This is a genomic window from Streptomyces sp. NPDC015139 (genome assembly GCF_043079785.1).
Lineage (GTDB): Bacteria > Actinomycetota > Actinomycetes > Streptomycetales > Streptomycetaceae > Streptomyces > Streptomyces albidocamelliae.
This window is the reverse complement of record NZ_JBIBUW010000011.1, coordinates 286279-330974: the sequence shown is the minus strand read 5'-3', so window position 1 is coordinate 330974 and position 44696 is coordinate 286279. Positions and strand designations below refer to the sequence as shown.

At 66.8% G+C, this 44696-nt stretch carries 46 protein-coding genes and 1 pseudogene (1 of these 47 running past the window's edge); 13 read left to right on the top strand and 34 right to left on the bottom strand.

Annotation, left to right across the window (positions count from 1 at the left end; genetic code table 11):
- Positions 1-84: 84 nt before the first annotated feature.
- Together ACF08B_RS28680 and ACF08B_RS28675 are read right to left on the bottom strand one after the other, a co-directional pair.
- Positions 85-633 (bottom strand): transposase, encoded by a 549-nt coding sequence (locus ACF08B_RS28680; protein ID WP_392320044.1) that lies wholly within the window; start codon positions 631-633, stop codon positions 85-87.
- Positions 633-947 (bottom strand): transposase, encoded by a 315-nt coding sequence (locus ACF08B_RS28675; protein WP_392320032.1) that lies wholly within the window; start codon positions 945-947, stop codon positions 633-635. The genes ACF08B_RS28680 and ACF08B_RS28675 overlap by 1 nt, the downstream gene beginning before the upstream one ends.
- 435 nt (positions 948-1382) lie before the next feature.
- On the opposite strand from ACF08B_RS28675, the gene ACF08B_RS28670 reads away from it, so the two are divergent.
- Genes ACF08B_RS28670 through ACF08B_RS28660 form a run of 3 tightly spaced genes read left to right on the top strand, consistent with a single transcriptional unit; the run spans position 1383 to position 3341 of the window.
- Entirely contained in the window at positions 1383-1835 is a 453-nt protein-coding gene (locus tag ACF08B_RS28670; protein WP_392320031.1) for an E2/UBC family protein, read from the top strand.
- 16 nt (positions 1836-1851) lie between these two features.
- Positions 1852-2910, top strand: a complete 1059-nt coding sequence (locus tag ACF08B_RS28665; RefSeq protein WP_392320030.1) for a ThiF family adenylyltransferase — start codon at positions 1852-1854, stop codon at positions 2908-2910.
- Positions 2911-2918: 8 nt separating this feature from the next.
- Positions 2919-3341, top strand: a complete 423-nt coding sequence (locus ACF08B_RS28660; protein ID WP_392320029.1) for an LCCL domain-containing protein — start codon at positions 2919-2921, stop codon at positions 3339-3341.
- Between the two features lie 137 nt (positions 3342-3478).
- On the opposite strand, the pseudogene ACF08B_RS28655 reads toward ACF08B_RS28660, so the two are convergent.
- The 6 genes and pseudogenes from ACF08B_RS28655 to ACF08B_RS28630 form a co-directional block, all read right to left on the bottom strand.
- Positions 3479-3734 (bottom strand): annotated as a pseudogene (locus ACF08B_RS28655) (IS5/IS1182 family transposase); the annotation flags it as partial.
- 271 nt (positions 3735-4005) lie between these two features.
- Positions 4006-4791 carry a hypothetical protein gene (locus tag ACF08B_RS28650; RefSeq protein WP_392320028.1) on the bottom strand — a complete coding sequence of 262 codons (786 nt, stop codon included), beginning with the start codon at positions 4789-4791 and terminating at the stop codon, positions 4006-4008.
- A complete protein-coding gene (locus ACF08B_RS28645; protein WP_392320027.1) occupies positions 4788-5618 on the bottom strand; it encodes a hypothetical protein in 831 nt (276 codons plus the stop codon). The genes ACF08B_RS28650 and ACF08B_RS28645 overlap by 4 nt, the downstream gene beginning before the upstream one ends.
- Before the next feature lie 122 nt (positions 5619-5740).
- On the bottom strand, positions 5741-5923 hold the full coding sequence (locus ACF08B_RS28640; RefSeq protein WP_392320026.1) for a hypothetical protein: 183 nt from the start codon (positions 5921-5923) through the stop codon (positions 5741-5743).
- Between the two features lie 236 nt (positions 5924-6159).
- The gene (locus ACF08B_RS28635; RefSeq protein ID WP_392320025.1) at positions 6160-6384 is read right to left on the bottom strand and encodes a hypothetical protein; all 225 of its coding nucleotides are present in this window, start codon (positions 6382-6384) and stop codon (positions 6160-6162) included.
- Positions 6385-6424: 40 nt separating this feature from the next.
- Positions 6425-6799 (bottom strand): DUF317 domain-containing protein, encoded by a 375-nt coding sequence (locus ACF08B_RS28630; protein ID WP_392320024.1) that lies wholly within the window; start codon positions 6797-6799, stop codon positions 6425-6427.
- 208 nt (positions 6800-7007) lie between these two features.
- Here ACF08B_RS28630 and ACF08B_RS28625 point away from each other — a divergent pair, with 208 nt between their 5' ends.
- A complete protein-coding gene (locus tag ACF08B_RS28625) occupies positions 7008-7190 on the top strand; it encodes a hypothetical protein (RefSeq protein ID WP_392320023.1) in 183 nt (60 codons plus the stop codon).
- A gap of 15 nt (positions 7191-7205) precedes the next feature.
- On the opposite strand, the gene ACF08B_RS28620 is transcribed toward ACF08B_RS28625, so the two are convergent.
- The 10 genes from ACF08B_RS28620 to ACF08B_RS28575 all read right to left on the bottom strand — a co-directional run bounded on the left by ACF08B_RS28620 (position 7206) and on the right by ACF08B_RS28575 (position 16022).
- Positions 7206-8081 (bottom strand): DUF317 domain-containing protein, encoded by an 876-nt coding sequence (locus tag ACF08B_RS28620; protein WP_392320022.1) that lies wholly within the window; start codon positions 8079-8081, stop codon positions 7206-7208.
- A 28-nt stretch (positions 8082-8109) separates the two neighbouring features.
- Entirely contained in the window at positions 8110-8970 is an 861-nt protein-coding gene (locus ACF08B_RS28615) for a DUF317 domain-containing protein (RefSeq protein ID WP_392320021.1), read from the bottom strand.
- A gap of 38 nt (positions 8971-9008) precedes the next feature.
- Positions 9009-9482, bottom strand: a complete 474-nt coding sequence (locus ACF08B_RS28610) for a type II toxin-antitoxin system RelE/ParE family toxin (RefSeq protein ID WP_392320020.1) — start codon at positions 9480-9482, stop codon at positions 9009-9011.
- On the bottom strand, positions 9479-10222 hold the full coding sequence (locus ACF08B_RS28605) for a hypothetical protein (protein ID WP_392320019.1): 744 nt from the start codon (positions 10220-10222) through the stop codon (positions 9479-9481). Before ACF08B_RS28605 ends, ACF08B_RS28610 begins: the two co-directional genes overlap by 4 nt.
- Position 10223: 1 nt before the next feature.
- Positions 10224-10811 (bottom strand): DUF4913 domain-containing protein, encoded by a 588-nt coding sequence (locus ACF08B_RS28600; protein WP_392320018.1) that lies wholly within the window; start codon positions 10809-10811, stop codon positions 10224-10226.
- A gap of 161 nt (positions 10812-10972) precedes the next feature.
- Entirely contained in the window at positions 10973-11575 is a 603-nt protein-coding gene (locus ACF08B_RS28595) for a hypothetical protein (RefSeq protein ID WP_392320017.1), read from the bottom strand.
- On the bottom strand, positions 11572-12750 hold the full coding sequence (locus ACF08B_RS28590) for a DnaB-like helicase N-terminal domain-containing protein (protein WP_392320016.1): 1179 nt from the start codon (positions 12748-12750) through the stop codon (positions 11572-11574). Before ACF08B_RS28590 ends, ACF08B_RS28595 begins: the two co-directional genes overlap by 4 nt.
- A gap of 336 nt (positions 12751-13086) precedes the next feature.
- Positions 13087-14880, bottom strand: coding sequence for a type IV secretory system conjugative DNA transfer family protein (locus tag ACF08B_RS28585; RefSeq protein WP_392320015.1), 1794 nt, complete (start codon positions 14878-14880; stop codon positions 13087-13089).
- Positions 14881-15039: 159 nt separating this feature from the next.
- Entirely contained in the window at positions 15040-15747 is a 708-nt protein-coding gene (locus ACF08B_RS28580) for a hypothetical protein (protein ID WP_392320014.1), read from the bottom strand.
- A 14-nt stretch (positions 15748-15761) separates the two neighbouring features.
- Complete coding sequence (locus tag ACF08B_RS28575) at positions 15762-16022, bottom strand: hypothetical protein (protein WP_392320013.1); 261 nt, start codon at positions 16020-16022, stop codon at positions 15762-15764.
- A gap of 196 nt (positions 16023-16218) precedes the next feature.
- On the opposite strand from ACF08B_RS28575, the gene ACF08B_RS28570 reads away from it, so the two are divergent.
- Complete coding sequence (locus tag ACF08B_RS28570; protein ID WP_392320012.1) at positions 16219-16887, top strand: hypothetical protein; 669 nt, start codon at positions 16219-16221, stop codon at positions 16885-16887.
- Between the two features lie 189 nt (positions 16888-17076).
- On the opposite strand, the gene ACF08B_RS28565 is transcribed toward ACF08B_RS28570, so the two are convergent.
- Together ACF08B_RS28565 and ACF08B_RS28560 are read right to left on the bottom strand one after the other, a co-directional pair.
- The gene (locus ACF08B_RS28565) at positions 17077-17850 is read right to left on the bottom strand and encodes a hypothetical protein (RefSeq protein ID WP_392320011.1); all 774 of its coding nucleotides are present in this window, start codon (positions 17848-17850) and stop codon (positions 17077-17079) included.
- A gap of 26 nt (positions 17851-17876) precedes the next feature.
- The gene (locus ACF08B_RS28560) at positions 17877-18593 is read right to left on the bottom strand and encodes a hypothetical protein (RefSeq protein WP_392320010.1); all 717 of its coding nucleotides are present in this window, start codon (positions 18591-18593) and stop codon (positions 17877-17879) included.
- 208 nt (positions 18594-18801) lie between these two features.
- Between ACF08B_RS28560 and ACF08B_RS28555 the strand changes: the two genes are divergently transcribed.
- Entirely contained in the window at positions 18802-19587 is a 786-nt protein-coding gene (locus ACF08B_RS28555) for an inositol monophosphatase family protein (RefSeq protein ID WP_392320009.1), read from the top strand.
- Between the two features lie 289 nt (positions 19588-19876).
- Here ACF08B_RS28555 and ACF08B_RS28550 read toward each other — a convergent pair whose 3' ends face one another.
- From ACF08B_RS28550 to ACF08B_RS28520, 7 genes are all read right to left on the bottom strand, one after another.
- On the bottom strand, positions 19877-21382 hold the full coding sequence (locus ACF08B_RS28550; RefSeq protein ID WP_392320008.1) for an ATP-binding protein: 1506 nt from the start codon (positions 21380-21382) through the stop codon (positions 19877-19879).
- Positions 21383-21401: 19 nt separating this feature from the next.
- Positions 21402-21857, bottom strand: a complete 456-nt coding sequence (locus ACF08B_RS28545) for a DUF6238 family protein (protein ID WP_392320007.1) — start codon at positions 21855-21857, stop codon at positions 21402-21404.
- Between the two features lie 43 nt (positions 21858-21900).
- A complete protein-coding gene (locus ACF08B_RS28540) occupies positions 21901-23370 on the bottom strand; it encodes an SCO6880 family protein (protein WP_392320006.1) in 1470 nt (489 codons plus the stop codon).
- Between the two features lie 90 nt (positions 23371-23460).
- Positions 23461-24828 carry an ATP-binding protein gene (locus ACF08B_RS28535; protein WP_392320005.1) on the bottom strand — a complete coding sequence of 456 codons (1368 nt, stop codon included), beginning with the start codon at positions 24826-24828 and terminating at the stop codon, positions 23461-23463.
- 31 nt (positions 24829-24859) lie between these two features.
- Entirely contained in the window at positions 24860-25315 is a 456-nt protein-coding gene (locus ACF08B_RS28530; RefSeq protein ID WP_392320004.1) for a hypothetical protein, read from the bottom strand.
- A gap of 230 nt (positions 25316-25545) precedes the next feature.
- On the bottom strand, positions 25546-25854 hold the full coding sequence (locus ACF08B_RS28525) for a DUF6112 family protein (RefSeq protein WP_392320003.1): 309 nt from the start codon (positions 25852-25854) through the stop codon (positions 25546-25548).
- 68 nt (positions 25855-25922) lie between these two features.
- Positions 25923-27050 carry a C40 family peptidase gene (locus tag ACF08B_RS28520; RefSeq protein WP_392320043.1) on the bottom strand — a complete coding sequence of 376 codons (1128 nt, stop codon included), beginning with the start codon at positions 27048-27050 and terminating at the stop codon, positions 25923-25925.
- Positions 27051-27685: 635 nt separating this feature from the next.
- Between ACF08B_RS28520 and ACF08B_RS28515 the strand changes: the two genes are divergently transcribed.
- Positions 27686-28450, top strand: a complete 765-nt coding sequence (locus ACF08B_RS28515) for a DNA-methyltransferase (protein WP_392320002.1) — start codon at positions 27686-27688, stop codon at positions 28448-28450.
- Positions 28451-28688: 238 nt separating this feature from the next.
- On the opposite strand, the gene ACF08B_RS28510 is transcribed toward ACF08B_RS28515, so the two are convergent.
- The gene (locus ACF08B_RS28510) at positions 28689-29504 is read right to left on the bottom strand and encodes a transporter (RefSeq protein WP_392320001.1); all 816 of its coding nucleotides are present in this window, start codon (positions 29502-29504) and stop codon (positions 28689-28691) included.
- A 131-nt stretch (positions 29505-29635) separates the two neighbouring features.
- On the opposite strand from ACF08B_RS28510, the gene ACF08B_RS28505 reads away from it, so the two are divergent.
- The 4 genes from ACF08B_RS28505 (at position 29636) to ACF08B_RS28490 (ending at position 36309) form a co-directional block, all read left to right on the top strand.
- On the top strand, positions 29636-30385 hold the full coding sequence (locus ACF08B_RS28505; protein ID WP_392320000.1) for a transposase family protein: 750 nt from the start codon (positions 29636-29638) through the stop codon (positions 30383-30385).
- A 783-nt stretch (positions 30386-31168) separates the two neighbouring features.
- Positions 31169-33169, top strand: coding sequence for a TOPRIM nucleotidyl transferase/hydrolase domain-containing protein (locus ACF08B_RS28500; RefSeq protein WP_392319999.1), 2001 nt, complete (start codon positions 31169-31171; stop codon positions 33167-33169).
- A 324-nt stretch (positions 33170-33493) separates the two neighbouring features.
- Positions 33494-34492 carry an HNH endonuclease gene (locus tag ACF08B_RS28495; RefSeq protein ID WP_392319998.1) on the top strand — a complete coding sequence of 333 codons (999 nt, stop codon included), beginning with the start codon at positions 33494-33496 and terminating at the stop codon, positions 34490-34492.
- Positions 34493-35034: 542 nt separating this feature from the next.
- Positions 35035-36309: a DNA cytosine methyltransferase gene (locus tag ACF08B_RS28490; RefSeq protein ID WP_392319997.1), complete on the top strand. Its 1275-nt coding sequence runs from the start codon at positions 35035-35037 to the stop codon at positions 36307-36309.
- 33 nt (positions 36310-36342) lie between these two features.
- Here the strand turns inward: ACF08B_RS28490 and ACF08B_RS28485 are convergent, their stop codons facing one another.
- The 5 genes from ACF08B_RS28485 to ACF08B_RS28465 form a co-directional block, all read right to left on the bottom strand.
- Positions 36343-36846, bottom strand: a complete 504-nt coding sequence (locus ACF08B_RS28485; protein WP_392319996.1) for a very short patch repair endonuclease — start codon at positions 36844-36846, stop codon at positions 36343-36345.
- On the bottom strand, positions 36843-37781 hold the full coding sequence (locus ACF08B_RS28480; RefSeq protein WP_392320042.1) for a NaeI family type II restriction endonuclease: 939 nt from the start codon (positions 37779-37781) through the stop codon (positions 36843-36845). Before ACF08B_RS28480 ends, ACF08B_RS28485 begins: the two co-directional genes overlap by 4 nt.
- A gap of 287 nt (positions 37782-38068) precedes the next feature.
- Positions 38069-39886, bottom strand: coding sequence for a DEAD/DEAH box helicase (locus ACF08B_RS28475; RefSeq protein WP_392319995.1), 1818 nt, complete (start codon positions 39884-39886; stop codon positions 38069-38071).
- Positions 39887-41302, bottom strand: a complete 1416-nt coding sequence (locus ACF08B_RS28470) for a transcriptional regulator (RefSeq protein ID WP_392320041.1) — start codon at positions 41300-41302, stop codon at positions 39887-39889.
- Positions 41303-41361: 59 nt separating this feature from the next.
- Positions 41362-42039: a hypothetical protein gene (locus ACF08B_RS28465; protein WP_392319994.1), complete on the bottom strand. Its 678-nt coding sequence runs from the start codon at positions 42037-42039 to the stop codon at positions 41362-41364.
- Between the two features lie 378 nt (positions 42040-42417).
- Here ACF08B_RS28465 and ACF08B_RS28460 point away from each other — a divergent pair, with 378 nt between their 5' ends.
- Both ACF08B_RS28460 and ACF08B_RS28455 read left to right on the top strand, forming a co-directional pair.
- On the top strand, positions 42418-43056 hold the full coding sequence (locus ACF08B_RS28460) for a hypothetical protein (RefSeq protein ID WP_392319993.1): 639 nt from the start codon (positions 42418-42420) through the stop codon (positions 43054-43056).
- A 212-nt stretch (positions 43057-43268) separates the two neighbouring features.
- Entirely contained in the window at positions 43269-43493 is a 225-nt protein-coding gene (locus tag ACF08B_RS28455) for a hypothetical protein (protein WP_392319992.1), read from the top strand.
- Between the two features lie 347 nt (positions 43494-43840).
- On the opposite strand, the gene ACF08B_RS28450 is transcribed toward ACF08B_RS28455, so the two are convergent.
- A protein-coding gene (locus tag ACF08B_RS28450) for an L-serine ammonia-lyase (protein ID WP_392319991.1) crosses the window boundary here: on the bottom strand, positions 43841-44696 show its 3' portion. 512 nt of this gene lie beyond the right edge of the window; the window shows 856 of its 1368 coding nt (coding positions 513-1368); its start codon lies off the right edge, out of view; the stop codon is at positions 43841-43843.

Here is a 44696-nt window from a genome sequence, read left to right as displayed (position 1 = left end):
TCCACGGCCGAGTACTCACACCGCCACGAACGGCCAAATCGTCACACCGGTCACGGCCAACCAGCACACTTCAACAAGATCGTGTTACGAGCTCTTAGGGACCTTCGTTCGGATCATCGAGCGGACCAGAGGAACCGCCCGCGATGTGAAATCCAGCCAGGTAGATCGTGGCCGTCTTCTTGTAACGGATCGCCCGCCGCCCCGGCTGCCGCGACGCAGCCTGTGGCCTCGCTGGTCCGCAGGGATGGGAATCACCGCACGGATGCCGCGTTTTCGAGGGTGGTCGCGGATCGCGCGGGAGGCGTACGCCTTGTCTGCCACGACCATGTCCGGTCTGGTGCGGGGCCGCCCATGCCAGCGGGCTACGCGCAGGCGGGCCATGACAACCGTGAAGACCGGCGCGTTTCCGGCCTGCCCCGCGGTGAGGACCAATGCCAGCGGTCGACAGCTCCCGTCGGCGCCGAGTAGATCTTCATGGTCAGTACGCCACCGACCCGTCCGATGGCGTGATTGGCTGGTTCGCCGGCCGGAACCCCTGTTTGCGGGCTCCGGCCGTGTGCTTATAGGACCACACGATCGTGGAGTCCACCGAGACGGCAAGGTTGAGGTCCTCGTCGGCGTCGGCCTGGCCATCAGCACGCTGAAAACCTGTTTCCAGGTGCCGTCGAACGCCCGCATCCGTAGCCGGTTGTAGACGCCCGGTCAGTTGCCGCACTTCTCCGGCACACGTGGACCCACTGCGTTCCTGTCTGGAACTTGAAGGCGATCGCGTTGATCACCCCTCGGTGGTCACGCCACCGGCCACCCCGCTTCGGTGCCCTGTCCGTGAGTAATGGCTCGATCCGCGCCCACTGCGCGTCAGCCAACGGCACACCCCGACCAACGATCCGATGATCTAAATGAAACTGCCGAGGTGCCTCCCATGACAACAGGGGCTCCAGTCCCATAGCAGTGGTTACGTCCCCGATCAGATGCGATCTAGATGCTGCCGCGTGACGATGGGAGGAACCCACCATCAGGTCGGCGAGGTCATATCGACAGTCTCTTCTTACGCCGCTCGACGTTCCCACAGCGAACGTATCACTGTTCAGCGTGATCCGTGAGCAAAGAACCGAGGGGCGCTAACCGCCTGAAAGAGAAACCGATGGGTACGTACATAGTCAACGGTCAAGTAGTTGATCTTCCGGGTAATCCAACTGCCAGGACCCTAAAAAGTGAAGTAGACGGGGCGCAAGCCGACGATTGGGTACTAGCCACCAAGTCGGACGGAGAGATGGTTCCAATTCGGGACAGCGACACTCTTCCGGCGAACGCAAGCAGTTACATGATCGTACCCCAATTTGAATACGGATGCACCCTGGCAACAGAAATGATCATTCGTCATGGCGGATTTTGATTCGACCAGGAGAGTGAGCCGCCTGCAATACGAGGCGTACTTTCTGGCGCGCAAGTACGGAGAGGTTCAGGTCGACAGGCAAGATGGTACCTGGGTCCACATAAAGACCTTTGCCATCCCGGCCGGGTGGAACAAGCGTAGCGTTCAAATACTCATCGATATACCGCATGGAACTCCCGGGTATCCGCAGGTCGCGCCCCAGTGGTTTTGGACCGATCATGACTTGCGCACGGTGGAGGGACTTCCGATCAGCCACTTCTTTACCGAAGAGAGTTCTTTCAGCGAAGCGCGATACGTTAGTAAAGGGTGGGGGCATTTCTGTATCCACTTGATGAAATGGCACCCCAGTACCGACATGAAAAGAGGACACAGTCTCGTCTCATATCTGGATCTAATATCTATGGTATTTCGCGACCGGAAGAGCCTGACGCGGCACTAACCAAGGAGCTGCCACTATGGATGCCGAGATCGTCATTCCTCGTCGCTTGTGGAACAGGTTGCGCAGTCATCTCTTGATCGACAAGGAGGAAAGCAGAAAAGGGAAAGTCGACGAACAACTTGCCTTCTTGCTGGCGGGCAAGAGTGTCGACTCCAAAAGAGTTAGACTTCTAGTTCGCGAAATACTGCCCGCGCATTCCGAGAACTTGGAGTATCAGTCGGGCATTGGAGTGGCCCCGAAGCAGGATTTCGTGATCAAGGCCCTGAATCGATGTCAAGCGGAAGGCTGGCAGCTAATCGAGGTTCACAGCCATCCCTTCGACTCCTCTCCGAGTACGACTTTCAGCGGTATCGACTGGGGCAACGATCGACGTAAGATGCCCGCCCTTTCTACTCTTTCGACCGAGCCCTTCCTGCATGCCACGATGGTCATGGGGCGCAATAGCGCGGACGCCCACTTCTACGACTCGGTCACAAGGGAGATAAAGCCAGTATCCCGGATAGTCATCATAGGGGTAGAGAATAGTGGATCGCGTAACGCTCTCGAAAGGGTGCCAACCACCAGTGGAAACATGGAGCATGAATACGGTGCGAGCGGTGAAGTGAAACATCAACGGCAGCAAGCAGTCTTGGGCACTGATGGCCAACGAGCTCTGACTCAATCTACGATCGCCGTGATCGGCCTTGGCGGTTTGGGCTCCTTCGTAACTCTGGAGCTTGCGCACCTGGGTGTTGGAAGGCTTATTCTGATTGACCCAGATGTTATTGAGGTCAGCAACCTTAACCGCCTGCTCGGAGCTGGAATGGCAGAAAATGGCAGGCGTAAGGTGGAATTCTACAAGGACGTGGCTAGTGGAGTATCTCCTGCCACTGAGGTGGTGCCTGTAGGGGCATCTATCCTTCAAGAGGATGCGCTCTCACGAGCAAAAGAGGCAGATCTACTGGTTGGTTGCGTCGATAATCACGGTGCCCGCCTAATACTGAACCAACTTGCAATTCGATACCTCCTCCCTCTTGTGGATGGGGGAGCAGGTATCACGCTGGAGCGATATCACTTGAATCTGGCGGAGCAGTAACAATAGCTATGGAACCTGGGGCATCCCAATATTACGGCAGCATGAGAAATGGAGTTACGTCGGCCGATTGGGACACCTCATGGGACAGGAGTTTCGTAGTGCGTAATGGAAGGTCGCGGCCCCGGCCGAATTATACTCCCATTTCATGGGATGACACCGCATCCGCATACCGTGGTCGGATCGGTGAGAGGCTAGTATTTCGATGCCCACCCGGAGGGGAAGCGATGAGTATCTGGGGTACGGATCGATACACAGATGATTCTTCCATATGTACTGCCGGTGTGCATGCAGGAAGAATCACATTCAAGAATGGTGGGACGGTGGCTATCATCATGAGGCCTGGAGCTTCAGAGTTTACGGGCACGGTGCGCAATGGAGTCACATCTTCTGATTGGAATGATTGGCCGGGGAGCTTCAGCTTCGTTGGCTAACTGATTTGGCCGCCATGGTTTCTCCTGTGAGGCGTCGCTGGCTCGGTGAGTGCGTGGGTCTAGGGGCTTTCGTTCGGATCATCGGACGGACCAGAGAAAGATGCCGGCGATGTGGAGCCCGGCCAGGTAGATGGTCGCGCGGTGAGTACGAACGCGAGGGGGCGACTGCGGGCATCAGCGGCGAGGTAAATCTTCGTGGTCAGTCCGCTGCGGGACTGGCCGATGGCGTGGTTGGCCGGTTCGCCGATCGGGGCCCTTTTTGCGGGCCCCAGCCGCGTGCTGGTGAGCGCGCACCATCGTGGAGTCCACAGGCACGGCCCAGCTCAGGTCTTCGTCGGCGTCGGCCTGGGCCATCAGCGAGGTGAACACCCGCTCCCAGGTGCCGTCGACGGCACGACCAACGATCGACTGATCCAAACGAAACTGCCTAGTTGCGGTCACGGGCGTGGCTATCGGATACGTCACCCGAGAGGCAAACGTCGTACCTGCCTGTCGGCAGGTACGAGATGTCCTCTGATTCGAGAAGCGACTGGGAAGGGCGGGGTGCTGACCTGAGGATTGGCAGGGGCAGATGGGTTGACCGGCGGATACTCCTGTTTCGGTGGTACTCACAGGCCGACGTCGTTTCACAGGCTCGTGTGCCCTGGCAGGTAGGCTTGTTGGCTCAGAGCAACACTCCCCAGGTGGTGACAGCAGCTGCCGCTACAAGGAAGGCCAGGACGGCCCACACGACTGCTTCCCGGGGAATGGTTCGTTGTGTCGCTCTACCGATCCCGGCTCGCGCTGATCCGTGCTGACGTGCGACCGCGACAGGTGCGGTAACGGTCACGGAGGAGTTGTCGCCGGTGACGATATTGATGTTCTGGAGGGCTTGAGCAACCTGGTCCGGTGTCGGGTCCTGTTGGCCGGGTGGCATTGCGGACCGCAGCTCCCCGACCAGCTGTACGAGCCGGGTGCGGACCTGGTCGAGAACGCCTTCCAAGGCCGAGGGATGCACAGCCCAGTACAGCCTGAGTACCTGCCGGGGGGAGTTCTGGCTCATGAATACTGCCAGCTCGGCAGCCATGGCCGGACTGAGCTGTACGGTCTCGTCTGGACTCCTGGAAACGAGCGACTCGATCTGTCCCACGCCCTGCCCGAGGCGGAGTTCGTCCCCCAAGCTGTCACGAGCGAAGTCCGGAAGATCAAACATACTGACCGGCTGTTCCCGGAACTGGAACTGCCCGGCGATACCGTCCATAACCAAAGGGGCTGAAATCCTCCGGTAGTCGGGGACAGGCACGTCCGTACCCTCGTAGCCCTGGAGTTCCCTCAATGCCCATGTGCGGAGTTGTTCGGAGTGAGCGTGACCGCCCAGGGCGATCACTTGGCGCAGGATCGGTGTGAGTGGACGGCCCTCGTCGAGGACATCCTCCTCCAGCCGGTCGAGGCGGCTTCGCCGAGGTCTCACTTTACGACCACCGTGGCGATGACGCCGGCGACGCCCGCGAGCGCTGCGACGGCACCCCAGATGACCGAGGTGCGGTGCCACCAGGGTTGAGGAGTCGCGGGAGCGGGCTCATTGACGTTGGCGCTTGCGGTACCGCCGCGGTCTGCCTTCGCATTCGGCGCGACGATGTGAAAGGTGGAGTTGTCGCCGCCCGTGATGTTGAGTGCCTGCTGCGCCGCCGAGTCGATCTGATTGGGGTTCGGGTTTTGCTGGCCAGGGGGCATGGCTGCTCTCACTTCCGCAACGAACTGGGTCAGACGTGTTCTGACGTGATCGAGGACGCCCTCGATGCTGGCTGTGGAGACGTCCCAGTGCAGAGACGTGATGTCGGCCGCTTCGTTCCCCAGACGGTGCTGCTCTTCCGTCATTTGAAGGACGTACTCAGCTGAGCCGGGCGGGCTCAGGCGTACCACTCTGTCGCCGCGGGCGACTATGACTTCGAGCTCTCGAACGCCTTGCCGTATCGGAGCGCTCTCCCCGATACCGCGGTCACGAGCGTGCTGGGGCAGCTGGTGGGGGCTTATGCGCCGGGTATTGCCTCCGATGATCTGGCCTGGAAGGTTGAGATCCACTACGACTTCGAGAGCGGCCGGTACCTTTCGGTACGAGGGGAGTTCATCAACAGCCGAGTACCCCTCCAGCTCCTTCAGTGCCCAGGCACGCAGTTCCCCATGATGGGCGTAACCAGCCAGCATGAGGCACTGCCGTAGGGCGGTGGCCAGGGAGGCGGTGTCGTCCAGGACGGTGAGCTCCAGTTGCTCCAGTCCTCGGACGTCGGTTGGTGTCACGGCATCCAGTTTGCACTGCACCACTGACAACACCGGCGGCTTTCTGTTTCTGGCGCTCGACCGCGTTCGTACCGGGGGCGTCCCGGTTGGTACACCCCCGGTGTTCGAGACGGGCCGTGTAGTCAGACGTCAGCAAGGTGGTTGGCGAGTCGCAGCGCGTCGATGGCCACCGACAGCGCCGCGTGCAGACCGATGGCCTCCAGCAGTGTGGGGTGGACGACCGGGGCCCAGTCCCCGTGAAGGTTTGGCCATGTGGCGAGAGTGACGTCCCCCGAGGCAACGCCGAGGCGGGCGGTGACGTCCATCCCACCGGATGGGACGCGTTCCCAGCGCAGCAGAACGGAGCCCGGACGAAGGAGCGTGCGGTCTTGGGCTGATACCCAGGTCGTGGGCATCGGCTCGGTGGCGTACCGGGGCACGGAGCGGACGAGCGCACCACGTACGCCCGGAGGCATAGGGCATTGGGTGACATCGCCGAGGATCAGGAACGGGCGCGCAGGGTCGTTCGCGCCCGCTGCGAGCTGCGCGCATGACTGGTGGTTCACACGTCGGCCCAGCCGAGCTGAGCGCGGACCTCGGACGGCAGAACGTCCTCTTGGCCGTTCTCGGCGAGGTAGACGGCGCCGTCCGAGTCGCTGATCTGGATGACGCGTCCGACGCGGTGGGTCTGGGGCCAGTCCGGGTTGATGGCGAGGTACACGGGCCGGTCCGGATCGACTGCTTGGAGCTGGTGGATCAACTGGCGAACGGTGGTCTCGTGCGGCAAGAGTGCTCCTGAGTTGATGAGAAGGGGCGGTCGGTGCAGGTCAGACGCAGGCACAGCAGCGGTTGGGGAAGGCGATGAGTGCCGCGAGGAAACCGGCCACGGCCTGGGCCGGAACGCTCGGCCCGAAGGTCTGGTCCCACGCCACCTCGCCGTCGGCGTCCTTGACCAGGATGTGCCACAGCTCGCCGCACGCGGCCTCCTTGGTTTCGGGAAGGAACCCGACGTACACACGCCGGTCGGGGCTGGAGCAGTGGACGTTGGCGTAGAGGTCGGGGATGACGTCCCAGCCCTGGCCCTTGAGAAGTTCGAGGACCGGGGCCGCACAGTGGCAGTCGAGAAGCCACTCGCGGTTGCCGAGCACGGCGTGCGGAGGTTCGGCGGGGATCTGGAACGGCGTGGTGGCGGTAGGCGTCACGAGTAACGAACCCTTCGTTGGCCTGGGGTTTTTCGAAGCGGTCGTACGTTGACATGGTCCACGGGCGGGTCTCCAGTCCTTCCCGGCGGTGGATGTCTGCCGTGGGCGAACTGGCTGGAGTGGCGACCGCTGGTAAACCGCGGAGGAATGGATCGGTCGCCCCTGGAGCTGTTCCTGGGGCGACCGATCCAAGGTGGGGGAAGGCAACGTGCTGGACAAGGAGATGCGTGCGTACGGTGAGGCCCTTGATGACACGATTGCGGCGTCCCTGGGCCGATCCCGTATGGCGGATGGATCGCGGGTCGAGCTGAGCGTGGAGGAGCTGGCCTTGGCGGTGGGTGCCGTGGAGGAAGGGCTCAGTCAGGAGCGTCGCGCGGCCGACGAGGACTGACGGCGGTACCTGGCATCAGCGTGCTGCCGCAGCCCGTCGGTGGCGGGCGGAGAAGGCCGGCAGGGCAGCACCGGGGCTGTTGTCCGTGATGGCGGGCGTCGCCAGGCCGCGGCCGACGAGGTGAGGTGCGTGCGAGCGTGCGCGTGCGGCTGCGGCACGCCGGATGTCCAGCGGAGTCGGCACCGGGGGAGGCACGGGCCGTATGCGGGCGGCACTGCGGTTTCGTTCCGGAACTTCGAGTTCGTAGCGGAGTACAGGGCTGGGGTCAGCCAGTCGCTCGGTCGTTGCCGCAATCAGGTCGATGGGAACTGCGGAGGTGAACGTGGCGTACCAGCGGGAGCTGAAGCCGTCCTGACCACCCCAGAGCAGCCAGCGGTCCTTGTCGCCGCGGAATTCGGCATGTCGATTCAGGACCCCGCCCCTGTAGGTGAGGCCGGCGAGTCCGTCCGGCGCAGTGAAGAGGGTAGTCAGCTGCCAGCCCCCTCGCTTCCATCCGGCGTCCTCCAGGGGACGGAAGCCTTCCTTGACCGGGCCACCAGGGCCGATCAGGGCAGCGCTCTGATCATTGGCGTAGCTGGTGGCGATAGCGGAGGTGAAGGCGGTCACCAACTCTGTCGGCGTGTTGGTGTCGAACGTGGCCAGCCAGTCGGGCGGCCCGAACGGGTCGTTGTAGGCGGCGACCTTCCACAAGGTGTTGTCCGGGCCCTCGGGCAGGAAACCGAGCCGGACACGCCGGTCTGGGGATGAGACGTAGACGTTCGCCAGTTCGTCGCTCTGCGCCATGAAGGCTTGGTCGAGGAGTGGTTGCATCGCCGGGTCGCCGATGGTGGTGGAGCCGGCGAGGTACAGCGGGGTCACGTAGAAGTCGCCGTCGAGGGTGTGTGAGGGCATGTGGGACCTCCAGGGGAGCGGCGGACCATCAGCGCTGACGGCGTGAACGGCCGTGAGCGGCAAGTGATGCGGGCGGGGTCGCGGTCTCCCCCGCGGGCGCGGGCGGGTGGACGGCGTATGGCCGGCGGGCCAGGGCTGCCTGGGTCCGGGGGATGGAGGCCGTCGGCCCGGCGAGGTGCACCTGCGCTAGGTCGCGGTGGCGTTCGGGGATGTCGCCGGCGAAGCGCAGCACGGGGTCGGGGCTGGTGAGAGTGATGGCGGCAGCGGTGCGCAGGTGTTGTGGGGTATTGCCGGTGAAGAAGGCACGCCAGCTCGGCACGTGGACGGGATCGGTGCCGCCGGACAGGCGCCACATTGACCTTTCCGGCGTCAGCAGCTCGGTGTACTCGTGGAGCCACCCGCTGCGCGTGCGCAGGGCAGCGTGGCCGTCGGGTGAGAAGTTCCAGTGCGGCCGACTTCCGTGGAGAGGTTGCCAGTTGCTACGGCGTAGTACGTCCTCGGGGCCAAGTCCGGTGTAGCGCCTGCCGTCGCTGAAGTAGTCCCGGAAGTGGTTGGGCAGGCTCTCGACGAGTGTTTCGGTGAAGGCAGCGACGATCTCGTGGGGTGTGCCGCGGTCGAAGGTGGTGATCCAGTCGGGAACGCCGAGCGGGTCCTCGGCGTAGGTGATCGTCCATCCGCCGTAGTGGCTCTCGACAGGGTTGGCGATACGGACTCGCTGGCACGGGCTGGTGTAGTACGCATCCGTGTCGAAGGCGATGGTCTTCGTCCAACCGGCGGCGTTGTCGAGGATGGTGAAGGCAGCTTCCGTCGTTCCGGCTCCTGCGAGGTGGACTGGTGCAACGAGGACCTCGGTACTTGGGGCGAGATCGCCGAGGTCGAGAGATGACATGGGGGAATGCCTCCGGGCGGTGGCGGGTGACAGGGGCGTCATGAGCGCCGGCGCGCTCGCGTCGGAGCTGCGGAAGCGGTGGGGGTTGACGGACCGGCGTGTGCTGGACCTGTGGCCCCGTGCGGCGACCGGGACAGTGCCGCCTGGACACGACGGCCAAGCAGCGACGACGTTCCGGCAGACGCTTCGCGTTCGCGCTCCAGTCGGCGAGCCGCGGTGCGATATGCGGTCTGGTCCTGGCGCTCGCCGACCGCCAGGAGGTAGATCTCCCGGCGGTGCTGGGAGGACGCTGGGGCGTCGCGGTACTGGATGACCATGCGCCAGCGGGTCTCCGGATCGACGTAGATCTTGTGGCAGCCCGCGAGCTCGCGGGTCAGCGCCGCTCCGCGTTCGTTGCCGTGGACCAGGTGCTGCAACTCCAGCAGGGCCAGGTCACGGATGCTCTCCGGGACCGAGCGCAGGTCGGCAAGGGCCTCAGGATGCGCCGCGAAGGCGTACCGAGCCCGGCTCACCGCGCACCCCGGCCAGAGCATGGTGCGCAATGAGCCGCGGAGCGGGGAGCTGTGACCGGCGCCGGGGGGACTGCGAGACTGGCGCTGCCAGCGAGCGCAGAGCGGGTGCGGGCGCGCGCAGCGTGAGCCCTGTGAACGGCGGAGCTCTCCGAGCCTGGTGGCAGTGGGAGGGGAGCGCTGCGGTCCATGGCCCAGGCGTCCGCTGCCTCGGCGCTGCTGGGCGCGGAGTCCGGGTGGCTGTCGCGAACGAGGGTGCGCACTTCGGTCGCGATGTCCAAGGAGCCAGGGGTGTCGGTGTAGTGGTCGAGGACCTCGTACCGGCCATCGGGATTGGTCCGGAGCAGGTCCTCCAGCCGCGAGGTGAGCGCGTCGGCAGGGCGTGGCCCGTGGTTTCGGTCCAGCATGGTGGCATCTGGCGGGCAGCCCCGGCGGACGAGCCAGTTCTGGGCGAGCGGTACGACCGGGGCTCGCTCGTAGTCGAAGGTGAACGCTCGCTTTCCCATGTCACGGGTGAGGTGGAACGCCACGTACTCCGCCGTGCCGGACACGCCCCAGGTGGCCGCCTGGTCGTGGAACAGCAGGTAGCTGTCGTACCCGTCGTCGCTGTGGTGCTCGGCGAGAGGTACGAACATGTCGTCCGAGAGCGTGACCGCGAAGAAGTCCTGCTTGAGCGCCTCGGTGGCTGGCGCGAAGCCGTCGATCCGGTAGTCCGGGATCGGGGGTTCGTACGTGTCGGTCATGTCAGGCTCCTGCGGGCTCGGGCGAGGCCAGGAGCCGGTGGTTGGGCCGGGCTGGGCTGGTGGTGCAGGCGCCGAACGGTCCTTCGGGGGTCCTGAGTTGGAGGAGGGTCGGGTCGAGGTGGTCGCGGTGCCACGTCGAGGGGCCGACGAGGCCGGCCTCCACGTCAGTGAGCTGCTGCCAGGCCAGCCACAAGCCATGGAGTCGGGCCACGGCTTCGGGGTGCTCCTGCCACTGCTCGCACCACGGGCGTCCGGTGGTGATCTCCCGCCCGTAGACCGGCAGCAGGAGGTCGTGCACCCAACTCGTCAGCGCCGCGAGTTCCTCGACGTAGGCCGGGCCGGCGAGCGCCAGGATGAAGATGGATGCTGGCGCCTCCTGTGAGCCGCCCGGCTCGGCCGCCGCTGATGCGGCGACCGGGCCCTCGTTGTCACCGTGCTCGGCCCTGATGCCCTCGTCGTCGGTGAGGCGGGCTAGCGTCTCGCCCTGCTTACGGCTCTCCGTGACCAGCTTCGCGACCGTGGAGACCAGGTCGTCCAGATCGTGGTCTGGCACGCGTATCGGCTCGCTGCCCTGAGCGGGTTCAGCCATCGCTACCCCTCTGCAAGATCGGGTGGTTGGGGTGGCGAGGATCCGGAGAAACCAGGGTTTGGCCCGGCTGGGATTCCGGTGTAGGAACCGCCGTTCATCTCGACCCGCCGTACCCGGAACACAGGCTCCCGATCGACGGCCGGTGCGGCGCCGGCGGATGGTCAGCGCGCATGGCGGGACACCGGCATGTAGGCGAGACGGATCGGCTCTGTCGCCGGGAGCCTGTCCGGGACGCGGTAGATCGAGTTCGCTGGGTGTGCCGAGCGGCTCAGCGCGGCGAGGACACGAGGTGGGGTGCCGTCGATCCGGTCGGCAGTGAGCCGTAGCGTGACGGAGGTGTCCTGTAGCGAGTCCACGGTGAGGTCCAGCCGGTCTTGCGCGACGTCGAACGCGGCTCGCCGGGCATCGCGAAGGTCTGCCGAGGCGGGGGCTTCCGCGTACCTGCGCAGGAACCCGAGCTGCTCGAAGGCTTCGGTGTAGTTGTTCATGGCGCGTCCCGCCGGGGCGGACGCGCTGGTGTAGGCGGCGATGATCGGGCCGAAGTCGAGTCCCGGCTCGGTGTCGGTGGCGCGGAAGAAGACCTCGTCGGACAGGTTCCTCACCAGTCCCGTCAGAGCGCCGAGATGATGGGAAGCGGTGACAAGGTCGGGCAGGGAGGTCTGCGTGTACGACCGAACGATCTTGGAGCGGAGCTGCTCGAATTCCCATGCCATCGCGTGTATTTCGTCCTTCTCCAGGTCCGCGCGGCCGGTGGGGTCGGTCATGACGGACTCCGATGGTTAGGGCGGGAAGGAAGCGCGGTGCAGGAGGCCTCGACTGGCTCCGCGTGGGCAGTGGTGTCCGCGAGGCGGCTGCGGGCGCGGGCGGCGTCGATGCGGGCGGCGGGCGGTGGTGCACCGGGCCGGCTGACCGGTCGTCGCGGTTCGGGTTCGGTTTCATGTGCGAGGCGCAGGCGGCGGCGCATGTCGTCCAGCGGGCCGAGCACGTGCAGGGCGTAGCCGATGAGCTGCCCGGGCGCGAGCGCGTCGCGGTCGGCCAGGGCTGCCACCTGCTGGGCCGCCACGGCGGCCGTGCGGACGAGAGAGGCTTGGACGACCTGTTCGCCGAAGTGCTCAGCGGCCAGGCCCACCAGCGGGTCGCAGACCCGCCGCACACGCTCGGCATCGAGCGTCCCGTCGGCCAGAGCACCGCGTCGCTGGACTTCCCACAGCACGGTCAGCTGGTCGATCGGCTCGCCACGATGGTGCAGAGCCCCCAGCGCGCGGTAGATCTGCTGATGTCCCGGGTCGGCGAAGTCACCGGGGCGGAGCCACCGCATCAGGTCGAGCAACTGCTCGGGGCGCGAGGTGAGACAGCCGAGGAGGAACTCCTCGTCGGCCAGGGCCTCCTCGTCCACTGGCTGAGGGGGCTCGGCCTGAGGCGCGTACGCGACGGGGGGCTGCACGGGACGAGCCTCGGCGCCCCAGCCGCGAGCCAGGTCAGTGAGTACGTCGGACAGGACCTGGGCATGGTGGAGCGTCTCCTTCACCGTGCCGGCTCGGACGTCGGCGAGTGCGGCTTGGTGAAGACGGGCTGCGTGCTTGGCCACACTGCGGTGGATGGCGCCCTCCAGGACCATCCGCCCGTACACCGGCACGTGGCCGGGGCGCGGGCACGCCGACACGAGGGAGTGCAGGTACGAGGCGGTGAGTCCACGGGTCCGCGTGCTCGCCCCACGCAGCGTGTCGGTCACCCAGGCCAGCGGAACGGGATCGCCGGCCGTCGTGGCCGCTGCCGGGTGGCCGTCGGCCTTGAGCTTGAGCATCGCGGCGTAGACCGCCGCGTGCGCGGGACGGCAGAAGTGTTCCGGCCGCAGCCAGGGCGAGAGCCGGTCCAGCTGGCCCGGCTCCAGCAAGATCGCGCCCAGCACGGCCTGCTCGGCGTGGACGAGCGGGGTCACGACCGTTCCTTGCGCATGGCATTGTCCTGGTGCCGTATGTCGGCGACTGCGCGGTCGGCCGCGGCCAGATCGGCGGCGAAACGGTCCAGCTCCCCTGTGAAGGCAGGGTCCCAGGCGAGCAGGGAACCCGGATGCGGACACGAGCCACCAGTCGGCGCCACGCCGTACGACGGGCGTGCCGGCGAGGCGCTCGGACCGGCGGACGGAAGCCGAGGACGAGGGGGAGTGGGACATGGGAGTACCTCAGGAAGACGAGGGCGAAAACCCGGAGGGATGCGGGACAGCTGGGGACTCCGCCGGCGCGTCTCGCCAGCCGAGGGCCTGACAGCACCGGGGTCATGCGGCCTGGCCGAAATCGTCGCGACGGCGGTTCTCGGCCAGCGCTCGCTCGGTGATCGCCGTGGTCTCCTCGGCGGAGGCGACGCCGAGCCGGTCGGCGTCCGGTTCCCGGTACCAGGGCTTGAGGTCGAGGAGCGCGGGGCGGATGCCGGTGGCCAACAGAAGGGCGGAGCCCTTGGGCAGAGCACGGATCGCGTCAGCCGGCAGCACCCGCTCCTGCCGCAGGGAGACCGACGTCGACTTGCCTGACTCGCTGGTGGACACCGAAACGGTACGGACATCGTGATCGCCCACCAGGCGGCTGAGCTTGTCCGCGAAGTCGGCGTCGTCGACGCCCGAGCCGACGAGCTTGATCGTCGCAGCGGACCACAGGGCGTCCATCCCGGCCTCGCCCCAGACCCGGACGCCCTGTCGGTAGGACTGCAGGATCGTGATCGGGATGACGCCCCGGGAGCCGAGGTGCGAGTACAGGTCCGGCAAGTCGGCGATCTTGCACACGTTGGCGGCCTCGTCGAGGATCGCGAGCATCGGAGCGTCGAGCCGCCCACCGTCGCGCTCGGCCTGGATCACGGCCGCGCGCATCACCGCGTCGGCAGCGGCGGCGATGATCGCCGAGGCGGAGCCGCCGCCGTCCTTCGACAGCAGGAACAGCGTGTCCTTGCTGGTGGCGAACGCCTCCGGCTTGAACTCCCGGACCTTGCCTATGCCGCTGGGCGGCGTGACCCAGGCGGCGATGGCAGGGTCGAGAAGGCAGCTCGCGTACTGCCGCGCGGTCTCGAAAATGCCGTCGCGGGTTTCGACGGCGCCGGACACGGTGCCCTGGAGCTGGGCGGCGGCCGCGTCGAGTCCGGCGTCCTGGAGCAGGTCGACGGGGGTGCGATCCGCCGGTGAGGCGAGCCACGCCAGGACGTCGGTGATCGGCCGTCGGTCGCGTGCGGCGGCGAGGAACAGCGCGGTGAGCGTGTTCGCGGCGGCGGTGGACCAGAAGTCACCCGCGCTCGACTCGTCCACGGAGGCGGTCACGAAGTGCCCGGCCAACCGACGGGCCCCGGCGAGATCACGGGCGTCGGCGAGGATGTCCCACCACATCGTCTGGGGTGCGTAGGCGATCTGCTGCGGATCGAGCGTCCACACCGTGCCCGCTCCGGCGCGGGCTGCGAGCGTGGCGGTGTAGGCGTCGCGCGCCGCCTTGTTGGAGGTCAGCAGCACCGGTCCGGGCGCCCGCAGGATCGCCGGGATCGCCAGACCGGAAGTCTTACCGGACCGGGGCGCCATGATCGCCAAGATCACGTCCTCCCACGAGGAGCGGACCTCGCGCGCACCGGGCGCGAGCGTGCCGAGCAGAACGCCGCGGTCGTCCGGCGCGACGTCCTTGGGCTTGGTGCCCTTGAAGCTCGGACGGAGAGCGATCGCCTTGGTCGCGATCTTCTTGGGCATCAGGTCGGCCAGATCGCGCTGGTCGGCCAGCCCCTTGGTGTTGCGGCGCAGGCGCAGCCACACCTTCACACCGAGCAGCGCGGAGGCCAGGAAGGCGAGCGCGGGCAGGACGTAGCAGGCGCCGACGAGGACAGGCAGCGAAAGGTGTGGCCAGACCTCATGAGGGTGCAGCAGCGCGTCGGTCGGCTCGTACGGTGCCCAGGAGCCGGACCCGGTGAGGGAGTTGGCGCCATTGCCGAAGAACCAGGCCAGCGTCCCTGCCCCCATGCCGAGGGCGGCGACGGACAACATCAGGTACAGCATGAAGTCGGTGCCGGTGGTGGTCGAGGGTGTGCTGGTGCGTGCAGGAGACAAAGCGCGGTCCCGATACGTGGTGCGAGGTGGACGGTGTGCTGGGGCCGACGAGTTCTTCTTGCGATCACGAGTGGGCTCCTGGCGGGCTGCGGTCGGCGGGGGGAGGGAGTCGAGGCGGGGCGGTGGCCGCGTTGTCCGGGGGCGTAGGCGGCGCGGTGGTCAGCGCGTCCGGTTCGGCTTCGACGTGGGCGGCGGAGCGGCGGATGACGGCGCGGGCCCGGCGGTCGGCTGCCCGGAGCGCTTGGGGGCCGGAGCGGTCCCGTAGTAGTTCGCGACCTTCGTCTGCCAGTTCGGCTTCGCTGGACGATCGAGTGACCGCAGATGGTGCGCGGCGTCGTGGAGGTCCTCGCTGAGGGAGCTGAGCGTCGCGGCAGCTTCCGCGAAGTCACATGAAAGGTCCCAGCCGGCGTCGGTCTCGGACGCTTTGGCCTGCTCGGCGGCGGCCTCGAAGAACTCGCTGAGGCGGACGAGCACGCCGTCGTTGCGATCGAGGACGTGCTCGGTGAGGTCGGCGGCGGTCTCGTACGTCTCGGCGCCGTTGAATTCGTCGGTCAGCCGCAGAATCTGTTGGCCATGGACGCGTTTGCCCTGGGGGTCGGAGGGCGTGGTGAAGGTGTCGACGTGCAGGTCGTGACCGAGGTCGACGCGGTAGCCGACGGCGGTGAGCATGCGGGCCGCGTGGCTGGCCATCTGGTTCTCGCGGGCTTCGCCCATGTCCCAGGGCAGGCGGTACCAGAAGGAAAGGGGCGTCGTCTCGATGACGAAGCCGGCACGCTTGAGGAGCGTGGCGGCGAGTTCGTCTCCGCCTGCAGCGGTGACGTCGCCGGTCGGATGGCGTGCGATGACGACGTCGGGTGGGATGGGCATCGTGGGTCTTCCGATCAGAAGTGGGGGTTCTCGGTCGGCCGGTCGCTCGCGGTGGTGGCTTCCAGCAACTCGGGCAGGTCCCCGGGGTCGGCGTCGCGCTGGTCGATCCACCAACCTGCGCGGGTCAGGAGGCGTACGGCGTCCTCTATGGCCTCCCACTCCGCCTCGCTCGCCGTTCCCTCGACGACGAGCGCGCTGTACGCGGCGGAGACGAGCTGGTGGCGACAGAGCCTGGCCCAGGCGACCGCGCGGTCGGTGCCGTCCAGCAGGGGCATGCGGTAGCGCTCGGACCACTCCCCGGCTTTGGCCTGCTCGGTGTCCTCTGCTTAGCGAGCCACTCGGCCTTGGCCTCGGTGCCCTCCTCGAGGGAGGGCCGCCAGCAGTCAGTGCTTATCTGCACTTCACCGGATCGAGTGCGATTCGAGCTCGCGTTCCGTCGTCGCGGGCTTCACTGCTGGGTACCGTGTGTGTATGTCCACTCGCGCGGAGTTGCGCCGGATACGCCGTATCGACCGCTGGATGGAGATCATTCTGCCCAGGCTGGTCCGACGCGTGGTCAACGGCGAGGTGTCGCAGCCTGGTTGGTTGCCTCGCCGTTGGCTGACCCTGGTGTCGGGTGACGTCGACCGGGACGCGGGTGTCGGCGCTGTCTGGCTGGTCTGGCGTCCCGGGTCCGGGAAGGCCGAGACGCGTACGGCACTGATTGAGCGCTGCGGCGAGAAATGGCAGTACGCAGGCGGTGGCAGTAGGTCGGATGGTGACCTGCCTGCGGAGAGGCTGGCGTCGGGCCAGCCGGGACAGGTCGGCATGATCGAGGTCGGTGGAGGCGCAGGTGGGCTGAGCTACGCGTACCGCCTGCGGCATCGTCATCCGGACGGCATCGGGACGGCCCCGTGGGTCGGGTCGAACGAACTTCAGGTGGCGGTCGAAGTGGATCATCTCCTCCTCGGCGACCGACGGATCGAGGTGCCTGGGCACGGCAGGCTCATCGTGGTCTGGAAGTCCCCGTCCGCAGGTCACTGGCAGATACGACCGCTCATCGTGGCTGTGGGGCGCGACGGCTCGGAACTCTCCAGGATCGGCCCTCACGACAGTATGGACAGTTACACCTGGGCAGAGTTGAGTGGCCAGACGGAGTGATAGCTGCGAATCCTCCGTGAGCACGGTCGTCCTGCGGCTCAGGGGCATGCTGGCGCGGGCGTATCCGGCACGCCGGTCGGCCGAACGGTGGGAGAGATCGGCCTCGGTGGTGTGACCGCAGGCGTGGTCGATGGTCCAGAACTTCTTCACGGCCATGAGCCGGGCTCCTTGAAGGTCGAGGAAGGGAGATCAGCGCGTACGACTTGGGTCGGTCGGAGCAGCCTGGGGACGCGGCACCGCCTCGCCCTGAGGCATCGGGGTGCTGGCCGGGCGGTTGGGAGACGACGCCACGGCGGCGCGCGCTCGCGCGGTGTGCGTGACCCGAAGCCACTCCTGCCGGTCCGGCGACGGCACCTCGGCCAGGGGAGGCGCGTTCTCAGGAGTCGCGTCGGGCATGACGGCCAGTTCGAGCTGGGCTCCAACGAGCTGGTCACCGAGGAAGGCAACATGATGGGCGATGCTGCGCAGGTGAAGGCTCAGTTCGTGACCGCTGGACGTGCCGAGCCGCTCGCACCAGGCAGCAGCTGTGTCGATGAACTCCTCCAGGTCGGGCACGACGCCGTGGTGCTCGTGGAGGATCTCGCCTAGGACTTCGGAGACGTCCGCCGCGCGGCGCAGCTCGTGGAGTTGCCCGGTCAACGCGGTGAGGGACTGGCCGGGTTGGGCCGCCCGCACCCGGGCTCCGTCCGGAGTGGGGACCGGTGGCGGGATCATGATCCTGGGATCGGCTGCGACGGCGAGACCGGCTTCCTGGAACTCGCGGGTCGCGCTGGCCACGGTGCGCACCGCTGTGTTGTGGGGCGTGTCATCCGCCAGCAGGTAGACGTCGAGATACTCGCTGTAGCGGAAGCGGTGCTTGCGCAGGACCTCGTCTAGGTACGGACGGTCGTCCGCGACGGCGGCGGCCACGCCGAAGGCAGGGTGCATCCCGAAGGCGACGTCTGGTTCGAGTTGCAGGGTCATCGAGAGGGCTCCTCGGTTTGCGCGGCCTAGCGGGTGCGGACCGGCTGTGGGGCGGAAAGGGCAGGGCGGTACTCGACGGCGACGGTGAGATGTCGTGCCAGCGGTACACCCGCCCGGGCCGGAGAGACTGTGGTGGTGGCATGCGCCCGGCGCTGTTGTGTCGAAGGCGTCGGATCGGGGCGCCCGTTGCCGCGGATGTAGGAGAAGGCGTCGAAGGCGAGGTCCGTGCTGGCCAGCCGGGTCTCGACATAGCGGTGGTCACCCTCGCCGTGGAGCAGGACGCCCTCACGGGTGCGCGTGTCCGTGCCCACCGCACGCAGGGCCCCCTCGGGATCACGGACCTGGTCGTGAACGACGATCCAGCCGTTCTTGATGTCGGCGTCGAGCACGCGGGCCGAGGCGACGACGGCCCGCTCGACGGTGGGCACCGTCGAGACGGAAGGTTTCTCCAGTCGGTCGAGGAGACCTCGGTTCGCGCCGAGCCGGGTGCGGGGCTGAAGGTCGTAGGCAACATCAGAAGTGACGCTGTACTGCGCAGCCCGCAATGACTGCACCGCTTGCGCCGCACGCCGGACGGGGTCACGGTGTGGATCGGTCAGGCCGTACAGAGTGCTGCCGGACAGCCGCTCGAAGCCGACGAGTCGCAGGATGTGCTCGGCGACGTGGTTGTCGTGGGACGTCGCCGCCACGACGCCGTACCGGTCGTGGTGGCCGACGGTGATGTGCGGGCGTGTTTCCGCCACGAAGATGCACCTCGCAGAGGTCGGGGCCGTGGGGAGGACGAGGATGAGGCCGGAAGGCGGACTTGGTAGAGCCGGAAATCTGCGCTAGTCAGCGTGAGCGTGGTCCAGCTGCTGCTGAAGAAGCGGATGGTCGACAGCCTGGCGGTCGTCGCGATTGCTGCGGCGACCTAGCAGATCTTCGAGACCTTGTGGGAGAGGCGGGAAGCGAATGACTGACGTTGGGCTGCTGCTGCAGATCGCCGATGCGGCTCTTGACCAGGCGTCGACGTTGGTTACCGAGATGACCGTGGGGGCGGTCCGTGCCAAGGGCGACCGGGACATGGTCTCCGAGATCGACTTGGCGGTTGAGGACCGAGTACGCAGTTTCCTGCAAAAGGAGACGCCGGAGATCGGTTTCCTGGGTGAGGAGAACGGCGGGACGGGGGTCGACGGTCCCCTCACCTGGGCGCTTGACCCAGTCGACGGCACGGCGAACCTGGTGAACGGCCTGCCGCTGTGCGCAGTTTCGCTGGGACTTGTTGACCACAACCGCTCGGTTTTGGGGGCGATCGACCTGCCTTTCCTGCGGCGTCGCTTCCGCGCTGCCGAGGGGCATGGCGCCTATGCCGACGACCAGCCGATCCAGGCGAGCCACACGAAGGCTCTGGGCGAAGCCATCGTTGCGATCGGTGACTACGCAGTCGGGGCACGAGCCCAGGAGCGAAACGTGCGGCGTCTAGCCCTGACCGGCCTCCTCGCTGAGCGTGCGCTGCGTGTCCGCATGCTCGGCTCGGCCGCCATTGATCTTGTATGTGTAGCATCTGGCAAGCTCGATGCCAGCATCACACTCAGCAACCATCCCTGGGACATGGCGGCTGGAGTTGCGATCGCCAGAGAGGCCGGCGCTGTCGTGATGGACCTGGACGGCTCGCCGCACAGCTTGCGGTCCACAGCCACTGTCGTCACCGCGCCGGGGCTTCGGGAAGACATGCTGCAACTGCTTGACGGCCTATGAGCCTTCGCAGTCCTTGTGCCCAGCAGGACGTCGGCCGGCCATTCGCCGGGTCGCCGTCAGCGGGTCCAACGGGCCTGTGTCCATGGAGGCTCGGCCGTGTGCAGCGTTGGCCTTGGAGGCGTCAGCGTAGAGCTGGGCGAGGCGGCGCGTGCCGCGGTGGATCGTGCGCTTCAGGTGCACGGGCGTGACTTTCTGTACCGAGGGCGTGGTGCGGCGGGGCGGAGAGGGGGAGCCGAGACGACGCGTTGGTTCCCCCTTGTCAGGAAGGACTTGACCGCGAGCAGATGGCTCAGGCGTGCATCCGGGCGTCGGTGTCGAACAACTCGCGTTCATGCGGATGGAGCAGATGTTGAGTGATGAACGACCTGCCTGCGACCTTCCACAGACCACGTCCCTTGGTGAGGGCGGAAACAGCCTGCGTCTCGACACCGGTGAGGCCCAGCAGGGAAGCCGCGGAAGCGAGTTGGTCGGCTTCCTGGCGGTAGATGATGCGGGTGGAGCAGTCGGTGAGCAGGCCCTCGGCCAGTGCGCGGCCCCGGGAGCCGGCGTCGCCTGCCGTGAGTAGGTCGCTGAGGCGGTGGATGACCATCATGTTGGCGATACCGAGCCCTCGGCTGAGCTTCCACTGGCTCTGCATGCGTTCCAGCAGGGCGACGTGTCGCATCACGCGCCATGCCTCGTCGTAGATCACCCAGCGCCGTCCGCCGGTGGGGTCGGCGAGCGCGGACTCCATCCATGCCGAAGCGCATGTCATCGCGAGGACGAGTGCTGTGTCGTCGCCGGCGCCGCCGAGCCGGGATAGGTCGATGGTGAGCATCGGCGCGGCCGGGTCGAAGGCCACGGTGCTCGGCGCGTCGAACATGCCGGCCAGGTCACCGTGGATGAGGCGTCGCAGTGCGTGGGCCAGGTCCTCGGCCGCCTGCCCGAGACGTCCGGACAGGTCGCCTACTGCGGCGTCGAGGCGTGCGGGCGAGCCGAGTACGCATGCGACGTCGCCGAGCAGGGGGGTGGTCCCGGAGGCTTCGGCGTGCGTGACTGCCTGGTCGAGTGCCACGTCCAGGGCGGTGTGCTCCGTTGGGTGCAGGTCGCGCCGCAGAACGGTCTTCGCGAGCGAGCCGAGGAGAAGCAGACGCCGTTTGCGGACTTCACCTGCCCAGTCCTCCTCGCTGACGCCGAACGGTCGGGCGGGGGCGTCCAGCGGATTCAACCGGCCGGGAAGGCCGGGACCGAGCGCGATGGACTGCCCGCCTAGCGCCTGGGCGACCACGGTCCACTCGCCCTTGGGGTCGCAGGGCACGTAGATGCGGTAGCCGAAGGCTACCGCGCGCACGGCGAGGGACTTGGCCAGAGCGGACTTGCCCATGCCGATGATCCCGGCGAGCAGGATGTTCGGGTTTGTGAAGCCGTCGAGCCGCCCGTACAGCGCGAACGGGTCGTAGGTGAAGGCGGCTTCCGCGTGCACGTCGCGGCCCACGTAGATGCCCTGGGCACCCAGGCCGCCCTCGGCGAGGAAGGGGTAGGCGCCGGAGGCGGTTGCGGTGGTCATCCGGTGGGCGGGGAGCTTCAGACGGCCGCCGCGGGCGGAGGCGGGACCTGGGCGACCGGTGACCGGGTAGGTGGCGTGCAGCTCGGGATCGATGCCGGTCATGGCGCGGCGGGATTCGGGCTGTGCGGCGTGGCGGGCCTTGTCGCGGGCAGCGGCGAACTGGTCACGGGCGGCGCGGGCCGTGCGGCGGTCGGTCTTGCGGGGGACGAACAGCGGACTGGCGCTGGCGCGGGTGGTTCGGGTGGGCATGGCGGTGGTGCTCCGGTGGTCAGTGGCGGGTGAGGCCGGTGAAGGGGTCGCGCAGGTCGGCCGGGGTGTGGTCACGGCGGACTCGGGCGGCGGTGGCGAGGTGGCGCTGGCACACGGCGAGGTCGGGGGCGCCTTCGGGAAGGCGGGTCCGGCACTCCTCCCGAGAAGGAAGATGGCCGGCGACCGGGTGTGGGGCCGCGTGGTACGCGGCGTGGAGGTGCTCGGCTGCCTGCCACAGCCGGATACGACAGGCCCTCAGGTGATCGCCCTCCGCGGGAGCTACTGGAGACGTCCGCGCGGTGTGCGTGTCCAGCAGTCCGTACAGGGCGACCAGGTGGGCGTGCAGGGAGTCCAGTTCGGTGCGGCTGGCGGCGACCGGGGCGACGGGGATGTTGATGGCCTGGTGGAAGTCGAGCGCGGCGGTGGCGAACGGGACGAAGTCCGGAGCCAGTTCGGGCAGGGGCTCGGTCGGCATGGGGTGCCCTTCGGTAGAGCGCGGTCGATGGTGCTTGGCTGCGCTACGGGCGGGCGAGCGGCAGAGCGGCGTTGGTGAAGGCTTCGGCCTGCTGCCAGGTCAGTAGGCGCAGGTCGACGAGGGCGGCGACGGCAGCGGTCTCGATGGCGGCGCAGGCGGCGTTGAGTTCCTCGTCGGTGTCCGCGCTCACGGTGAGCAGGCCGGTGAGCGCGACATCTGCGTGTCCGGCGATGAGCTGGCGCTCGCGCTGTTTGATGTCGGCGTACTCGACCGAGTCCTCTTCGGAGTCGACCTGGCCCTTGCGGACCCGCTCGGCGGCGTCCGCGATCACGGTGGCCTTCTTGCGCTGTACGTCCTTGAGGGCGGCGTCCAGTCCCTTGGGTTCGTAGGTCAGCGAGAGGGTACGGCGCACGCCGGTGGTGAACAGGAGCTGGTGGAGGAAGCCGGGGTCGGTCTCGATGCGCGGCCAGTTCTCGATCCAGAACGTGGCGTGGTGCGCCGAGTCGGTCTGGACGCGGTCGGCCTTCTCTACCAGGACGACCGGTCCGGCGGCAGCGGGGTCGGCCTGCGGACGGCCCGAGTCGGACCACTGGTCGAGGGCGGCCGATGCTTTGGGGTCGTACGCGGTGCGGATCACGGCGGCGATCTCGCGGGCGGGCAGCCAGCCCCCGGGCGTGAGGCCGGAGGTACGGGCTGCCTGGTCGAATGTGGAGGCGAGCTGGGCCAGGACGGCGAAGGCTCCGGTGAGCCCGCCGCCGGCCTGGTTGATCAGACGGCGGGCGGCCTTGAGGTCGAGGGCGATGGCGACGTACGCCTCGTGGGGTGCCGCGGCGGGGCCGGCGGCGGCGAGCAGGTCGCCGTAGACCGGACCTGCGAGTGGGGTCTGGGCGTTGCCGTGCTCGTGCCAGTAGCGGTTGAGCGCGTCGCCGGAGTCGGGGACGGTGCGCTCCAAGACCTGGACGCGGGCGATGTGCCCGGTGCGCGCGAGCGCGGCCAGCGTGCGTCCCCATCCTGCGACGTTGCTGGCCTGGGCGGCCTGGTCGAGGAGGGCGAAGGCGCGGGAGGAGACCTTCACCACGGCGGTGAGGGTCGCGTGGTGCGGATCGTGAACCGCGCCGAGGCGGCCGTCCGGCGAGGTGGCCACCCGCAGGGAGGCGGCCGTGCCCGGCAGGTGGAGCAGGCCTTCTCGCTGAGGCCGGGTGGACGGACGGGTGAGCCAGAGCACCTGCCCCCGGAACCGCCGGAGCGCGTACCGGATCGCGATCGGGGCCCAGTCGGCGAGCGCGCGCCCGCGGTGGCGGACGAAGACCGCCGCCAGGACAACGGCCCACAGCGGTGCGAGCTTGAGCGCTCCGGTCAGACCGAAGGTGAGCAGCACCGCGAGCAGGAACAGACCGCAGGCGGACACGACGATCAGCTGAGGGGCCGAGAGACCGAGCAGCACGCCCCGGCGTGAGCGGTGGGGGAACTTGACCGTGGCCGGTCCATCGGGGTGCGGAGCGTCAGTGAGCATGGCGAAGCCGTCCTTGGAACGTGAGGAGAAGGAGGAAGCGGAAGACGGGGCAGGCCGAGCGGAGCTCCGGCCCACCCCGTCAGCGGCGGGCTACGATCCCGGCCGGTCCGCTGGCCCGGGATAGTTCCACCCCGGTGGGGTGGCACCACCCTGCGGTGGAGGACCGCTACGCGGTGGTGCCGGCGGGTCCAGGTGCGTGACCCGTGGCGGCGCGACCGAGGCGCCGTGCGGCATCGGCCCGGAGCCCACCGGTGCCGAGTCGGCCGCCGGACTCCCGGGGCGCCGGATGAGCGGGACTCCGCGGTCGCCCTGTGTGGGAGGACGGCGGATCAACGCCCGGCCCTTGTCGCCGGCCGCGCCCGGGTCCTCACCGAAGCGGAAATGGGTCTGCTTCGGCTTGCCGTCACCACTAGGTCCGCCCGTCGGATCGATACCGGAGGCCTCGCCGCCCGAGCCCTGGCCCGGCACCGTCGCCGGCCCCTGAGGAGCCCGCATTCCCGTGCCAGCCTGAACTGCGAGCTGCCCCGCGGTCTTCGCCGCACCGGCCGCCACCGCCATCCCTGCAACACCCGTACGGTGCAGATCGTCATGCCCCGAGCCGTCGGCAGCCCAGTGCACGAACCTGTACGTCGCGTACGGGCACAGCATCACCAGCACCATCACGACGATTCCCGCCATGGCATCAGACAGAGCGCTGAGCCCGTCTGAAGCATCGGTCTTGCCCATGGCCGAGACACCCAGCAGGAACACGATCGTCATCAACAGCTTGCTGACGACCAGGGTCGCAGTCGCCTCGACCCAGCCACGGCGCCAGCGCCGGGCGACTTCCCAGCCGCCGCCGGCTCCGGCGAACACGGCCAGCGTCACCAGGATCAGGATGCCGACCTTGCGGGCGACCATCACGGCCCAATACAGGAATGCGCCGACAGCACAGCCGAGGCCGACCATGGCGGGGATCGTCCAGCCCAACGCGTACATAGGACCCAGGTCGTTGACCTCGACGACGCGCCGGATCGCGTCGTCCACCGAACTGTTCGCCGCCTTGAACAGGCCGGCACTGAGCGCGTCGACCACGGTCAGTGCGACGGTGGTGCAGGCGATGGCGGCGAACGCGAACAGCACCCCGGCCACGGTGCCGTACACCGCCTGAACGAGTGCGCGTTCGTCCCGCCTCCAAGCGGCGCGGGTGAGCTGCAGACAGAACGTGCCGACGGTCAGGACGAGGCCGATGGGCAGGATCAGTTCGTAGTTGCTCCGGAACCATTCGGCATTCAGGTCGATGGCCGTGGTCTTGTCGACAGCCTTCGAAGCCAGGTCCGCAGCAGCCTGGGCCAGTTCGCCCATCGATTTGGCGATCCAGGCGCCGATGCCATCGGTGACCGCCTCGCCGGTGGACCCGACGACACCGCCGATGGTGTTACAGACCGTTTGCATCACGGGCAGATCGCAAGCTCCCATGAGGGCACCTCCTTTCGGGAACCGGTGGCGATCACGGCGCCACGTTCGGCAGCACGCCGACGAGGGCGCAGTTGCGGTGGGGGCGGCACTGGACGGCGAGGGTCGTCGAGCGGGATTCCGCTCCGCTGCCCGAGCCCTTCCAGGCGATGGACTGCTTGCCGGTGACCGTGACGGCGTAGACGTACACCTCGGTGATCGCACCGGGGTCCTGGGCCAGGGCGGTTTTGAACGCCTGCGGGAAGTGGCCCTCGCCGACCGTGGCGCTGGCGTGTTGCCCACCGTCGCGCATCCGCGACCACAGCACTGGACTGGGCACCTGGTCCATGACCGACTTCCAGTCGGCGTACTTCTTCTCTTTGGTCATCCACCGCTTGAGGCCGGCCAGGTGTTCGGCCTGTGAGACGGACCGGGTGTCGTAGGTCCACAGGACCCTGGTGGCGGCCTTGGCGAACTCGATCGGATCGGTGGTCTTGGGCGGCGAGGCCACAGCGACCCTGGCATGTCCAGTGGCAGTCGGGGAGGGAGACGCCGAGGAGGACGCCGGCGCGGGGACGGCATTCGCCTGGGCTGTGTTCTCCGTGCGGGTGAAGTACGCGACCAGACCGGCGACCGACAGCAGAACAGCGAGGACAACGCCGCCGATCAAGGCGCGGCGCAGAACAGCGGATGGGGCTCCGTACGTCCGCTTTCCAGCGGAAGGGAAACGTGCCTTCGACATCAGTGAACCTGCGTCCCCATCGCCGAGAAGAACGCGACGATGCCGTTGGCCGCGCCGAGCAGCAGAGCGCAGCCGGCGGCGACCACCGTGCCCTTCTTGCCGTTGGCCTCCGCCTGGTGGCCGCCGCTGTGGTGGCCCCAGGCCCACACGAGGGCGGAGATAGCGAGGGCGCCGACCGCGGCGATGATGCCGAACAGGTTGATGCTGCCCATCACCTTCTTGAGGACGTCGAGGCCGGGCAGGCCGCCCTCGCTCGGCGTGACGCCGGGGTTGTACGCCAGGATCTGGGCGTGCCGAATGAACTGCATTGGAACTCCAGTACGATTTTGGACGCGCGAAGGCCCGAAAAGGGGGAGTGAGAGGGGGAGGGAGCCGGTCAGACGATCCGGCGGGCGGCGAGAACGTCCGGCCGCCAGTCGGCGAGGGTCGAGATCTTGACCACGTCGCCGGTGCGTGGCGCCTGCAGGATCAGACCGTCACCGATGAACATCCCGACGTGCTCCGGGACTTCGGCCGTGCCGCGGGTGAAGAGGAGATCACCCGGCTCGAGAGCGTCGACGCTGACCGCCTTGCCTTCCTTGACCTGTGTGTACGTGGTCCGGGAGATCGAGATGCCACCGGCCTTGTACGACGCCTGCATCAGGGATGAGCAGTCGCAGCGGCCCATCGGGTCCTGGCCGTGCGGATCGGTGCACGCGCCGCCCCACTGATAAGGGGTGCCGAGCTGGCCGAGACCCCAGCGGATGGCGGTGCGCACCGACTTGGGTGCACCAGCCGGGATCTTGTAGCCCTTGGGGACAGAGCCAGCGGGGATCGGACCGAACTCGGCTCCGTCCTCACCAGAGCCGCACCCGGCGGGTATCGAGTCCGGCTGCTCGCTCTTGTCACCCTTGTCAGAATCTGGCTCCGCTGAGAGCGCCTTGGTGATGGCCTTCTGCAGAGCCGTGGCCAGCGGCTCCCACTTGGCGTACGCGTCGGGAAAGCCGCTCTGCTGAACCGCCTGCGCAGCCTGCCCGACGGTCATGGACTGCCACCCCGGGACCTTCAGCAGCGCCTCGTAGAACTTCGTCGAGGCGTGCACCGGGTCGCGGACCTCTTGGGCCGTCCCCCAGCCCTGACTGGGGCGCTGCTGGAAGAGGCCGAGCGAATCCCGGTCGCCGTAGTCCAGATTCCGCAGCCCCGACTCCTGCAGGGCTGTAGCCAGAGCAACGACCTGTCCACGAGCCGGCACCTTCATGGCGACGCCGGTGGCCTGGATCGTTTTGGCGTTCGGGATCTGTTCCGCGGGATCGTCCAACCCTGGGACCGATGCTGTGGCCTTGGTACCCCTTTTGAGGATCGACTCCATCTGCGTGGCGACCGTTGCGGAATCCAAAGTCTGTGCATCGCCGCCCGTGCAGGCGGCTTGGGCGCTGTTCGCGCCAACCAGAGCGATTGCGAGTGGGGCGATCAGCAGCAGTGGGCCGAGAGCCACTGCCCCTGCTATCGCCACGCCCGGCTTCACGGCCACGGGCCGTCCGTCGAACTGGGGGTGGGCGAGCCGGACTCAGGGGAAGGGCGTGCCTGGGCATACTGCATCAGCAGCTCCTTACTTGTAGGCAGCGCAGCACCAGCGTTCTCGTCGAAAAGGTCACGGGAACCACACTGGTCGGGAATTCACATCACTTGAGACCAGAGAATGGGGGCCCAAAGGTCGAGCAGCTGACTTCCGGCCTTCGGGACCCCCTTACTGGAGAGCGGCAGCCAGCCGCGCTCGTAATCTCACAAGCCACACAGGAAATCTCCCTGGCCGAAATGTCAGGCTGCCTCGTGTGTGCCTTCCGTGCCGCCAGATGGACGAGGCAACACGCATCAGCACAGCTCAACAGGCCGGGAACTGAGTCCCGTCCGTCGAACACGGCGAGACTGTAGAGACGAATTCCGGCCGCACCAAACGACGCCGTGGCTGACAGCCGGGGCTCGTCACCTGGAGGCTGAGCAGCATTGGGTGCGGCCGGGAACGGCGGTTACTCTCCAGCTCATCGCTCTCCCCAGACGGCTGCTTCTGCAGCTCCGGGAGCGACTCACGCCGACGTGTGCGGAATTCCAGGAACGCTGAATCCGCGCACTACCATCCCCTCGGAATGAGAGAACCGCACTATGCCGTACACCTTGCACCGAGCGGACGCGTTGGCCGCCCTGGCCGGCATCGCCGACAACAGCGTCGATGCCGTCATCACAGACCCGCCCTACAACAGTGGCGGCCGAACCAGCAGCGAACGAACAGGCCGCAGCGCCCGCGCGAAGTACACCTCAGCCGACGCCGAGCATGACCTCGCCAACTTCCCGGGCGAAAACCGCGACCAGCGCTCGTACGGCTTCTGGCTCACCCTCCTGCTCACGGAGTCCTACCGGGCAACCGTCGAGTCGGGCGCCGCGCTCGTCTTCACCGACTGGAGGCAGCTGCCCACCACGACCGACGCGCTCCAGGCCGCCGGCTGGACTTGGCGCGGCATCGCGGCATGGCACAAGCCAGTCTCCCGGCCGCAGAAGGGGCGGCTCAAGCAGTCCTGCGAGTACATCGTCTGGGGCACCAAGGGCCCAGTCGACTCTGACCGGAACCCCGTCTACCTGCCCGGTCTCTACACCGCGAGCCAGCCCAGGAAAAACCGTGTGCACATCACGCAGAAGCCCGTCGAAGTGATGCAGGAGCTGGTGAAGATCTGCCCGCCGGGCGGCACGGTCCTCGACCCCTTCGCCGGCTCCGGCACGACCGGCGTCGCCGCACTGCGCGAAGGCCGCAGTTTCATCGGCGTCGAACTCTCCGAACACTACGCCGACATCGCCGAAGAGCGACTGTTGCAGGCGATGCAACAGACTCGCACCCGTGAGGACTTCGTTCTCGCAGGCCCTGGCGATGACTGACAAGCCATCAGGGTAGCCTCGATGGTGCTGCCTCGTGGGCTGCCCTGGCGAGGCGTCGCTAGCCGCCACCGCCGGTCCGCCGCACCGCATTCGTCGCCCGGAGGGACTGTGAGCCGTGGCTTCGGTCTCGCGGGGCCCGAAGAGCGAGAGTGCATGTCCAGGCTACCGGGGGCCCAGTGCAGAAAGGGCGGTTGTCCACCGTGACTGGTGCAGCAACCGCCCTTGCCCTTCCCCCGGGTCAGGCCGCGTTGACGCTCTGCTGGATGAGATTTCTGGCCCGCTCGAGATCCGCGTACGATCCGATCCGCACCTCGACGCCGTCTCGGATGCCGAGACACCCTAGACCGCGAATGTCGCGTGAGAAGCCGTCGTTCAGTTCCACCGAATCTGGGTCCAGCTTGAGGTTGACCACAAGGACCCGGCTGCGAGTCTGAACACGCACCGTAGCGACATTTTTGATTCGCCTGTACGCGATGTAGTGGAGCTGCATCTCCTTCTGTACCCCACCGTGGGATAGAAGCACCTCGTCCAAATCTGCGTACAGGTCCTTGAGATCTTGGGGTGCTTCATTGAGGTATTGCTGAACGGACTTGGGGGGTGCCGCGTTGGCGGGACGCGGCGCGGGTTCCGCTTCCCCTCGCGCGGGAGGAGCGGTGCCAGGGACAGATGCCGCAAGTTGCAGAGTTAGTACATCACCGAATAGCCGATATGTCACGAGATCGATCCGACGGCCGATCATCCCGACCGCGAACAGGTCGTGGTGCGTGAAACCCCCGGCTATGCAGACGATCCGGGGATTGCTCCAGTCGATCGATTGAGCCGTCTCGCTACCGAGCCTTTCCCTGGTCAGGTTCTCGAATTGGGACTGGTGGTCGTGGAGCCATGAAAGGTATGAAAGCGCCTGATTGATGACGTTATGATCGCGGGTGCGTTTGTACTCCACGATGACTGGCGTTCCATTCTCGTCGAGTCCGAGTGAGTCGATCCGGCCTCGATGACGCGAGCCCGTCGCATACTCGGATGCGAGGAACCGGACCCCGAGCATCGCCTCCATGTTGCGCTCGATGAGTGAGCTTCTTCGAGCGGGCTACCGATCGGGTGACGGTCCGTGAAGCGCAACGAGCGAGGCCCCCGGGCAGTTGATCGAGATGTCTGACGTCTCAACCACGCTGCTCAGGGGCCTCGTTGTTCATCTATCCTGCCGCACTCGACCTGCCACATGCGCTCGTGGAGTGGGTCACCATGCTCATCGTCACCCGTGAGGGTGACCGCCGCTGCAAGCTCCGTCCGTCCCAGCGCGCGATAGTGGCACTGGTGTACCTGCGCGAGCACACCACCCTGGCGAAGGTCGCTGCCGGGTTCGGGATCAGCGAGTCCACCGCCCACGCCTACACCGGCGCGGTCATCGACCTCCTCGCCGACCGTGCACCGGGCCTGCTGAAGGTTCTACGCGAGCAGGATCCGGACTTCGTCCTCCTGGACGGCACGCTCGCCGAGTGCGACCGGGTCGGCGACGGACGGGCCGACTACTCCCACAAGCACCGCCGGCACGGGGTGAACGTGCAGGTGGTCACCGATCCGGACGGCCGGCTGCTGTGGCTCTCGCCCGCGCTGCCGGGCCGCTCCCACGACCTGACCGCCGCCCGCACCCACCGGATCATCCGCATCTGCGAGCGCCAGGGCGTCCCCATCCTGGCCGATCTCGCCTACCAGGGCGGTGGCCCCTGGCTGACCACGGGCATCAAACGCAGGCCCCTGCGGGAACTCACTCCTACCGAGAAGACCGTCAACCGGGCTCTGGCCGCGGCACGGGCACCGGTTGAGCGCGGCGTGGCCCGCCTGAAGTCCTGGCGGATCTTCCGCAGGTCCCGCTGCAGCCCCAACCGCATGACGTCAATCGCCAAAGCCATTCTCACCCTGGAGCGGCAACGCTGAAGAAGCTCAGTGTCTGCAGCTGCCGCTCCAGGGCCATCACTGCGTCTGGGATCTCGAGTGCCTGCCCGTCAGCTATGCGGAACAGCTTCAGATTGTCCACCAGTTCCCCTGTCCACAGTTTCCTGATCGAATAATCGATCTCGGCTCGCGGGTATTCCTGTTCTTCGAGAGGTTCCGGTGAACGCGAGCAGCTATTGGCTCGGGGAGTGCGCGCCTAACCTGGCGATGGCCCCGTCTCTCGGGCTCTGTGCTGCTCCTGGTGCACCAGGTCGATGCAAGCGAAGCGCCGACTTCTTACGGGAGCGCAGCGAGACCCACCTACATCGCAACTGAGTGAGTGTCGAGGCCGGACTAGCGCAGTCTGGATGTGTTTCGTGCCGCTCCCGCGCGATGGCCCCCCTGGCGCAACCTCGCTATCGGTGTCCGCCGGGCAGCAGGAATGAAGAACATCGCGGCTGGCCTTTGCCGCGGTGCCCGCGACCCCCGTCGCCCCATCGCGCTCCTCAGCCTCAAGTGATCAGGCCCGGACGTCAATTGCCTATGGCGCCCCCAGGCACGCAGTTCGCAAGCGTCTCCGCAAGCTCGGCGCAGGGCTCGCACTTGGCTTTGTTTCGTCGACTGGACGCTCAGTCAGACGGTCCCCCGGAGCCGTACCGTTGGATGCTGTATGCAGGTTGGCCGGGCTGTGCTCGGTGCACAGCGCACTGTGTCAGTGTTGGGGGCCGTCCGTTGAGCGGCTTGCGGCTGCTCTGGCATGATCCCGCTAATCAAGGGGGCGGGAGAGTGAAGATTTCGCGCATCTCAGCGCAGGGGTTCATGTCGTTCTCCAGGATCGAGTTGGAACTGGACCCTGGTACAACGGTGGTAACCGGCCCCAATGCCGTAGGCAAGTCGAACCTGGGCCGGATCGTCGACGTGGTTCGCCTTGCCGTGTCCTCCCATGCCGGCTCGGAGCGCCGAAACCGGCTTGACGTGTATTCGCGTGCTCCCCGGCACGGTGCCCGACGCTTCCGGCTGATCATGGGCATCGAGATGGACCAGGCCTGGGAGCAGGAACTCGTTGCCATGTTTGTCCGCGCTGCCTATGCGTCTAGCGCCGCTGATCTGTCTACCTCGACGGATGTCCTGACCATATCCTCGGAGCGTCGAGACCAGGATGCCCGCCGACGGCTGGCCCCGGAAACTCTGCATCTGCTACTTCGCGGCTTCCTCGTCGTCGACTACGACGAAGGGGCACAACCTCGCTGGCGGGCCAGCTGGCATCACCCAGCCACCGGAGATCTTCACGAATCTGTCGAGCCAGTTTGGATCATGGACCTGCGGAGCGGGGGTCCGGTGATGCGCGCCACCGGGGAAGTCCCGGCGTCGACAATCTCTCTCGCTGAGGCATGGCGCCGCGTGTTCCCTGATGACCAGATCGGCACCGGTGCGACGGGCCCGAAGCTCGACTTCATGAGGATCTTCGCGGAGGCCGAGGAGTCAATCGTCCTCCGCACGGGACTGAAGAACGACAGCCTGCCTCTCCTGGACAGCGTCCGGGATCTCCACATGCTTCTGGGCTGGGATGCAGAAGATGCCCATCGGAGGCAGGTCGATTTCGTACATGTCCTGGACGCCATACTCCAACGCGGGATCGTGCTGACTGACAACCGGCGCCTGCCGCTGGGACGATCCTTCAGCCTGGAGACCGTTGGCCGACAAGCCGACCTTGAGGACGGGAGCCAGATCCCCTCCGAGCTCTACCGGCTCAAGAACGGCTCCCTTCCCCTGAGGCAGCGCTACCAGCGGATCCAAGATCGGTTCAAAGAACTGGTCAGCACCCGGTTCGACGTCCAGGCGACGCCCGACCCCGAACACTCGGGGAACCTGCTCATCGACGTCACCGTGCCTGAAGGAGATTACGAGTATCCGGTCGCCTTCTCAGGTGCAGGTCGGCAAGAGGCACTATTCCTCAGCACCGTTCTCGTCGGCGACCCCGGACGCGTCATTGTGCTGGACGAGCCTGGGGTCCACATCGAGCCGACACTGCAGCGCCGCCTCGCTCAAGCGGCCGACAGCGACACCCAATGCCTCGTCATCACCCACAGCGCTGACCTTGTGCCTGTCGCGGCGTCCGGCGACCTGGCCCGGATTGTCCGTCTCGCCCCTTCGCCTGGGGGCAGCAGAGCCCACCGCATAGGCAGGCTTGATGTGAAGGATCAGGCACGCTGGCTCCAGGTCCTCGGTCCGCGTGACGCACGCGCTCTGCTGTTCTCTGCCGGCGCTGTGCTGTGCGAGGGGTCCACCGAGGTGAGCGCCTTGGGTACTTGGTGGGAAAACAGCAGTAATCCGCTCAGCAGTGCCAACATCGCCTTGATCGACGTTGGCGGAGACAAAGCGTTCGGTCGCTACATCGAATTCTTGCGGGCTTTCAATATCCCGTGGGCCGTCATCGCGGACGGGCCCGCACTGCATCCCCGTAGCGACCTGTACCAGCAACTGAAGGCACAGGAGTTTCTCTCTGCCGTGGAACCCGACTGTGCGGAACCCGTCTTCGATGAATGGAAGGCCTTCTGGGAGGCGCACGGGGTGTTCAGCGTCGCTGACGTTTTCGGGAACGATGGGTCGGAGGCCGGAGAGTTCGAGGCCTACCTCAAGCGGTTGGATCCGCAGCTCCTGGGTCGGGTAGGCAGAGGACGGAGCAAGCCCCGAGTAGGGGCCGCGTTCGCCAGCCAGCATCCCATGCCGAGGGACATCGCCGACCTCTACGCCATGATCCGGGACCGGCTGGTGCCTATTGCCTGAGATCACCGCCGACCGGCGCGGTAGCGGTCGGCAGCCCCGGGCCGCCGAGACCGGGTGCAGTGTACGCAGCGCTACGTGGCGCCGTGTCCAGGCCCAGTGGCGAACAGGCTCGACAACCACGTCGCTGGGGTGAACGCCTTCCCTCTCAGGCCGGAGACGCCTGAGACCGAAGTGAGGCACCTCGGCGGTGGCGTTGCCGGGTGGCTCCTGCCGTATGACCGTGAGCGCTGGCCGCAAACTGGCTAGCGGACAGGCGGGTTGGGCCGTGCGATGCATTCCGCAGCCGCCCAGCATCCCGTGCGGGCGTGTGATTAGGGTTCCTGCATGCGAAAAGGAGCGATCACGCGGGAAGCAATCCTGAAGGCACTGCACGAGTGCGACCGGATAGGCCGTCCGGCCTTCCTTGAGGCGTACGGCTTCAAAGAGGCCCAGTCGTACGTTCTGCTCCACGACGGCCGCGAGTACGACTCCAAGGCGATCGCCGGAGTCGCCCACAAGTACACCGAGGGCCGCGCGCTGAAGGCGGACGAGTTCAGCGGCGGCCGCAACCACGCCGTCGCCTGGCTCAAACGGGAGGGATTTCGCGTAAGGTTCGTCCGAAATCCCGATTGGTCCCGGGATGAGATCATCCTTGCTTGCCACCTGGTCATGAAGAACGGGTGGAAGGGGCTGGATGCGGGCGACCCGCAGGTGCAAGAGCTCTCCCGGCTGCTTCGGGCCCTTCCTGACGACCGGCTCAGTCCACGCAGTGAAACCTTCCGTAACCCCAACGGCGTGGCCCGCAAGACCTTCGACATAGCTACTCAGCACCCCGAGTACACCGGCAAACCAACGAACGGCGGTGCCACCGACAGGGCCGTTCTCGCCGAGTTCCTGGCCCGGCCAGCGGAGATGTCCGCGGCTGCAGAGCTCATCTGGGAGGCGCTCATGACGGGCTCATTCCGGGCTCTGCCGCCGGCAGACGATGGTGAGCTGGAGGAGTACAGCGCGCCGGAGGGGCGCCTGCTTCTGCGACGGCATGTTGCCCGTGAGCGGGACAAGAAGCTACGGCAGAAGAAGATCGATGCAGTGCTGCGCCAAGGGGCGCCCCTTGTCTGCGAGGTCTGCGACTTCGACTTCGAAGCGGTCTACGGAGACCGAGGGGCGGGGTACATCGAGTGCCACCATGTGGTCCCGCTGCATGTGGCAGGCGAGGGGCGTACGAAGCTTTCGGATCTTGCCCTCATATGTTCGAACTGCCACCGAATGATCCACAGGCGAGCGCCCTGGCCGACGCCAGCGGGGCTTCGCGGATTGCTGGAAACGCGCCGGTCGGAAGCCTAAGCCAGGACTGGACAAGCGCTGTACGCGGCTGCCCGCTCGGTCGGCGGGCGGTCCGCTGACATGCGTGGTCGGCGACGACGGTTCGGCTCAGGGCACTGGCTAAGAGGTCGTTACTCCCTGCACTGAAACTGTCGCTGAGCGGCGTGTTGCTGGAGAGTCGTCATAACGGTGCTGATGCGGCAGGGGCAGGGGCTGAGCGCTCTGGCGGCTGGCAAAAGGCCGGGACCTGACGCACAGCGGGCAGCGGATCAAGCGGCTCCCGCCAGCCTGCGGGCGCCAGGACGCTTCCGCATGTGAGAAGCCCCTCCCGTTTCTTGGGCCTGTGGTGGCAGTGAGAGGAGGGTCCGCAGAGTTCTGGCCATCTAGACTGGGGTTTCTCACTGGTCGCGTTCGCGGTCAGCTGTACATGCCCGTCTCGGTGGACTTGCCGCCTTGTTGCTGGGATGTTCGTGCGTAATGACGGACTCGCTAGCGTGTTCGAGTCCGGCCTGCCGCGAGTGCAGCCAAGCGTGCGGCGGGCGGTGCGCACGTATGGAGGACGAATGACGGATCTGCAGGCTGTCGAGATCTGCGCAGGCGCGGGCGGGCAAGCCCTCGGGTTGGAGCGCGCTGGGTTCGAGCACGCACTGGCCGTGGAGCTCGACCCGAACGCCGTCGCCACCCTGCGCAAGAACCGGCCGCACTGGGATGTGCGGACAGGTGACGTCGCTGATCCCAAGGTGTGGGAGCCTGAGAAATTCGGCGGTGTGGATCTGATCGCCGGCGGAGTGCCCTGTCCGCCATTCACCATTGCCGGAAAGCAGTTGGGGGCGACTGATGAGCGCGACCTTTTCGCCTGGGCAGTGCGCCTGGCTGAGAGGGTCAAGCCCAAGGCGCTTCTCTTGGAGAACGTCCGCGGTCTCAGCGCAAACCGCTTTGCGGCCTACCGGCAGAACGTCCTGGACACCCTCCAGAGCGCTGGCTACATCGCTCAGTGGAAGCTCCTCCACGCCGCCGACTTCGGTGTACCGCAACTGCGCCCCCGCTTCGTCCTCGTAGCACTGCTGCCCGAGTATGCCGAGTACTTCAGCTGGCCCGAGCCCTTGGAAGGCGAGCGTCCGACGGTAGGGAAGACCCTTTACAAGCTGATGGCCGCCAGGGGGTGGAAGGGGGCCAAAAGCTGGGCCGACAATGCTGACCAGATCGCGCCGACCATTGTCGGAGGGTCGAAGAAGCACGGCGGTGCGGACCTGGGGCCCACACGTGCCAAGGCGGCTTGGGCGAAGCTGGGAGTAGACGCCCTGGGCATCAGCGATCATGCGCCCGATCCTGACTGGCAGCCTGCTGAAGGCAAGCCGGGACCGAAGCTCACGGTCGAGATGGTTGCCCGCATCCAGGGCTGGAAGCCTGAGGACAAGTGGGTGTTCGAGGGCCGGAAGACCAGTACGTACCGGCAAGTAGGTAACGCTTTCCCGCCTCCCGTCGCTGAGGCGGTCGGGCGGTCCATCGTGCGAGCCCTGCGGCAGGAGGGACCGCGCACCGAGCTGGTGGAGACCACAGAGGTGGTCCACGACCCCGTCTACAAGCTGCTGCGGGGGATGGACCGCCCCATTGGCGTCGACCAGATCATCAACCGGTTGGAGAAAGCCGGGCAGCGTATGTCCGAGCCGGAGGTCGAACGGCACATCGCTCACCTGGAGCGGGACTTCGTCATCGAGAGGGTGAAGCGCTCCAGCGGCGCCCTCGGCTACACCCTCGGCGAGTTCAAGGCCTTCGTCGGACAGGAAGGCCACCAGCGGCATGAGCTCTTCTCCCTCAATCAGGCGAAGATCAGCTGAGGGCTGCGGCAACTGCTGCGGGTGGTGCGGCGATCAGGGGGCCTTCCTCGAATGTTTTGAGGCCGCGGCCTCCTGCCGCCGAGCGGCCACTGCTTCGATGACGGTGCTGGCGCACGCCTCGGGATCGAGGTGCTCCCAAAAGCGGAGCACCAGCCAGCCCGCCTCCGCGAGGCGTTCGTCTGTGTCCCGGTCGCGCCGGACGTTCCGGCCGATCTTGTCCTCCCAGTAGGGCCGGTTCGTCTTCGGCATCACGAAGTGATCGGGGCAGCCGTGCCAGAAGCAGCCGTCGATGAAGACAGCCACCTTTGCCGGGCGGAAGACCATGTCGGCCGTGCGGCGCATCTTAGGGAGCGGCTTGGCGGCTACCCGGTAGCGCAAGCCCGCTGCGTGGACCAGCGAGCGGAGCAGTAGCTCGGGTGAGGTGTCGCGGTTGCGGTTGCCGAGCATGCTCCGCCGGTTCGCGGCCGAGGACGCCCACGATCCCTCGGGTGGGGTCCAAGGCTCGACCTGTCGTCCTGGTTGTCCTTGCTCGCTCATATCTCCGGCAGTTTGGGAACGGTTTCTTCCGGATCATCCGGCCTGGCAAGAACCCATTCTTGCCCACCCAGCTCTACTCTCGGTGCCCCCGCATGGTGGGGGCGGGCAGCCGCAAGCCGGGCGCTCACCGACTCGCCTGGACCGGGCACAGGCAGCCCGAGGGCTGCGGCGATCCGGCCGTGGCTGGAGTAATGCCCGAGGATGACGATGCCGCGTGGTTGGAGCCTCGAGCGCGAGCCGCCGTTGTAGCGGACACGCTTCATGTAGTCCTCCTGCATCGCCACCGTAGCAACGACAGTGCGACTGACCCGGCGGCCCTGGGCGCGGAGAAAGAGATCATCTACCCGGCGCTGGCCGCTCTTGTGGGAGAAGATCGCCTTGATGTCGGCGTCGGCGAGCCGCAGCAGCATGTTCTCCTGGAGTGGGGCATCGCGGAACAGCCACCGCACCGCGCCCCGCCCCACCGCGTTCAGGGTCTTCTTGGCATCGCGGTTGCCGCCGTTGTTCAGTCTTTCGGGCAGGGCACGCACGAGGCCGACGGACCAGCGGGAGTCTTCATCGCTGGCCCAGACCACGAGAAGCAGGTGGCCGAGAGCCTCGGGCGGGATCATCCACCCGCCTAGCGTTTGCGAGTACTTGCAATCGACGTCGGTGCCGGCGATCGAGTAGTCCATGCTTGCGCCGTCGGCGAAGCCGAACTCGCGCTGGACGTTGATCTCGATCAGGGTGCCGAGGTGGGCCTTTTCCGTCTTGTACAACTGGTCCCACCGGAACCGACCGGTGTGCTGGCCGTCCAGCAGCATGTCGATGCTTCGCCGAATCGCTCCAGCGAACCGCGTGCCATCCGGGTCTGCGCCGAGGATCAGGGCCGCGACGGCCTCCAGTTCCGGATCGCTGGGTTCGTCAACAGGCCATAGGCCCGTCTGTACGCTCATCCTGTCCACGGCGGGACTCTATCCAGACCTCGGAGAGCAGTGGTGTCCGGTGTGCCGACGGCAAGTGGCAGACTTTGGCTGTGATACGAGAACCGGCAGAGCTGCAGATCGACGACGAGGGCCGAGTATCCCTGCCGCTAGGACTGCTGGCAGAGGCGGGCCTGGATGCGGGTAGCCGGATCTTGGCCTTCAGCGACGGCGATGGACGCATCGTCCTCCAGCGGGAGGCAGACGCCATCGAGTCTCTGCTGCAGGACGGGGCCCTGTGACCCGAGGGCCCGTCAGCGCTACGCCGCCCTCACTCCAAGGTGCTCCAGAAGCGCCCGCACGTCGGCGGCGTTCATCCCCGCGGCCAGCGGCTCCTCCTCTTCCGGATCGCCCAGCTGCTGGACTTCGGGGTCGTCGAGGATCCGCCCCATGAAGTCCAGCTTCTCCGCCAACCGCATGGCGACCAAGTCGTCGACGCTTCCCTCGGCTGCGAGCACGGTGACCCTTGTCTCCGTGTCCGGGGCGAGGCCGAGGCGGTGGATGCGGTCGAGGCTCTGCAGGAACCGACCCGCCTGGAAATCGCGGTCCACGTAGACCGCGTCGTGGCAGACCTGGTGGAGGCTGATCCCCTCTCCAAGGGTCGCCGGATTGGAGATCAGGACAGCGCATTCCGGGTCCTCCCGGAAGCGGCGCAGCTCCGCTCCCCGGTCGGGTGTCCCGCCGTGCACGGCAGCGGGCTGGAACGGTGCCAGCAGCGCTTGGAGCGAAGTGATGCTGCGGACGAAGCTTGTCCACACCAATGTCTTTCGGCCGACGGCGGCGTTGGCGGAGACGATGGAAAGGGTCTCCTGGTACTTGGGTGACAGCTCGTAGTCGGGAAGCTGCCGGAGTAGCGCTGACAGCGGATCCCCTTCTGGCACTTCGAGTGGCGGGACCCGGAAATGCAGGGGCTCATGGCGAACGGAGCCTGCGGCGAGCAGAGCCGGGCTGGTTGCCGCCATCAGCAGTCGTAGTACTGCCTTCCCGAACGCCTCGATGTTGGTCCTGTCCGCCGCTGCCCGCGATGAGAACTTGCCTTCCAGGGCGTCGTAGATCTCGCGGTGCAGCGGCGGCATGGGGAGGCGGCGGATCCGTGTCTCCACCGGCGGGAGGCCCAGCTCGACTTTTGTCGTCCGGGTGTACATGGGGCGCAGCACCTGACTGGCGTGCGCTAGATTCCCGCCGTCGACGGCCTGGGTGACCACCCGTCGCCCGTGCCCAGGCCACACGAAGGAGAGCAGGTTCGCCAAATCCTTCGAGCCGTTGGGCGCGGGGGTGCCGCTGAGAATCATCCGTACGCGGCTGAGGGGGCCTAGCGCCATGCAGGCGGCACCGTAGACTCCGGCCCCGCCGAGCTTCATGCGGTGCGCCTCGTCGAGGACAAGCATCGCCGGGGCAGCATTCAGCCACTGGGAAAGCGCGGGGACAGCCCGGTCTAGGCGCTCATAGTTCACGAGGATGACATCGGCTGAAGCGGGCACCTCCTTGGCCAGCACGTGTACGTCCAGTGGGGTGGAAAAGCACTGCCGGACTTCGTCCTGCCATGCGCCATAGGCTGACTTGGGGCCTACCACAAGCATGCGCACCACCGTTCCGCGAGTGCGGAGCGCGGAGAAGATGGCGAGAGAGACGCGGGTCTTGCCGGCGCCGGGCACGCTGAAGTTGGCGCCGTGCTCGATGGACAACAGACGGGCAATGTCGCGCCTCTGGAAGGGGGTGAGAGGGCCGGTCCACGTGTCGCCCAGCAGGGCTGGGATGTCGTCCGGTTCGACTATGTCCTCGTCGGCCGTTCCGCTTAGGAGGCGCTCGGCCATGTCCGCCTGGTCAAGCATCTCCTCGACCAGGCGGCGGAAGTCGCTTTCCCAGACGACGCCTTCGGGGTGAGGCCAGGAGCCAAGAGAGCCGATGCCGGCAATGAAGTTGTCCAGTGGGACAGCAGCCGACAGCTTGTCGGTCATACGGCCGTTGGGGAAGTTGGCGATCATTTGCCCGAGTGCGCTACGGCACTCGGGCACGGTCCTCAGTGCGGCCTGCGTGCGGGTGACGTCGAAGCCGATCGTCAGAGTGGGATCGGCCACCTAGCGCACCTTTCCAAACGCCTCAAGCAGCCAGGCCACTCCGTCACCAGGCTGCTGCACAGTGCGCTTCGCCTCGATTGCGAGTTTCTCCAACTTTTGCCGCAGTTCGGTGACGGCGTCGTCGAACGCCTCCTCATCAAGGCTTCGGGATGCTCTAGACATGACGAGGTCAGCGACGCACTGCTCGATGTCCCGTCCCGCGTCAGCCAAGCGAGCCGGCGCTGCCTGCCTCCGCTTCTTGATGCGGGCGTCCCGCCCAGCGTCGGAGATGGCCTCGTCCATCGCCTTGTAGAGCCTGCCGAGTTCCTCTTGCGCTTCTGCGGCAACCTCTTGGGGGGCTGAGCTTCCTGGCTGGCACACGGCCTTTGCATGCATGACGGCGTCCGTCAGTGCCTTAGCTGAGCCGAGGGCAGCGGATGGGCCCTTCACCGCCCGCCCCAATCCGGGGATGGCCACACTCGCCGATGCTGCAGCGGGGACCTCGCTGATCGGTAGGACCTTTGAGAGATAGCGGTCGCGGAAGTTGTGCTCGATGAACCGGACATCGGTCTTGGCGAAGCCGAGGAGCATGGCTGCCAGTCGGTTCTCCAGCAGCAGCTCCGCCTTCTCCGGGTTGGCTGCGTGCTGCTTGACGTACGCGCGATGCAGCTCGCGGAACTTCTCCGCCTGCTCTTCAAAGGCGACCAGCGAGAGGCGTTCGCCCGCAGTCTTGCTGCGCTCGATGAGCGACTCAATGCGCGCTAGGACCCACTGGTCCTGCCGGCAGCGGTCCTGTGTCGTACGGAAGGTTGCGGCGATGACGGCAAGAGGCGTCCCTTGCTCCACGAGCTCTTGCACCGCAAGCAAGTGGTTGATGTACGAGTATTCCCGGCGGTGCTCCTTGCGCAGCTGCAGGGACAGCTCGATCGCGGCGATGTCCTGCCAGCCGCACGAAGGGGGAAGCACGGCGACGCGCATGGCGTGGTTGGGGCCGTATAGCTTCATCAAAGCCGCACGGCGGGTGTTCCCGTTGACCAGGACGCCTTCGTGGGTGATCAGCCCCGGTTCCGTCTGGCCGTACTCCTTCAGGCTCGCGAGCAACTCGTCGAACTCAGGGTCGGTCCGGGCCGGGTTCGCCGGGAGCACCTGCAGGAGGTGGTCCAGATACGCTTGGCTGCCGGTGCTCCACGGATCGTCGGCGAGACTCTTGGCCCGCTTGGGATCATGACTGGACTGCGCGCGGATGCGGTGGGTAGCCGGGTTGTAGTAAAGGTTGCCCACCGGCATCTGGATGACTTCCAGGTGCTCGGGCGCGCCCCGCCACTCGACGGTGAAGGTCTCGCGGGGGCCGTCGCCGGCCGCGATCTCGTCCAACCGGGACCGGACGAGGGCGCGATTCTCCTCGGCTTCCGGTGGCAGACCGTAGCCCATGGCCATGTACTCGTTCCTGCTTTCGTTGGCGTTCTTCTCGGGGAAGTCCTGCGCTTCCACCGGGCTCAGTCGAGCCCCAGCTCCATGCGGACCGCTGCCCGCGAGTCCTCCGGCAGGGAGCGGTAGTCACTCCAAATCTGCTCCAGTCGGCTGAACTGGCGCTGGTCGGCCGCTACCCAGTCGGACAGTACCTTGCGTTCGATCGGGTTCAGGCCGGCGGCGTCTCTCAAGACCTCGTCGAGGTTGGCGGCCAGGGATCGGCCGCCGACCCTGCACCGCTTGCACTCGGTGACGAGCTCAGTAGCAGTGGTGCCGTCAGGCTTGACCACCTCTCTGCGTGCGATGTCCAGCTGAGCCGCTTCGTGGGTGCCGGCGTAGATCTCCCCGGGTGTGATGCCGCATGACCGGCACTTGTACCCGTCTTTGTGCAGGACCTCGCGTCGCCGGCCTGCCCCGATCGCAGTCGTCCCGGACTTGCGGGTGGCACGTCCGGGCTCCCAGACCGGGATACCGGGCTTCACGAAGCGCTGCTCGTGAGAATCCAGCTCCGCATCCTCCCTGTTGGTGTCGATCCTCCAGCCGAAGTCCCTCAGGTCGCGCATGCGGCGGTCCACCTGGGAGACCCCGGGGAACGCCTCGCGCAGCTGCCCCTTGGTGAACCTGTTGCCTTCGCCGACCTCGGAGACGAGCCATAGGGCGACGCGCTTCATCGTGCCGAGGTTGTCATCCTGCCAGGACAGCATGGTGGCTCCATTCGCAGAGGACCCCCACTGGGAGGTGTCGGACGCCGCTGCTGGGCAGCAGTCGACTGCGGATATTCATTACTAGCACGGCTGCGCGTAGTCATTCCAGTAATTAGGGATCTTTACTCGAAGGTGCCCTCTCGGAGTCTTGTAAAGATCCGTTTTCTCCCTTTATGTCAGCCTTTGCGGTGGTTGAGTTCTTTACTTGAGATGTAGTCAGGAAAATACGGCGAACCGCGCCCGCGGCATGACGTCGCGGGATAGGGTTCTCTCGATTTGCAGTGTCCGAGGGCAGTATTGGGCCACCGAAAGGGTTCGTTTGGCATGCCGTCGCTTGGGTCCATTAGCAGTACCTGCGTACCGGGGGCTACGGAGGAGGTGCAGGCGTTTGCCTGTGCCCTCAAGCGCCTCATCCCGCACGTTGAGCCCGGTGCCACGATGGAGGTGAAGGCCGCACTGCTGGCGATCTCGCCGTCTCTCCTCTCGCACTGGCTCAGCGGGCGGCGCCTTCCCGTTCCGACGGCACTGAACAAGTTGTACGACTTGGCGGCAGAGGGGGCGCTCCGCACGACAAATGCTGTCCTGAGCTGCAGCTTCGCGGAACTTGAGGGGCTGCTGCGGGCTGCCCGAAGGTCGACTTGCCGCCGTTGCCATGGTGACTGCGCCTGCCACGACGGCGAGGGGGACCGGCGCAACGGTTCGGCCCGGTCGAGCGGTTCCCGCTCGGCTGCCGACAGTGGGGACCGGCGCAACGGTTCGCCGACGGAGGCTCGTCGGCAGGGCGCCGCTCTGTACGGGGCGGACCTTGCTGAGCGCCTCGCGGGACTGCCTCTTGCCGACCAGGTCAACCTCCTGTGGAGTTTAGGGGCCGCCCTGAAAGAGGAGGAAATCGGCGCCGTCGTCAAGGAGCTGGCCGACGCGGGCATGCACCAAGAAATGGAGGTTCTTCTCCGCGCTGCGGAATCTTCCGGAAGGGATTCAGTGAAAATCGTCATCGCCTTCAGCGCGACGCGCTAGGGTCCCCGCAGTGGATTATGCGAAAGGCTCGAAAAGGGGGCTATGGGTGTGTAGGGGTGCGCTTGCGGGGCCCTGCCCCGTTATTGGCAGCTGCCGAGCACCTCCTATATGGCAGTGCAGGGAAGGTCCGGTCAGAGAGGTCGGCAAACCGCGACCGTGACCTCCCCTGCAGGAACATCCCGTCAGATCGATAGCTAACAGGGAGCTCCAACTTGAATAGTAAGGCCGTCCTGGCGGCGCTCGCCAGGAAGATCCGGGCTGCCCGGTTGCGCCGCCGCGCCGCCGCGGGCGAGGCCAGGCAGATCGGTTCGGGAGGGAAGATCCGACGCCGCTTCCGCTTCCTTCGCTGGGCCCTGGTGGTCCAGTTGCTCAAGGGTGCTGCCTTTGCCGGCGGCGGGATCCTCGCCCATGTGCTGCTTGCGCGGTTGGGCGCCTGACGACGGCCGGGTGAAGTCTGAGGCAGTCCGTGGCAGCCGCGGGCTGCCACGGCTGTGGGACTGGGGCCGGCAAGTCGGCACCATCCATCCCACCTGCCCTCGTCATGCGCAGGTCTCACGATCGTCGTGCACCGACTGCACTTCACGCCGGCAGTCGGCCCCGCAGCGCCGACTGTGCTACAGCGACCGCGTCCACCCGATGAGTGATGTGCCGCTGGGACATCCCAGGGACTTTTCAGGGACTTTCACGCCTGTCCCAGGGAGGTTCCAGGGACTTTCCGCCGCGCAAGCAGGGAAGGCCCTGACAGCGCTGAAAGAAACGAACGCGCTGGTCAGGAGCCATTTCCCTAGCACTCGATGATGTTCACCGCCAGCCCGCCCCGGGCCGTCTCCTTGTACTTCACGGACATGTCCGCGCCGGTGTCCTTCATGGTCTTGATGACCTTGTCCAGGGACACCTTGTGGGAGCCGTCGCCGCGCATCGCCATCTTCGCGGCCGTGACCGCCTTCACCGCGGCCATGCCGTTGCGCTCGATGCAGGGGATCTGCACCAGGCCGCCGACCGGGTCGCAGGTCAGGCCCAGGTTGTGCTCCATGCCGATCTCGGCGGCGTTCTCGACCTGCTCGGGCGAGCCGCCCAGGACCTCCGCGAGCGCGCCGGCCGCCATGGAGCAGGCGGAGCCGACCTCGCCCTGGCAGCCGACCTCGGCGCCGGAGATGGAGGCGTTCTCCTTGAACAGCATGCCGATCGCGCCGGCGGCGAGCAGGAAGCGGACCACGCCGTCCTCGTCGGCTCCGGGCACGAAGTTCATGTAGTAGTGCAGGACCGCCGGGATGATGCCCGCCGCGCCGTTCGTGGGGGCGGTGACGACCCGGCCGCCGGCCGCGTTCTCCTCGTTCACCGCCATCGCGTAGAGCGTGATCCACTCCATGGCGTGCGCCAGCGGGTCGCCCTCGGCGCGCAGCTGGCGGGCCGAGACGGCGGCGCGGCGGCGGACCTTCAGACCGCCGGGCAGGATGCCCTCGCGGGACATGCCGCGCTGGACGCACTCGCGCATGACGCGCCATATCTCCAGCAGACCCGCCCGGATCTCGTCCTCGGTGCGCCAGGCCCGCTCGTTCTCCAGCATCAGCGAGGAGATCGACAGGCCGGTCTCCTTCGTCAGGCGCAGCAGCTCGTCGCCCGTGCGGAAGGGGTACTTC

Excerpts from the sequence above, each read along its gene's own strand:
- ACF08B_RS28680 (WP_392320044.1), bottom strand. The coding sequence starts at position 633 with ATGGCCAGGCCGACGCCGACGAGGACCTCAACCTTGCCGTCTCGGTGG.
- ACF08B_RS28675 (WP_392320032.1), bottom strand. The coding sequence starts at position 947 with ATGGGACTGGAGCCCCTGTTGTCATGGGAGGCACCTCGGCAGTTTCAT.
- ACF08B_RS28670 (WP_392320031.1), top strand. The coding sequence starts at position 1,383 with ATGGCGGATTTTGATTCGACCAGGAGAGTGAGCCGCCTGCAATACGAG.
- ACF08B_RS28665 (WP_392320030.1), top strand. The coding sequence starts at position 1,852 with ATGGATGCCGAGATCGTCATTCCTCGTCGCTTGTGGAACAGGTTGCGC.
- ACF08B_RS28660 (WP_392320029.1), top strand. The coding sequence starts at position 2,919 with ATGGAACCTGGGGCATCCCAATATTACGGCAGCATGAGAAATGGAGTT.
- ACF08B_RS28640 (WP_392320026.1), bottom strand. The coding sequence starts at position 5,923 with ATGGACGTCACCGCCCGCCTCGGCGTTGCCTCGGGGGACGTCACTCTC.
- ACF08B_RS28620 (WP_392320022.1), bottom strand. The coding sequence starts at position 8,081 with ATGCCCTCACACACCCTCGACGGCGACTTCTACGTGACCCCGCTGTAC.
- ACF08B_RS28615 (WP_392320021.1), bottom strand. The coding sequence starts at position 8,970 with ATGTCATCTCTCGACCTCGGCGATCTCGCCCCAAGTACCGAGGTCCTC.
- ACF08B_RS28605 (WP_392320019.1), bottom strand. The coding sequence starts at position 10,222 with ATGACCGACACGTACGAACCCCCGATCCCGGACTACCGGATCGACGGC.
- ACF08B_RS28600 (WP_392320018.1), bottom strand. The coding sequence starts at position 10,811 with ATGGCTGAACCCGCTCAGGGCAGCGAGCCGATACGCGTGCCAGACCAC.
- ACF08B_RS28595 (WP_392320017.1), bottom strand. The coding sequence starts at position 11,575 with ATGACCGACCCCACCGGCCGCGCGGACCTGGAGAAGGACGAAATACAC.
- ACF08B_RS28580 (WP_392320014.1), bottom strand. The coding sequence starts at position 15,747 with ATGCCCATCCCACCCGACGTCGTCATCGCACGCCATCCGACCGGCGAC.
- ACF08B_RS28575 (WP_392320013.1), bottom strand. The coding sequence starts at position 16,022 with ATGCCCCTGCTGGACGGCACCGACCGCGCGGTCGCCTGGGCCAGGCTC.
- ACF08B_RS28570 (WP_392320012.1), top strand. The coding sequence starts at position 16,219 with ATGTCCACTCGCGCGGAGTTGCGCCGGATACGCCGTATCGACCGCTGG.
- ACF08B_RS28565 (WP_392320011.1), bottom strand. The coding sequence starts at position 17,850 with ATGACCCTGCAACTCGAACCAGACGTCGCCTTCGGGATGCACCCTGCC.
- ACF08B_RS28555 (WP_392320009.1), top strand. The coding sequence starts at position 18,802 with ATGACTGACGTTGGGCTGCTGCTGCAGATCGCCGATGCGGCTCTTGAC.
- ACF08B_RS28550 (WP_392320008.1), bottom strand. The coding sequence starts at position 21,382 with ATGCCCACCCGAACCACCCGCGCCAGCGCCAGTCCGCTGTTCGTCCCC.
- ACF08B_RS28545 (WP_392320007.1), bottom strand. The coding sequence starts at position 21,857 with ATGCCGACCGAGCCCCTGCCCGAACTGGCTCCGGACTTCGTCCCGTTC.
- ACF08B_RS28540 (WP_392320006.1), bottom strand. The coding sequence starts at position 23,370 with ATGCTCACTGACGCTCCGCACCCCGATGGACCGGCCACGGTCAAGTTC.
- ACF08B_RS28535 (WP_392320005.1), bottom strand. The coding sequence starts at position 24,828 with ATGGGAGCTTGCGATCTGCCCGTGATGCAAACGGTCTGTAACACCATC.
- ACF08B_RS28525 (WP_392320003.1), bottom strand. The coding sequence starts at position 25,854 with ATGCAGTTCATTCGGCACGCCCAGATCCTGGCGTACAACCCCGGCGTC.
- ACF08B_RS28515 (WP_392320002.1), top strand. The coding sequence starts at position 27,686 with ATGCCGTACACCTTGCACCGAGCGGACGCGTTGGCCGCCCTGGCCGGC.
- ACF08B_RS28510 (WP_392320001.1), bottom strand. The coding sequence starts at position 29,504 with ATGGAGGCGATGCTCGGGGTCCGGTTCCTCGCATCCGAGTATGCGACG.
- ACF08B_RS28495 (WP_392319998.1), top strand. The coding sequence starts at position 33,494 with ATGCGAAAAGGAGCGATCACGCGGGAAGCAATCCTGAAGGCACTGCAC.
- ACF08B_RS28490 (WP_392319997.1), top strand. The coding sequence starts at position 35,035 with ATGACGGATCTGCAGGCTGTCGAGATCTGCGCAGGCGCGGGCGGGCAA.
- ACF08B_RS28485 (WP_392319996.1), bottom strand. The coding sequence starts at position 36,846 with ATGAGCGAGCAAGGACAACCAGGACGACAGGTCGAGCCTTGGACCCCA.
- ACF08B_RS28480 (WP_392320042.1), bottom strand. The coding sequence starts at position 37,781 with ATGAGCGTACAGACGGGCCTATGGCCTGTTGACGAACCCAGCGATCCG.
- ACF08B_RS28470 (WP_392320041.1), bottom strand. The coding sequence starts at position 41,302 with ATGGCCATGGGCTACGGTCTGCCACCGGAAGCCGAGGAGAATCGCGCC.
- ACF08B_RS28465 (WP_392319994.1), bottom strand. The coding sequence starts at position 42,039 with ATGCTGTCCTGGCAGGATGACAACCTCGGCACGATGAAGCGCGTCGCC.